50 protein-coding genes and 1 pseudogene are annotated in these 46,136 nt (G+C 60.9%); 27 read left to right on the forward strand and 24 right to left on the reverse strand.

From position 1 onward, the window contains the following. Window positions 1-335: 335 nt before the first annotated feature. Complete coding sequence (locus tag OKC40_RS14030; RefSeq protein ID WP_270795619.1) at window positions 336-2,918, reverse strand: bifunctional acetate--CoA ligase family protein/GNAT family N-acetyltransferase; 2,583 nt, start codon at window positions 2,916-2,918, stop codon at window positions 336-338. 73 nt (window positions 2,919-2,991) lie between these two features. Next, on the reverse strand, window positions 2,992-3,183 hold the full coding sequence (locus OKC40_RS14035) for a hypothetical protein (protein WP_005339486.1): 192 nt from the start codon (window positions 3,181-3,183) through the stop codon (window positions 2,992-2,994). A gap of 192 nt (window positions 3,184-3,375) precedes the next feature. On the opposite strand from OKC40_RS14035, the gene OKC40_RS14040 reads away from it, so the two are divergent. Then, entirely contained in the window at window positions 3,376-4,239 is an 864-nt protein-coding gene (locus OKC40_RS14040; protein ID WP_234602922.1) for a hypothetical protein, read from the forward strand. Here the strand turns inward: OKC40_RS14040 and ilvY are convergent. Continuing rightward, window positions 4,228-5,121 carry an HTH-type transcriptional activator IlvY gene (ilvY, locus tag OKC40_RS14045; protein ID WP_088868139.1) on the reverse strand — a complete coding sequence of 298 codons (894 nt, stop codon included), beginning with the start codon at window positions 5,119-5,121 and terminating at the stop codon, window positions 4,228-4,230. The two genes, OKC40_RS14040 and ilvY, sit on opposite strands and share 12 nt — an antisense overlap. A gap of 252 nt (window positions 5,122-5,373) precedes the next feature. Here ilvY and ilvC point away from each other — a divergent pair, with 252 nt between their 5' ends. Beyond that, the gene (ilvC, locus tag OKC40_RS14050) at window positions 5,374-6,855 is read left to right on the forward strand and encodes a ketol-acid reductoisomerase (RefSeq protein ID WP_234602920.1); all 1,482 of its coding nucleotides are present in this window, start codon (window positions 5,374-5,376) and stop codon (window positions 6,853-6,855) included. Here ilvC and OKC40_RS14055 read toward each other — a convergent pair. The 6 genes from OKC40_RS14055 to coaBC form a co-directional block, all read right to left on the reverse strand. Beyond that, the gene (locus tag OKC40_RS14055) at window positions 6,852-7,037 is read right to left on the reverse strand and encodes a hypothetical protein (protein WP_234602918.1); all 186 of its coding nucleotides are present in this window, start codon (window positions 7,035-7,037) and stop codon (window positions 6,852-6,854) included. The two genes, ilvC and OKC40_RS14055, sit on opposite strands and share 4 nt — an antisense overlap. Continuing rightward, a complete protein-coding gene (gene pgi, locus OKC40_RS14060) occupies window positions 7,025-8,674 on the reverse strand; it encodes a glucose-6-phosphate isomerase (protein WP_270693800.1) in 1,650 nt (549 codons plus the stop codon). The genes OKC40_RS14055 and pgi overlap by 13 nt, the downstream gene beginning before the upstream one ends. Window positions 8,675-9,021: 347 nt before the next feature. Beyond that, entirely contained in the window at window positions 9,022-9,858 is an 837-nt protein-coding gene (locus OKC40_RS14065; protein WP_270795622.1) for a mechanosensitive ion channel domain-containing protein, read from the reverse strand. Between the two features lie 165 nt (window positions 9,859-10,023). Then, window positions 10,024-10,620 (reverse strand): nucleoid occlusion factor SlmA, encoded by a 597-nt coding sequence (gene slmA / locus OKC40_RS14070; RefSeq protein WP_005339495.1) that lies wholly within the window; start codon window positions 10,618-10,620, stop codon window positions 10,024-10,026. A 68-nt stretch (window positions 10,621-10,688) separates the two neighbouring features. Next, window positions 10,689-11,147: a dUTP diphosphatase gene (gene dut / locus OKC40_RS14075; protein WP_270795623.1), complete on the reverse strand. Its 459-nt coding sequence runs from the start codon at window positions 11,145-11,147 to the stop codon at window positions 10,689-10,691. Window positions 11,148-11,227: 80 nt separating this feature from the next. Then, the gene (gene coaBC, locus OKC40_RS14080) at window positions 11,228-12,430 is read right to left on the reverse strand and encodes a bifunctional phosphopantothenoylcysteine decarboxylase/phosphopantothenate--cysteine ligase CoaBC (protein ID WP_270795624.1); all 1,203 of its coding nucleotides are present in this window, start codon (window positions 12,428-12,430) and stop codon (window positions 11,228-11,230) included. 147 nt (window positions 12,431-12,577) lie between these two features. On the opposite strand from coaBC, the gene radC reads away from it, so the two are divergent. The 6 genes from radC (at window position 12,578) to OKC40_RS14110 (ending at window position 16,240) form a co-directional block, all read left to right on the forward strand. Beyond that, a complete protein-coding gene (gene radC / locus OKC40_RS14085; protein ID WP_270795626.1) occupies window positions 12,578-13,252 on the forward strand; it encodes a RadC family protein in 675 nt (224 codons plus the stop codon). A 136-nt stretch (window positions 13,253-13,388) separates the two neighbouring features. Next, window positions 13,389-13,625: a 50S ribosomal protein L28 gene (rpmB, locus tag OKC40_RS14090; protein ID WP_005307492.1), complete on the forward strand. Its 237-nt coding sequence runs from the start codon at window positions 13,389-13,391 to the stop codon at window positions 13,623-13,625. Window positions 13,626-13,636: 11 nt separating this feature from the next. Next, the gene (rpmG, locus tag OKC40_RS14095; RefSeq protein ID WP_005307500.1) at window positions 13,637-13,804 is read left to right on the forward strand and encodes a 50S ribosomal protein L33; all 168 of its coding nucleotides are present in this window, start codon (window positions 13,637-13,639) and stop codon (window positions 13,802-13,804) included. A 93-nt stretch (window positions 13,805-13,897) separates the two neighbouring features. Continuing rightward, complete coding sequence (locus tag OKC40_RS14100; RefSeq protein WP_270795627.1) at window positions 13,898-14,353, forward strand: hypothetical protein; 456 nt, start codon at window positions 13,898-13,900, stop codon at window positions 14,351-14,353. A 24-nt stretch (window positions 14,354-14,377) separates the two neighbouring features. After that, complete coding sequence (mutM, locus tag OKC40_RS14105) at window positions 14,378-15,190, forward strand: bifunctional DNA-formamidopyrimidine glycosylase/DNA-(apurinic or apyrimidinic site) lyase (RefSeq protein WP_270795629.1); 813 nt, start codon at window positions 14,378-14,380, stop codon at window positions 15,188-15,190. Window positions 15,191-15,367: 177 nt separating this feature from the next. Continuing rightward, complete coding sequence (locus OKC40_RS14110) at window positions 15,368-16,240, forward strand: VirK/YbjX family protein (RefSeq protein WP_270795631.1); 873 nt, start codon at window positions 15,368-15,370, stop codon at window positions 16,238-16,240. Window positions 16,241-16,345: 105 nt separating this feature from the next. On the opposite strand, the gene coaD is transcribed toward OKC40_RS14110, so the two are convergent. Next, a complete protein-coding gene (gene coaD / locus OKC40_RS14115; RefSeq protein WP_040069411.1) occupies window positions 16,346-16,828 on the reverse strand; it encodes a pantetheine-phosphate adenylyltransferase in 483 nt (160 codons plus the stop codon). A 134-nt stretch (window positions 16,829-16,962) separates the two neighbouring features. Here coaD and OKC40_RS14120 point away from each other — a divergent pair, with 134 nt between their 5' ends. Beyond that, window positions 16,963-18,000, forward strand: a complete 1,038-nt coding sequence (locus tag OKC40_RS14120; protein ID WP_270795632.1) for a glycosyltransferase family 9 protein — start codon at window positions 16,963-16,965, stop codon at window positions 17,998-18,000. Between the two features lie 51 nt (window positions 18,001-18,051). Here OKC40_RS14120 and OKC40_RS14125 read toward each other — a convergent pair whose 3' ends face one another. Further along, window positions 18,052-18,828 carry a glycosyltransferase family 2 protein gene (locus OKC40_RS14125; RefSeq protein ID WP_103251801.1) on the reverse strand — a complete coding sequence of 259 codons (777 nt, stop codon included), beginning with the start codon at window positions 18,826-18,828 and terminating at the stop codon, window positions 18,052-18,054. 49 nt (window positions 18,829-18,877) lie between these two features. On the opposite strand from OKC40_RS14125, the gene OKC40_RS14130 reads away from it, so the two are divergent. From OKC40_RS14130 to waaA, 3 genes are read left to right on the forward strand one after another with little or no spacing between them, the layout of a single operon-like run. Beyond that, window positions 18,878-19,168, forward strand: coding sequence for a hypothetical protein (locus tag OKC40_RS14130; RefSeq protein ID WP_270795634.1), 291 nt, complete (start codon window positions 18,878-18,880; stop codon window positions 19,166-19,168). Between the two features lie 38 nt (window positions 19,169-19,206). Continuing rightward, window positions 19,207-20,241: a lipopolysaccharide heptosyltransferase II gene (gene waaF, locus OKC40_RS14135; protein ID WP_270795635.1), complete on the forward strand. Its 1,035-nt coding sequence runs from the start codon at window positions 19,207-19,209 to the stop codon at window positions 20,239-20,241. Between the two features lies 1 nt (window position 20,242). After that, the gene (waaA, locus tag OKC40_RS14140) at window positions 20,243-21,508 is read left to right on the forward strand and encodes a lipid IV(A) 3-deoxy-D-manno-octulosonic acid transferase (protein ID WP_270795636.1); all 1,266 of its coding nucleotides are present in this window, start codon (window positions 20,243-20,245) and stop codon (window positions 21,506-21,508) included. Window positions 21,509-21,606: 98 nt separating this feature from the next. Here the strand turns inward: waaA and OKC40_RS14145 are convergent, their stop codons facing one another. From OKC40_RS14145 to OKC40_RS14155, 3 genes are read right to left on the reverse strand one after another with little or no spacing between them, the layout of a single operon-like run. Beyond that, window positions 21,607-22,866, reverse strand: a complete 1,260-nt coding sequence (locus OKC40_RS14145; RefSeq protein WP_042061212.1) for a PTS ascorbate transporter subunit IIC — start codon at window positions 22,864-22,866, stop codon at window positions 21,607-21,609. Between the two features lie 51 nt (window positions 22,867-22,917). After that, window positions 22,918-23,205 carry a PTS sugar transporter subunit IIB gene (locus OKC40_RS14150; protein ID WP_058053271.1) on the reverse strand — a complete coding sequence of 96 codons (288 nt, stop codon included), beginning with the start codon at window positions 23,203-23,205 and terminating at the stop codon, window positions 22,918-22,920. Window positions 23,206-23,240: 35 nt separating this feature from the next. Then, window positions 23,241-23,684 carry a PTS sugar transporter subunit IIA gene (locus OKC40_RS14155; RefSeq protein WP_270795638.1) on the reverse strand — a complete coding sequence of 148 codons (444 nt, stop codon included), beginning with the start codon at window positions 23,682-23,684 and terminating at the stop codon, window positions 23,241-23,243. A gap of 251 nt (window positions 23,685-23,935) precedes the next feature. Between OKC40_RS14155 and OKC40_RS14160 the strand changes: the two genes are divergently transcribed. From OKC40_RS14160 to OKC40_RS14175, 4 genes are all read left to right on the forward strand, one after another. Further along, window positions 23,936-24,958 carry a LacI family DNA-binding transcriptional regulator gene (locus OKC40_RS14160; RefSeq protein WP_075114293.1) on the forward strand — a complete coding sequence of 341 codons (1,023 nt, stop codon included), beginning with the start codon at window positions 23,936-23,938 and terminating at the stop codon, window positions 24,956-24,958. A 32-nt stretch (window positions 24,959-24,990) separates the two neighbouring features. After that, entirely contained in the window at window positions 24,991-25,971 is a 981-nt protein-coding gene (gene acuI, locus OKC40_RS14165) for an acrylyl-CoA reductase (NADPH) (RefSeq protein WP_270795641.1), read from the forward strand. A 74-nt stretch (window positions 25,972-26,045) separates the two neighbouring features. Beyond that, window positions 26,046-26,171 carry a hypothetical protein gene (locus OKC40_RS14170; RefSeq protein WP_265328520.1) on the forward strand — a complete coding sequence of 42 codons (126 nt, stop codon included), beginning with the start codon at window positions 26,046-26,048 and terminating at the stop codon, window positions 26,169-26,171. Between the two features lie 136 nt (window positions 26,172-26,307). Beyond that, window positions 26,308-26,640: a DUF2799 domain-containing protein gene (locus OKC40_RS14175; RefSeq protein ID WP_042061170.1), complete on the forward strand. Its 333-nt coding sequence runs from the start codon at window positions 26,308-26,310 to the stop codon at window positions 26,638-26,640. Window positions 26,641-26,658: 18 nt separating this feature from the next. Here the strand turns inward: OKC40_RS14175 and OKC40_RS14180 are convergent, their stop codons facing one another. Further along, the gene (locus tag OKC40_RS14180) at window positions 26,659-26,823 is read right to left on the reverse strand and encodes a hypothetical protein (protein ID WP_098971330.1); all 165 of its coding nucleotides are present in this window, start codon (window positions 26,821-26,823) and stop codon (window positions 26,659-26,661) included. A 112-nt stretch (window positions 26,824-26,935) separates the two neighbouring features. Continuing rightward, window positions 26,936-27,376, reverse strand: a complete 441-nt coding sequence (locus OKC40_RS14185) for a flagellar basal body-associated FliL family protein (RefSeq protein WP_163127949.1) — start codon at window positions 27,374-27,376, stop codon at window positions 26,936-26,938. A gap of 145 nt (window positions 27,377-27,521) precedes the next feature. Between OKC40_RS14185 and OKC40_RS14190 the strand changes: the two genes are divergently transcribed. Together OKC40_RS14190 and ubiA are read left to right on the forward strand one after the other, a co-directional pair. Further along, window positions 27,522-28,058: a chorismate--pyruvate lyase family protein gene (locus tag OKC40_RS14190; RefSeq protein ID WP_182970146.1), complete on the forward strand. Its 537-nt coding sequence runs from the start codon at window positions 27,522-27,524 to the stop codon at window positions 28,056-28,058. Continuing rightward, window positions 28,055-28,924 (forward strand): 4-hydroxybenzoate octaprenyltransferase, encoded by an 870-nt coding sequence (gene ubiA / locus OKC40_RS14195; RefSeq protein ID WP_270795644.1) that lies wholly within the window; start codon window positions 28,055-28,057, stop codon window positions 28,922-28,924. Before OKC40_RS14190 ends, ubiA begins: the two co-directional genes overlap by 4 nt. Window positions 28,925-28,992: 68 nt before the next feature. Here ubiA and plsB read toward each other — a convergent pair whose 3' ends face one another. Beyond that, window positions 28,993-31,416 carry a glycerol-3-phosphate 1-O-acyltransferase PlsB gene (plsB, locus tag OKC40_RS14200; protein ID WP_270795646.1) on the reverse strand — a complete coding sequence of 808 codons (2,424 nt, stop codon included), beginning with the start codon at window positions 31,414-31,416 and terminating at the stop codon, window positions 28,993-28,995. Window positions 31,417-31,620: 204 nt separating this feature from the next. Between plsB and lexA the strand changes: the two genes are divergently transcribed. Further along, window positions 31,621-32,244: a transcriptional repressor LexA gene (lexA, locus tag OKC40_RS14205; protein WP_033136389.1), complete on the forward strand. Its 624-nt coding sequence runs from the start codon at window positions 31,621-31,623 to the stop codon at window positions 32,242-32,244. Between the two features lie 148 nt (window positions 32,245-32,392). Here lexA and OKC40_RS14210 read toward each other — a convergent pair whose 3' ends face one another. After that, window positions 32,393-32,650: a hypothetical protein gene (locus OKC40_RS14210; protein ID WP_182938633.1), complete on the reverse strand. Its 258-nt coding sequence runs from the start codon at window positions 32,648-32,650 to the stop codon at window positions 32,393-32,395. A 77-nt stretch (window positions 32,651-32,727) separates the two neighbouring features. On the opposite strand from OKC40_RS14210, the gene OKC40_RS14215 reads away from it, so the two are divergent. The 3 genes and pseudogenes from OKC40_RS14215 (at window position 32,728) to OKC40_RS14225 (ending at window position 35,146) form a co-directional block, all read left to right on the forward strand. Continuing rightward, a complete protein-coding gene (locus OKC40_RS14215) occupies window positions 32,728-32,943 on the forward strand; it encodes a hypothetical protein (RefSeq protein ID WP_019446524.1) in 216 nt (71 codons plus the stop codon). A gap of 208 nt (window positions 32,944-33,151) precedes the next feature. Then, window positions 33,152-33,778, forward strand: coding sequence for an SCO family protein (locus tag OKC40_RS14220; RefSeq protein WP_042061159.1), 627 nt, complete (start codon window positions 33,152-33,154; stop codon window positions 33,776-33,778). A gap of 74 nt (window positions 33,779-33,852) precedes the next feature. Further along, a pseudogene (locus tag OKC40_RS14225) lies at window positions 33,853-35,146 on the forward strand (MATE family efflux transporter). Window positions 35,147-35,159: 13 nt separating this feature from the next. On the opposite strand, the gene trmL reads toward OKC40_RS14225, so the two are convergent. The 3 genes from trmL to OKC40_RS14240 form a co-directional block, all read right to left on the reverse strand. Continuing rightward, on the reverse strand, window positions 35,160-35,624 hold the full coding sequence (trmL, locus tag OKC40_RS14230; protein WP_042061156.1) for a tRNA (uridine(34)/cytosine(34)/5-carboxymethylaminomethyluridine(34)-2'-O)-methyltransferase TrmL: 465 nt from the start codon (window positions 35,622-35,624) through the stop codon (window positions 35,160-35,162). A 74-nt stretch (window positions 35,625-35,698) separates the two neighbouring features. Then, window positions 35,699-37,069 carry an ATP-binding protein gene (locus OKC40_RS14235; protein ID WP_082034867.1) on the reverse strand — a complete coding sequence of 457 codons (1,371 nt, stop codon included), beginning with the start codon at window positions 37,067-37,069 and terminating at the stop codon, window positions 35,699-35,701. Further along, window positions 37,051-37,746 (reverse strand): response regulator, encoded by a 696-nt coding sequence (locus OKC40_RS14240; protein ID WP_005339549.1) that lies wholly within the window; start codon window positions 37,744-37,746, stop codon window positions 37,051-37,053. Before OKC40_RS14240 ends, OKC40_RS14235 begins: the two co-directional genes overlap by 19 nt. A gap of 85 nt (window positions 37,747-37,831) precedes the next feature. On the opposite strand from OKC40_RS14240, the gene fieF reads away from it, so the two are divergent. The 4 genes from fieF (at window position 37,832) to OKC40_RS14260 (ending at window position 41,288) form a co-directional block, all read left to right on the forward strand. After that, window positions 37,832-38,743 carry a cation efflux pump FieF gene (fieF, locus tag OKC40_RS14245; RefSeq protein WP_042061152.1) on the forward strand — a complete coding sequence of 304 codons (912 nt, stop codon included), beginning with the start codon at window positions 37,832-37,834 and terminating at the stop codon, window positions 38,741-38,743. Window positions 38,744-38,751: 8 nt separating this feature from the next. Next, on the forward strand, window positions 38,752-39,531 hold the full coding sequence (cysE, locus tag OKC40_RS14250; protein ID WP_058053260.1) for a serine O-acetyltransferase: 780 nt from the start codon (window positions 38,752-38,754) through the stop codon (window positions 39,529-39,531). 20 nt (window positions 39,532-39,551) lie between these two features. Continuing rightward, window positions 39,552-40,832, forward strand: a complete 1,281-nt coding sequence (locus OKC40_RS14255) for a hypothetical protein (protein ID WP_270795650.1) — start codon at window positions 39,552-39,554, stop codon at window positions 40,830-40,832. Window positions 40,833-41,078: 246 nt separating this feature from the next. Continuing rightward, a complete protein-coding gene (locus OKC40_RS14260; RefSeq protein WP_005339554.1) occupies window positions 41,079-41,288 on the forward strand; it encodes a cell division protein ZapB in 210 nt (69 codons plus the stop codon). Window positions 41,289-41,360: 72 nt separating this feature from the next. Here the strand turns inward: OKC40_RS14260 and elbB are convergent, their stop codons facing one another. Then, complete coding sequence (gene elbB, locus OKC40_RS14265) at window positions 41,361-42,011, reverse strand: isoprenoid biosynthesis glyoxalase ElbB (protein ID WP_064341410.1); 651 nt, start codon at window positions 42,009-42,011, stop codon at window positions 41,361-41,363. Window positions 42,012-42,411: 400 nt separating this feature from the next. On the opposite strand from elbB, the gene polA reads away from it, so the two are divergent. Then, a complete protein-coding gene (polA, locus tag OKC40_RS14270; RefSeq protein WP_270795652.1) occupies window positions 42,412-45,168 on the forward strand; it encodes a DNA polymerase I in 2,757 nt (918 codons plus the stop codon). Window positions 45,169-45,256: 88 nt separating this feature from the next. On the opposite strand, the gene OKC40_RS14275 is transcribed toward polA, so the two are convergent. Together OKC40_RS14275 and OKC40_RS14280 are read right to left on the reverse strand one after the other, a co-directional pair. Next, a complete protein-coding gene (locus OKC40_RS14275; protein ID WP_270795654.1) occupies window positions 45,257-45,796 on the reverse strand; it encodes a gamma carbonic anhydrase family protein in 540 nt (179 codons plus the stop codon). Window positions 45,797-45,885: 89 nt separating this feature from the next. Beyond that, window positions 45,886-46,136: hypothetical protein (locus OKC40_RS14280; RefSeq protein WP_270795656.1), on the reverse strand; the 251-nt coding region annotated here is incomplete at its 5' end.

The following is a 46,136-nucleotide window of genomic DNA, read 5'->3' on the forward strand; positions in this document are numbered from 1 at the left end:
GTAGTTCAGTCGGTTAGAATACCGGCCTGTCACGCCGGGGGTCGCGGGTTCGAGTCCCGTCCGCTCCGCCACTAATTGAAAGGCCTTCCCAGATGGGAAGGCCTTTTTGCTATGGGCGATTTTTGACCGGTGACCACAGATTTGCACACCAGAGCCAACACAAAGCCCGCTCTCACGACCGGGCTTTGGTGTTTTTAGCGTATTAAACAGCCAATACCTGACTTGTATCCGCTGGAAGAGTGCCTGATTACCTGCTATTTTCACCATTTTCTAGCTATATCAGAGCCTTGTCGGCTTCATTCGCGGCTATTTTGACGAGTATACAGGCGGCCAAATCAGGCTTCCGCCGCCTGCTGGCTACAGGGCAGTTCCATATTGACTACCCCCTCTTCCATTTGCACGTCGATCTTGAAACCGAGCCGTTTGGCGAGGTTGACCATGCCGCGATTGCTGGGCATGGTCATGCCGGATAGTTGGCCAATCCCCTGTTCTTTGGCGTAACGGATGATCTTCTCCATCATCAATTTGCCGAGCCCCACCCCTTTCAAGTCCGATCGCACCAGAATGGCAAACTCGGCATCGCTCAGATCCGGGGTCGAGATCGCGCGTACCACGCCGAGGATCTGATCCTGCAGCTCGCCATCTTGCCCCACCGCTACGAAGGCCATCTCCCGGTCGTAATCGATCTGGGTCATGCGAGCCAACTCTTCATGACCCAATTCACCCACATCGGCAAAGAAGCGTTTGTACCTGTCTTCATCGGAGACTTGCAGTACGAACTGTTTATGAGCCGGTTCATCTTCCGGCCGGATCGGGCGCAGCAGGATATGGCGCTGATCTTTAAGCCAGGCGCCCTCCTCCAGTTCGGTAGGATAGGGGCGGATCGCCAGTCGATTGCTGGTCTGGATGGTGGGGTCAGCCAGCGTGAGGCTGGCATCCAGCACCACCATCTCGGCGCCGCACGCTTGTAGCGGGTGCAGATCCAGCTCCTGAATTTCCGGAAAGGCGAGCAGCAGCTCGGAGAGTTGGCAGAGCACCAGACCGAGAGCATCGATATCCAGTCGCTCCGGCGTGGCCTGTTCGCGGATCTTGCGGCTCTTGAGCGCACCGATGATCTGGTAACGAGCCAGCGCCTGATTGAGCGGTGGCAAGGCTGCTACCATCTCCTGCGGTTCGGCGCCCGACTCGCCCAGCAGGATGACGGGGCCAAAGATGGCGTCTTGCTGGATACGGACTCGCAGCTCCAGGCCGCCGCTGCGGCGAGCCATCCGCTGCACCAGCAAGCCTTCGATGCGGGCGCCCGGATCGTGTTGTCTGACCCGATCCAGAATGGCATCCGCAGCTTGCGCTACCTCGGCCGAGGTGCGCAGGTTGAGTACCACGCCGTGCACGGCAGACTTGTGGAGGATATCTGGCGAGCGCAGCTTCACTGCCACCGGATAGCCGATCTGCTCGGCGGTCAGGGTCGCCTCGATGGCGTCGGTGACGATCCAGGTTGGCAGGGTCGAGAGGCCGGCAGCCTGCAAAATTGGATGCACCAGATGGGTATCCAGCCTCAGTTGTTTGCGCTCCTGCGCCTGACGGATCAGCTGCTGGCACATCTCGACATTGAGCTGGTTGCCGTGCAGTGACGCCGGGGTCTCCATCAACTGCTTCTGGTTGCGGCGGTATTCCACCATGTGCATGAAGGCGGCCATGGCGCTTTCCGGCGTGCGGTAGGTTGGGAACCCCGCCTCGGTAAAGAGTTTGCGCCCTTCCTGCGCCGAGTATTCGCCCGCCCAGTTGGTGAGGATATTGAAACGGCGCGCTCTGGGATGCTGTTTCAGATGGGCGATAAGATGGCTGGCCAGCGGTGCGCTCGGTGCCGTGAGCGAGGGAGCGTGGATGATCAGGATGGCGTCGATACCATCTTCCTGCAACACGCTGTCCAGCGCTTCCTGATAGGTGGTAATGGTGGCATCGCTGCCAATGTCGAGCGGCGGGCGAGCCAGTTTGCCGCCGCGCTCCAGCAACACATCCACCGCCATATTGGCTAGCCCGCGGCCGTTGGAGATGATGGCGAGCCGCTCCCCCTTGAGGGTCATGGAGTGGCTGAGGGTTTCGACCGCGGCAAACAGCTCGTGGGTATCTCGTACCCGCAACATACCGGCGCGGCGGATGGCGGCATCATAGACATTGTCGAGGCCGTGGACCGGATCGTGGCGCCCGCTTTTCAGCACCAGGATCGGCTTGTTGCGCGAGGCTGCCCGCGCCGCCGAGAGAAAGTGGCGGGCGTCGTGCAGCTTGTCCATGTAGATCAAGATGGCGCGGGTGACGCTGTCGCGGGAGAGTTGATCCAGCAGCTGGCCGAAGTCGATGTCGCAGTGATCGCCAAGGGAGATGAAGGCGGAGAACCCCAGTTCATGCTGCTTGGCCCAATCCAGAATGGTGGTGCTGACGGCGGCGGATTGCGACAGAAAGGCGACCTGCCCCGGCTTTGCGGCAATCGGTGAAAAGCTGGCATTGATCCCCTGGCCGGGCAGCAGCATTCCCATGCTGTTGGGGCCGAGCAGTCGAATGCCATATTGTTGGCAGACCCGTTTCAGCTCCAGCCGCTCCTCGGTGGAAAAGTCGGCGGCCAGTATGATGGCCGCACCCGTACCCTTTTGGCCGAGCGCCTCCAGCAATGGCAAGACCCGCTCCCGCCGAGTGCAGATGATGGCGAGATCCGGAGTCAGCGGCAGGCTGGCAATATCGGGATAGGCCAGCACGCCGGCGATGGACTTGTTGCACGGGGTGACGGGGAGGATGGGCCCTTTGAACTGGCCCGCCAGCAGGTGGCGTACGATCACATGACCCGCCTTGAGCGGGTCGGTCGAGGCGCCGATCACGGCGATTGAGTGGGGTTTGAACAGCCGATCCAGACCGCTTGCTTTCATGGGCACTCCCGACAAAAGGGGGAAGATACCAGTCTAATACGCCTTTGCTGCGGGTTCTGTGACCGGATCCTGATCACCGTTTGTTCAGGGCATTGGCACGCAGATAAAAGCGCAGTTCGCCTTGCACCCGGCGAATGGCGCCCAGGTGGCGTTCCTGCAGATAGATATCCTGCTCCCGGTCCAGTGCCGTGCTGGGCACGCCCATGCTCTGCAGATACTCGTCAAACAGGGTTGAACCCTTGATCTCTACCAGATGCTGTTTCATGGCTCTCCTCCCTGCGCCTTGGCGTTTGTTGATGAGCGCCCAGTCTGCGATGACCTGCCAAGTTTGCCTATTGTCACTTTTGACACGAGATTTGACTCGAGAGCGCTCACACATCTTTCAGAGAGGGCACGGTGGAGGCGCTGGCTGGCGTTATAGTATGGCGAGGAGCTCGAGGCACGGATGGTGCAAGGGATGATCAGAGTCTGGTGGTGGTGGTGCATGGCACTGTGGACGGTTGGCGTATCGGCAACCGAGCAGCCTATCCGCGCCTGGAATCTGCTGCTGGATCACCCGAACCCCGCCGTCGTCCAGTTGCTGCGGCTCTCCCTCGATCTGACTGTGCCCGAATATGGCCCCTACCAGCTGGTATCCAGCCCGCAGATGGAGCAGGGGCGGGCGGTGAAAGAGCTGCGCAGCGGCGAGCTGGTTCAGGTCGGCGTCTTTGCCCCGGATGGCGAGCGAGAGCGGGAGTTGCTTGCAATCCACATTCCGCTGGCCAAGGGGCTGCTCGGCTGGCGGGTGTGCCTCATTCGGCAGGGGGATGAGGGGCGATTTGCCGCGATCGGGTCGTTGGCAGACTGGCATCGCGCCGGGCTCTCCATCGGTCAGCACAGATCCTGGCCCGATACCCGGCTGCTCAAGGCCAACGGCCTCAAGGTGACGGTGGGCAACCTCTACGAAGCGCTCTTCAACATGTTGCGCAAGAAGCGCTTTGACTGCTTCCTGCGCTCGGTCATCGAGATCGAGGATGAACTCAGGCAGCATCCGGATCTCGCCATCGAGCCCCGTCTGGTGTTTCGCTATCCGCTGGCGCTGCTCTTTTTCGTCTCGCCCAACTATCCGGAGCTGGCGCAGCGCATCGAGCTTGGCTTGCAGCGGGCGCGGAAAACAGGGGATTTTGACCGGATCTTCGAGGAGGGATTTGGCAGCACCATTCGGCGGTTGAAACTGGATGTGCGGGTGCGCCTCGAGCTGCACAACCCCGACTTGCCGCTGCCCAGCCGCATCATGATGGCCGATCCGGCCCTTATCTATAATCCGGTGTCAGCGCAATGAGCCCTGATTCTGTGCGGTATCCCAGAAGGCGCGGATCAGCGGCTCTTCCAGCCGCTTCTTGAGCACCCCGATCCCCACATCAAATGGTTTGAAGGCGGGTTTGAGGTCGATGATCCGCACCTTGTCGCCGAGCGGGCTGTGGTCGATCACCGCCGCCGGCACCAGCCCCACGCCACAACCGAGCGCCACCATGGCGACGATTCCCTCGTTACCCGCAACTTCGGCGTAGATGTTGGGGGCTATCCCCTTGTTGCGAAACCACTGATCGCTGCGTTTGCGGGCCAGCCCCTGCTCGGAGAGGATGACCGGCAGCTGCTCCCAGTCCGGCTCCCCCTGGCGGAACCACAGGTTCAGTTGGGGGGCATTGCGCGGCGCGATAAAGACCAGCGGCACCAGTTGCAGGCTGGCGAACTCCAGCTTGGCGGGCAGCGCATCGGGGCGAGCGGCGATGGCGAGATCGGCTTCATCGGCCAGGATCTTGTCCACCGCCAGCGCCGGGTCGCCGGTCTCCAGCTTGATCTCCAGCTGGGGGTAGCGGCGGCGAAAACGCTCCAGCACCTCGGGCAGCAGGAAGTAGCTGGCAGTGACCGAGCAGAACACTCGCAGCCGCCCCTGCAGCGGTTCGTCGCTGCGTTTGAGCTCCTGCTTGAGCTGACGCCACTCCTGCAACAGGCCGCCGCCAAACTCCCGCAGTTTCTCGCCAGCGGGGGTGAGCCGTACCGAACGGTTGTCCCGCTCGAACAGGATGCAGCCGGTCTCCTGCTCCAGTCGCTGGATGGCGCGGCTCAGGGTGGATGGGCTGACAGCCATGGCATCGGCGCTCTTGCCGAAATGAAGGGAGTCGGCGAGGTGGAGAAACAGCTCGAGATTGCGAAGGTCCATTGATCACTTCCTGCGGTATTCAGGGCATTGCGTCATGCCGAACACTCCTGTTCAGGCAACTGCACCCCAGATAATTCATCTGCGATATTGCTAAAACGGGAGCGCCCATGGGGTGAAATTGCCGAGAATCATCTTTCAATTATTGCAACGTACTGTTTCGAATATATCAGTTCAGGCAATAAGTGTCCCGCGCTATAGTGGTTCAGACAACGCCGCTATCCGGCATGGAATCAATCGAACGGAGCAATCACCATGGCTAACTATTTCAACACCTTGAACCTGCGTCAGCAGTTGGCCCAGCTGGGCAAGTGTCGTTTCATGCAGCGCGAAGAGTTCGCGGACGGCTGCAACGTGCTGAAGGGCAAGAAGGTGGTGATTGTGGGCTGTGGTGCCCAGGGTCTGAACCAGGGTCTGAACATGCGCGACTCCGGGCTGGATATCTCCTACGCCCTGCGCAAGGCCGCCATCACCGAGAAGCGCGTCTCCTGGCAGAAAGCCACCGACAACGGCTTCGCGGTCGGCACCTATGAAGAGCTGATCCCGAGCGCCGATCTGGTGCTGAACCTGACTCCGGACAAACAGCACTCCGACGTGGTGAAAACCGTGATGCCGCTGATGAAGCAGGGCGCCGCATTGGGCTACTCCCACGGTTTCAACGTGGTGGAAGAGGGTCAGCAGATCCGTTCCGACATCACCGTCGTGATGGTTGCGCCGAAGTGCCCGGGTACCGAAGTGCGTGAAGAGTACAAACGTGGTTTCGGCGTACCGACCCTGATCGCCGTTCACCCGGAGAATGATCCCAAGGGTGAAGGCATGGCCATCGCCAAGGCGTGGGCCTCTGCCACCGGCGGCGACCGTGCCGGGGTGCTGGAATCCTCCTTTGTGGCGGAAGTGAAATCTGACCTGATGGGCGAGCAGACCATCCTCTGCGGCATGCTGCAGGCCGGTTCCCTGCTCTGCTACGACAAGCTGGTTGCCGAAGGGACCGACAAGGCCTATGCCGGCAAGCTGATCCAGTTCGGCTGGGAGACCATCACCGAAGCCCTGAAACAGGGTGGCATCAGCCTGATGATGGACCGCCTCTCCAACCCTGCCAAGCTGCGCGCCTTCGAGCTCTCCGAGCAGCTCAAGACCCTGATGCGCCCGCTGTTTGAGAAGCATATGGACGACATCATCGCCGGTGAGTTCTCCCGCGGCATGATGGCCGACTGGGCCGAAGACGATGCCAAGCTGTTCGGCTGGCGCGAAGAGACCGGCAAATCTGCCTTCGAAAACGCCCCGGCGTTCGCTGGCAAGATTGCCGAGCAGGAGTACTTCGACAATGGCGTGGTGATGGTGGCCATGGTCAAGGCGGGTGTCGAGCTGGCGTTCGAAACCATGGTGGCCTCCGGCATCTACGAGGAGTCTGCCTACTACGAATCCCTGCATGAGTTGCCGCTGATCGCCAACACCGTTGCCCGCAAGCGTCTGTACGAGATGAACGTGGTTATTTCCGACACCGCCGAGTACGGCAACTACCTGTTCGCCAACGCCGCCGTGCCCTTGCTGCGTGAGAACTTCATGCCGACTCTGAAAGCGGGTGATCTGGGTGCCAGCAAGGCGGAAGGGCAGAGCGTCGATAACCTGGCGCTGCTGGTGGCCAACGAGGCGACCCGCAACCATCCGATCGAGAAGATCGGTCAGGTACTGCGTGGCTACATGAAGGACATGAAACGCATCGCCGTTGGCGGTTAAGCCTGCATCGGGCTGGATGATGAAAGGGCGGGGATGACGATCTCCGTCGCCGGTCGGACTGGAAACCCGACCGGCCAGCCAGAAAAACCAGCCTGACAGTCATAAAAGATGGTCATAAAAAAGCCCCGCTCATCGAGCGGGGCTTTTGCATTCAGAAAGGCCGGATAAATCAGGCTTTCCAAGCTTTCCAGGTGTTGATCAGACCGTTGGTGGAGCAGTCGTGGCTGGTGACAGCCTCGGCGGTGTTGAGCTCCGGCAGGATCTTGTTGGCCAGCTGTTTACCCAGCTCCACGCCCCACTGGTCGAAGGAGAAGATGTTCCAGATTGCGCCCTGTACGAAGATCTTGTGCTCGTACATGGCGATCAGGGCGCCCAGGGTTTTCGGGGTCAGGCTCTTGAACAGGATGGAGTTGGTCGGGCGGTTGCCTTCGAACACCTTGAACGGTACCAGATCCTTGACCTGCTCCAGAGTTTTGCCAGCAGCCAGGAACTCGGCTTCGACCTGTTCCTTGCTCTTGCCGAAGGCCAGTGCCTCGGTCTGGGCGAAGAAGTTGGCCAGCAGTTTCGGGTGGTGGTCACCGATCGGGTTGTGGCTGATGGCTGGCGCCAGGAAGTCACAGGGGATCAGCTTGGTGCCCTGGTGGATCAGCTGGTAGAAGGCGTGCTGGCCGTTGGTGCCCGGCTCACCCCAGATGATGGGGCCAGTCTGGTAGTCAACCGGCTTGCCGTTGCGATCCACGTATTTGCCGTTGGACTCCATGTTGCCCTGCTGGAAGTAGGCAGGGAAGCGATGCATGTACTGGTCGTACGGCAGAATGGCTTCGGACTCGGCACCGTAGAAGTTGTTGTACCACAGGCCAATCAGCGCCAGCAGCACCGGCACGTTCTGCTCATAGGAGGCAGTGGCGAAGTGCATGTCCATCTCGAAGGCGCCTTGCAGCAGGGCTTCGAAGTTTTCGAAACCGACGGACAGGGCGATGGGCATGCCGATGGCAGACCAGGAGGAGTAGCGGCCGCCAACCCAGTCCCAGAACTCGAACATGTTGTTGGTGTCGATACCGAACTCGGCCACGGCCTTGCCGTTGGTAGAGAGCGCGGCGAAGTGCTTGGCAACGTGGGCCTTGTCACCGGCGATGTTGATGAACCAGTCGCGGGCGGTCAGGGCGTTGGTCATGGTCTCCTGAGTGGTGAAGGTCTTGGAGGCCACCAGGAACAGGGTAGTTTCCGGATCGATCTTCTTCAGAGTCTCGGCGATGTGGGTGCCATCGACGTTGGAGACGAAGTGCATCTGCAGGTGGTTTTTGTAGGGACGCAGTGCCTCGGTGATCATCACCGGGCCCAGATCGGAGCCACCGATACCGATGTTGACCACGTGCTGGATCGCCTTGCCGGTGTAGCCTTTCCACTCGCCGGAGATGATCTTCTCGCAGAAGCCCTTCATCTTGGCCAGTACGGCGTTCACTTCCGGCATCACATCCTTGCCGTCGCATTCGATGGGGCGGTCGGAGCGGTTGCGCAGGGCCACGTGCAGTACCGAGCGACCTTCGGTCATGTTGATCTTGTCGCCATTGAACATGGCGTCGATCGCGCTGCGAAGATCAGTCTCTTTGGCCAGATCAACCAGCAACTTGAGGGTTTCTTCAGTGATCAGATTCTTCGAGTAATCAACCAGGATGTCGCCGCCGAAGGTGAGGGAAAACTTGTCAAAGCGCTTCGGGTCTTGCGCGAACAGATCCTTGAGTCGGGTCTCTTTGTTTGCTGCAAAGTGGGCTTCCAGTGCCTGCCAGGCCTGGGTTTGGGTTGGATTGATATTTTTCATAGGATTCCTGAAATGCCAAGTTGTGTTTGAACCTTGCAGGCAAGGTCCCGCCAAACCTTATTATCCGAGCATTATAGCGAGCCGATCGGGCGGCCCGTGTAACAGATTTTTACCGATTGTCTTTTACCGCAATGGGTCACTGTCGGGAGCATACAACCAGAACATTGGGATTATGTGTCACGAAAGCAAGGCGGATCTTGCGCTTGCTCATGATTGGGGCCACCCCGATGGCCTGAAATTGTTTTCATCCGGTTGGCTTGGTTATGCATCGAAACGGCCATGGGCTGGGGCCAGAAACGACAATGCCAGCCCGAAGGCTGGCATTGTGGGTTGCTGCAGAACCGCGATCACGCCTGCGGTTTTTGCATATGCATCACCATCTGCGGGAAGGGGATCTCGACGCCTTCGGCATCAAAGGTCAGTTTTACCTTCTCGTGGAAGTCGAACCAGACACCCCAGTAATCGGCGGTTTTCACCCAGGGGCGCACCACGATATTGACCGAGGAGTCGGCCAGCGCGGCGACGGCGATGGTGACGGTCGGCTCTTTGAGGATGCGCGGCTCTTCGTTCACCAGACGATCGAGGATCTGCTTGGCCTTGCGCAGGTCAGAGCCGTAGCCGATGCCAAAGGTCATATCGACGCGGCGGGTATCCATGCGCGAGTAGTTGACGATGGTGCCGTTGAGGATGGCGGAGTTCGGGACTACCACCATCTTGTTGTCACCGGAGGTGAGGGTAGTGGTAAAGAGCTGAACGGACTGCACCACACCCGCAGTGCCTGCCACTTCGATAAACTCGCCCGCCTTGATGGGGCGGAAGATGATCAGCAGGAAGCCGGCAGCGAAGTTGGAGAGCGAGCCTTGCAGCGCCAGACCGATGGCCAGACCGGCGGCACCGATAATGGCGACGAAGGAGGCGGTCTGCACGCCGACACGGCCCAGCGCGGCGATCACCACGAACACCAGAATGGCGTATTTGAGGATGCTGCCGACGAAGTGGGTGACGGTGGTGTCCAGCTTGCGGGCCTGCATCACCTTGACCACGCCACCGCTGATGAGGTTGGCAGCGATATAGCCGACCAGCAGGGTCAGCAGGGCGGCGGCGATATTGACGCCGTATTCGATCAGCAGTCCCTGATTATTGACCAGCCAGGTCTGCGCTTCGGTAATGATTTCGGGTTCCATAGGGTGTCCTGTCAGGTTCTAAAAGGTTTATGGTGGATAAATCTAACACCGCAGCGCGACAGTACGGGTCGCATCTGGTACTTCTTTTCTGCCATAAAAACCTGACACAAAAAAGAAGGGAGGCCAAAGCCTCCCTTCTTTTTGCTGAATGACGCGAAAAAACCATCAGCTCTGCAGCAGCTGGCTGCGGATAAATTGCCACTGATCTTCGAAACCGGCGGTCGGCTTGAGCTTGAACTCGGAGCGCACGAACTGGCTGATGCGGCCTTCGGTGTAGGCCAGCAGCAGATTGGCCAGCATGGTCTCGTCGAGCTGGAAGCCCTGGCCCTCGCGTAGCCGCTTTTCGCGCAGCACCTGCTTGATCTGGGTCTCCAGCTTGTCGAACAGGATGCTGATGCGATCCCGCAGCCGATCGTGCTCACCCAGCAGGGCGTCGCCGTTGAGGATACGGGTGATGCCGGGATTGCGCTCGGCAAACACCAGCAGCAGCTGAAGGATGTGGTGGCAGCGCGCCATGGTGTCCTTCTCTTCCGCCATGATCAGATTGACCCGTGACAGCAGGGAATCCTCGATAAAGTCGATCAGCCCCTCGAACATCCGCGCCTTGCTGGGAAAATGTCGATAGAGGGCTGCTTCAGAGACGCCGACCTCGGCCGCCAGACGGGCCGTGGTGATGCGCTGACCCGGACTGGTTTCCAGCATATGGGCGAGCGCCTGCAGGATCTGATCGCGCCGACTCTGTTTCTGATTACTGCTTGCCATGGATTCCCCTAAAAAAACAATGGCTTGATTCTATTATTAGGCACCGCCCATCAGGCTGGTGTGGTCTGTTATTGGCGACCAGAAGAACCAAAACCGCCTTCACCCCGTTCGCTCTGGTTGAACTCATCGACCAGTTGGAAGCTGGCCTGAACTACCGGCATGAGCACCAGCTGGGCGATGCGCTCGCCGGGTTGTATGGTGAACTCATCCTTGCCGCGGTTCCAGACCGAGACCATCAGCTGACCCTGATAGTCGGAATCGATGAGACCGACTAGGTTGCCCAGCACGATGCCGTGCTTATGGCCGAGGCCGGAGCGGGGCAGGATGGTGGCACACAGACCCGGATCCTGGATGTGGATGGCCAGACCGGTCGGCACCAGGGTGGTATCACCCGGGGCCAGAGTCAGCGGCGCATCCAGCAGTGCGCGCAGATCCATGCCGGCAGAGCCCGGTGTGGCGTAGGCGGGCAGCGGGTACTCGGTACCGATACGGGCATCCAGAATCTTCAGTTCAATTTGTGTAGTCATGAATCGCTTTTTCAGTTGGATCTTGTATTGGCGCCCCTCTTGGCAGGCGGGGTGCCGTGAGTCTTGTTCTTTCGGGACGCTCAGAGCCGGTAGTGGCGCGCAATCAGGGCGATCAGGTGACGGGCCAGCGTCAGCTTGTCGGCCAGCGGCAGCGGGGCTTGGCCCCCTTGCCAGAACACGGTCAGGGCGTTGTCATCGGCGTTGAAGCCTTGCCCCTCGCGGGACACATCGTTGGCGGCGATCATGTCCAGCCGCTTACGCTGCAACTTGTCGAGGGCGTATTGTTCCACATCCACGGTTTCGGCGGCAAATCCGACGGTGAAGGGTTTGTCTGAAAGGGCACCGACGGCCGCGATGATGTCGGGGTTTTTCACCAGCTTCACCACCATCTGGTCGTTGTCGCCGGTCTTCTTGATCTTCTGGCTGGCGACCTGTTCGGGGCGGTAGTCGGCTACTGCCGCGCAGCCGATGAAGAGGTCGCACTCGCCCACCCGGCTCATCACCGCCTGATGCATCTGCTCCGCGCTCTCCACATCGATGCGGGTGACGCCAGCTGGTGTAGCCAGCGTTACCGGGCCGCTCACCAGCGTCACTTCGGCGCCCGCTTCACGGGCAGCGCGAGCGATGGCGTAACCCATCTTGCCGGAGCTGTGGTTGCTGATGTAGCGCACCGGATCCAGCGCCTCGCGGGTTGGACCGGCGGTGAGCAGCAGTTTGACGCCTGCCAGCAAGGGCTCGGCGGCCAGCTGCTGGCAGCAGCGATCCACCAGTTCGAGGGGGTCCAGCATCCGCCCCGGGCCCACATCGCCACAGGCCTGGCTGCCGGCATCCGGCCCCCACAGCAGAATGCCGCGGCTGGCCAGGGTCTTGAGGTTGGCCTGGGTGGCGGCGTTGAGATACATCTGCTGATTCATTGCTGGTGCCAGCGCGATGGGCGCCGGAGTGGCCAGACAGAGGGTGGTCAGCAGTTCGTCGGCCATGCCGGCCGCCATACGGGCCATCAGGTTGGCGCTGGCGGGGGCGATCAATACCAGATCGGCCCACTTGGCCAGCTCGATATGGCCCATGCCCGCTTCGGCAGAGGGATCCAGCAGGCTGTAGGCCACCGGATGACCGGAGACCGCCTGCAGGGTCAGCGGGGTGATGAACTCCTTGGCGGAGCGGGTCATTACCACCCGCACTTCGGCGCCCTGATCTTTCAGGCGGCGTACCAGCTCGGCACTCTTGTAGGCGGCGATCCCGCCACTGACACCCAACAGGATGCGTTTATCGGCCAATCTCATCTGCTGTTTCTCTATCCGGCTCATTCTGACTGGTCGGCTAAGATACCACAGGCAATGGATGACGACAGGGGTTGGCATCAAGGGGTGTGGTCGGGCGCGCGCAATTTTTTGCTATGTTTTTTCTCAACAGGGATGAGGGAGAGACAAATGAGCATCAAAGAGTGGCCGGAAGATGAACGCCCCAGAGAGAAGTTGCTGCGTCAGGGGCCCGCGGCGCTCTCCGATGCCGAACTGCTCGCCATCTTTCTGCGAACCGGCGTCAATGGCCTGAGTGCAGTGGATCTTTCACGTAATCTATTGAATCAATTCGGCTCTTTACGCAGTTTGCTGGGGGCGGGTCAACGGGCATTCTGCGAGGCGCACGGCCTTGGCCCAGCCAAATATGCCCAGTTGCAGGCGGTGCTGGAGATGGCCAGACGCCATCTGGCCGAGCAGCTGCAACGGGGTGATGCGCTCACCTCGCCCCAGCTGACCCGCGACTATCTGCAGGCCCAGCTGCGGGATCGGCCGCGCGAGGTGTTTGCCCTGCTGTTGCTCGACAATCAGCACAGAGTCATTCAATTTGTTGAGCTTTTTTTCGGCACAATCGATTCGGCGAGCGTCTGGCCAAGAGAAATCGTGCAGATCGCGCTCAAACATAATGCAGCCGCGGTGATTCTGGCGCATAATCACCCGTCCGGCGTCGCCGAGCCCAGTAGGGCCGACCGCCAGATCACGGATCGGATCACGGCCGCTTTGGCCCTGATCGATATCAGAGTGCTGGATCACTTGGTGATCGGTGACGGCATCACGGTTTCTTTTGCCGAGCGCGGTTGGTTATGACTGTGCTCTGGCACCGTATTAGTTGATCTTTGATCACGGATGCTGTATAAAATGCCGCCTTCTGTTTGCCCCGCAATCGAAGGCCAGCGGGGCAGATATTTGCTCGAGCAATGAAGTAAGATTTGGAGAGACTGACATGTCTAGAGTATGCCAAGTAACCGGCAAGCGCCCGGCAGTTGGTAACAACCGTTCGCACGCCAACAACGCCACCAAGCGTCGTTTCCTGCCGAACCTGCACACTCACCGTTTCTGGGTTGAGAGTGAAAAACGCTTCGTAAGCCTGCGCGTATCCGCAAAAGGCATGCGTATCATCGACAAGCGTGGCGTTGAAGTGGTTCTGGCTGAACTGCGCGCCAGCGGTGTTAAGGTATAAGGAATTAGATCATGGCTAAAGGTATTCGCGAGAAAATTCGCCTGAACTCCAGCGCCGGTACTGGTCACTTCTATACCACTACCAAAAACAAGCGCACCATGCCCGAAAAAATGGAGATCAAAAAGTTTGATCCCGTTGTTCGTCAGCATGTGATCTACAAGGAAGGCAAAATCAAGTAATTACTTGATGCTGCATTCCCAAAAACCCGGCTTCGTGCCGGGTTTTTTTATACGCCGAATTCAGTACACTGCCGGTTCAAAGGGAGGCTTGCCATGTTCAAATTGAGCCGCAAAGGCTGGAATAACGTGATCATCGTAGCGGTGCTGATCGTGATCACCCTGTTGCATCGTATGGAGACTGCCCAGCAGGAGAACAGCGCCAAGCGGGCTCGCCCCTTGCTGCCGGATGCAGCTGTGGTGCTCACCTGGCAGGGGCCGAGCTGGCAGATTGAGCGGATCGGTCAGGGCTGGCGCAGCGTGCCGGATCTGGGGCTCGACACGGCGCAGCTGGATGCCCGTCTGGCGCGCTGGCAGGGCTGGTTGCTGCCTCCCGGCGAGGCGGTGCGCGGCACTCCGGTGGCTATCAAGGTGTGGATTGCCGGCCAGAACGATCCGGTCGAGATCGGCCTCTATCAGAACAGCGGCCAATATGGCGCCCAGCTGCCGTCCGGTCTCTGGCTCGCCCTCACTGCCGAGCAGTATCGCGAGCTGCTGCGTCCTGCCCCCTGAGTTCCTTTTCCTTGCGAGGTGCCCATGCCTGAATTGCCAGAAGTTGAAGTCAGCCGTCAGGGGATCTCCCCCTGGCTCACCGGCATCAAGGTGACGCGCGTGGTGGTGCGGGATGGCCGCCTGCGCTGGCCGATCCCCGGTGAAATTCAGGAGCTGGTGGACCTCACCATCCATCGGGTGCGTCGCCGTGCCAAATACCTGCTGCTGGAGACCGATTTCGGCACCGCCATCCTCCATCTGGGGATGTCCGGCAGCCTGCGGGTGCTGGATATCGGCACCCCGGCCGAGAAGCACGACCACGTGGATATCGAGCTGGAGAATGGCAAGCTGCTGCGGCTCAACGATCCGCGCCGCTTCGGCGCCCTGCTCTGGACTCGGGAACCGGCCGAAGCCCATGCGCTGCTCGCCAAGCTGGGGCCCGAGCCGCTCACCGATGCCTTCAGTGCTGATTACCTGCGTGAGCGCGCCAAGGGACGCAGCACCGCCATCAAACAGTTCCTGATGGACAATCAGGTGGTGGTCGGGGTGGGCAACATCTACGCCAACGAGGCGCTCTATGCTGCCGGCATTCACCCCAAACTGGCGGCGGGCAATATCAGTGCCGAGCGGCTGGGAACCCTGGTGGCCGAGATCAAGCGAGTTCTGGCCGAAGCCATCAGACAGGGCGGCACCACCCTCAAGGATTTCACCAGTGCCGACGGCAAGCCGGGCTATTTCGTGCAGCAGTTGCAGGTCTACGGCCGTGGCGGTCAGCCCTGTTTCCACTGTCACACCCTGCTGACCGAGACAAGAATGGGCCAGCGCACCACGGTTTTTTGCAGTCATTGCCAGCGCTGAGCGCACTTTTTGCCCCGATCCGGGGGAAGTTGTAACAGCGTATTTCCACTCTGTTGAAGATTTGCACAGCTGTCACTAGTATCCCGACCGTTCAGGCGGTTTGAGAATATAAAAATGACAGTTAAATCAATAGACTGGGAATATTTATCCCGGCAGGAGCGCTATTGCGCAAAATCCATGGCCCGCTTCCTCTACCCCGAGGGATGTGACCGAAAAACCTTCAATCGCGGCAAGTTTGTGCTGCGCAGCCTGCTCTATCGCAAGTCGCTGAGCCGGGTCTTCAGCCTGTTTCAGTGCGACTCGCTCAAGGCGCTGCCGGCGGTCTATCCCGAGCTGCTCGACAAGCCGATGCGACCCTATCGCTTCGCCTGTGCCAGCGCCCGTGAGCGGGCCGAGATGCTGGAAAATCACTACCGTTTGCTGCTGGAGTGCTACCCGCAGCTGATCGACCCCCTCTATCTGGGCGAGGGGATCGTGCTGGGGCACTATCCACAGAGCGGCTGCCGCATTCTGTTGCGTCACGATGGCACCTTCCGCCGCGAGGCCGAGCTGGCGCTCTCTCTCGTCAACGGCGAGGGGCAGCGCCTCTACAGCTGCGCCTTTTCGCTGGCGGGCAGTGCGGATCGTTTGATTCTGATGATCGGCTCCATGCAGGGGCCGGAGCCTGCGGTCGACAATGCCCAGGATCGGGTGCGCGAGCTGACCAAAGAGGGACACGGCCTGCGGCCCAAATCCCTGTTGGTGCAACTGGTGCTGCAACTGGCGCAGGCCATGGGGGCGGCAGAGGTGCTGGCGGTGCGCAAGCGGGCCCACGTGTTTCAGGCCAAGCGCTACAGCAGCAAGCAGAAAGCCAACCTGCAGGCCGATTACGACGAGCTGTGGCAGGAGTTCGACGCCCGGGATGTGGATGCCAACTTCGTCGCCCTGCAAGCCCAGCCGCGCAAGCCGCTGGAGGAGATCGCCTCCAAGAAGCGGGCCATGTATCGGCGCCGCTACGAGTGGCTCGATCTGCTGGTGCAGGAGATGAATGAGCGGTTTGCCCGTCAGTAACCGGCAAGCAGGCTGACCTCTCCATAGCAAGAGAGATACAACAAGGGCTACCCGCGGGTAGCCCTTGTTCGTAGTTGCCGTTGGGAATGGCGAGTGTGGAAGGGATCACCCTTTCTGTTTGGCGGCGATGGCTTGGGCCACCACGGGGTCGACAAACTGACGAATGTCGCCACCGTGCAGCGCCACCTCTTTCACCAGAGTGGAGGAGATAAAGGAGTTCTCCTCTGCCGGGGTGAGGAAGACGCTTTCCAGCTCCGGCATCAGGCGGCGGTTCATATTGGCCAGCTGGAACTCGTACTCGAAGTCGGAGACGGCGCGCAGGCCGCGGATCAGCACGTTGGCCTGATGCTCTTTGGCAAAATCGACCAGCAGGCCGGAGAAGCCCACCACCTTGACGTTGGGAAGCGTGCTGGTCACTTGCTGGACAAGCTGGACACGTTCTGCCAGATCGAACAGCGGGCGCTTGCTCGGGCTGTTGGCGACCCCGACCACCACCTCGTCAAACAGCTTGGCGGCCCGGCCGATGAGATCGGCGTGGCCATTGGTAACGGGATCAAAAGTCCCGGGATAAATTACCCTGGTAGTCATCTTTGCGGTCCTGCAACCTGGAAATTTGGTCGCATTATAAGGTCGTCGCTTGAGAATAGCAGTGCATCAGGCAAGAATACGCCATCGCGCATCAAGCCTCCTTGCATTGGTGACAGGGAGCAAAGGGATTTTTTATGAAACGTATTCTGGTCGTTCGCAATGACAAGATTGGTGACTTCATGCTGGCGTGGCCTAGCTTCGCCATGCTCAAAGGCTCCATGGAGTGTCATGTGACTGCCCTGGTTCCGGCCTACACGGCGCCGCTGGCCCGGCTCTGCCCCTGGATTGACGAGGTGATCATCGATCCGGGCGTGCGGGCCGACAAGGAGCAACAGCGAGCGCTGCTGGCGCGGATCAAGGCGGCGGCGTTCGACGCGTCCATCTGCCTCTTCTCCAACTCCCGCAACGCCATGCTGGTGTGGAAGGCGCACATCCCTTACCGGCTGGCCCCGGCGACCAAGCTGGCGCAGGTGCTCTACAACCAGCGACTGGTGCAGCGTCGCTCCCGCTCCCAGAAACCGGAGTCCGAGTACAACCTGGAGCTGATCCGCCGCTTCCTGGCCGATCAGCAGGTGGCCGTGGTGGAGCCCAAGACCCCCTTCCTGCAGTTCGATGACGAGACCCTGCTACAGGTGCGCGAGCAGTTGGCACTCAAGCTCAAGCTCGATGCCAGCCGCCCCTGGCTGATGGTGCATGCCGGTAGCGGCGGTTCGGCCAACAATCTCTCCATCGAGCAGTATGCCCGCATCATCATCAAGCTCAATCAGGCCTGCCCCGAGCTGCAGTGCGTGCTGACCGCAGGCCCGGGCGAGGAGAAGATGGCCGAACAGCTGGCGGCCGAGTTGCTGGCCCACGGTGGCAACGGCTGGATCTACCGCTCCAGCGATGGTCTGCCGATGTTCTGTCAGGTGCTGGCCAACGCAGCCCTGTTTATCGCTGGCAGTACCGGCCCGCTCCATATCGCCGGTGCGCTCGATGTGCCGACCATCGGTTTCTTCCCGATGCGCCGCTCCGCTACTCCGCTGCGCTGGAAGCCCCTCAACAGCGAAGGGCGTCACCTCGCCTTCAGCCCGCCGGAGGACAGCGACCACCCGGAGGACATGAGCCAGCTCGATCCCAAGGCCATGGTGCCGGTGATGGCCCGCTGGGCGGCGCCTTTCTGGCGCAAATAACGTATGCAGCAATGCAAACAGGGCCCCGCGGGGCCCTGTTTCGTATGACGGTTATTCCGGCTGCTGCGGTTGCTGGCGCACCCAGAGGTCGGCGTATTTAACGAAGGTAGAGTGGGCGGAGAGGATCGCCAGCAGCAGCCCCTGCTTGCCATCGAGGAAGCCCGCTTTGAGCAGGTACATCTTGAGGAAGCAGCCAACAGCATGGATCAGCCCCTGACTGAGGGAGCCCTTCTTGCCGCGGGCGGTGCGCTGATCGGCCCAGGCACGGGCATAACCGGCGGATTTGACCAGATAGTGCTCCAGATCCCGATAGGTGAAGTGGAGCAGGTCACCATGAATATTGACGATCTTCATGTTGGCCCGCACTTCCACCTTCTCGTGCACCAGCGCCTCGTTGTAGCTGGTGAGTGCCTTGGGATAGAGGCGCAGCACCCGATCCGGATACCAGCCGCTGTGGCGGATAAAGCGGCCAAACACCCAGGAGAGGCGCGGGATCGAGTAGATGGTATCGCTGGCCGGATTGGCCATCACCTCGGTGATGGCGGTTTTCAGCTCGGGGGTGAGCCGCTCGTCGGCATCCAGCCACAGCACCCAGTCGGATTGCACGTGGGACTGGGCCAGCCGGCGCTGTTTGCCAAAGCCGGGCCACTTGGCGTTGACGAAGAAGCGGGCGCCAAACTCGGCGGCAATGGCCGGGGTTTCGTCCTGACTGCCTGAGTCCAGAATGACGATCTCGTCCACCAGTCCGTCGAGGGAGGCGAGGCACTTGCGCAGGTTGTCGGCTTCATTCTTGACGATCAGAACGGCAGCCAGAGTCGGTTTTTTCACGAAATGGGGCTCACGGTTATTGCCCGGCTGGCGGGTCGAATGCGTATTGATGGGCCATTCTAACGGAAAAACGGGTCAAAGAGAGAGCCGCCATTGCCCGTTTCTGCCAGCTGTTTGCCTGCCTTGTCTCGTCCGGTTGGAAGAGGGACACCGCTGGAAAAATGAGGCTGCTCGGGCGATTGGCAGGGATCTGCTGTTATTTATCCGACCGTTGCTTGTGGCGCGTAATCTCGCCCAGTTGGAAGAAGAGCGTCACTGGGAAAATGAGACGGCAGAGGCGATTGCCAAGGATCTTCTGTTATTTATCCAGTCATTCTTGGGGCATAATCTCGCCCAGTGATGATTAACAGCCGGGCCAGTCCCGAGAGAAGACGCGTGATGAAAATATTGGTGATCGGCCCCTCCTGGGTCGGCGATATGGTGATGTCCCAGAGCCTCTACAAGGCGATCAAGGCCAACCATCCGGAGTGCGAACTGCACGTGATGGCTCCCGCCTGGTGTTGCGCCCTGCTGGAGCGGATGCCGGAGGTGGACAAGGCGATCACCATGCCCCTTGGCCACGGTGACTTCAAGCTGGTGGCCCGCCGCCGCCTCGGCAAGCAGCTGGCGGCCGAGCAGTACGATCAGGCCATCGTCCAGCCCAACTCCATGAAGTCGGCGCTGATCCCCTGGTTTGCCCGCATTCCGGTGCGTACCGGCTGGAAGGGCGAGAGCCGCTACGGCCTGCTCAACGACCTGCGCAGCAACAAGTCCGCCTTCCCGCTGATGGTGGAGGGCTATCTGGCGCTCGCCTATCCCAAGGCGCAGATGAAGAGTCGGGCCGATATTCCGACCATTCCGCATCCGGCGCTCCATGTCGATCTGATCAACCAGAGCAAGGCGCTGGAGCGGCTGGGGCTGGATCGCGCCCGTCCGGTGCTGGTGCTCTGCCCCGGTGCCGAGTTCGGCCCGGCCAAGCGCTGGCCGGAAGGGCACTACGCCGTGGTGGCCCAGCAGCATCTGGACGAGGGGTGGCAGGTGTGGATCTTCGGCTCCAGCAAAGATGTGCCGGTCGGCAACACCATCCGGGATCGGGTCAATCTGCTGACCCGCCCCAACTGCCATGTGCTGGCGGGCAAGACCAGCTTGCACGAGGCGATCGACCTGATGGCGCTGGCCAGCCGGGTCATCTCCAACGACTCCGGCCTGATGCACATCGCCGCCGCCCTCAATCGGCCGCTGGTCGGCGTCTATGGCTCCACCTCGCCGCTCTACACCCCGCCGCTGGCGGATCGGGTCGAGATCGTTCACACCGACATCGAGTGCCGCCCCTGCTTCAAGCGCACCTGCAAGTTCGGCCATCTCAAGTGCCTGATCGACTTGCCGCCGGAGCAGGTGGTCGATGCCTGCAAGAAGCTGGAGCAGAGCCAGTAAGATGCCCTACCGTCTGCTCTACAACCTGCTGATCCATCTGGGATTGCCGCTGGCACTGCTGGCCCTCTACAAGCCGAAGAAGGGCAAGCCCGGCTTTGGCGAGCGCTGGGCCGAGCATCTCGGGCGACTGCCTGCCACTGGCCAGGATGCACCGCTGTGGATCCATGCGGTGAGCGTGGGGGAGACGCTGGCCATCACGCCGCTCATTCGCGCCCTCAAGGCGGAGCGGCCCGATCTGCCGATCCTGCTCACCACCACCACCCGTACCGGCGCCGAGCAGGCCGCCAAGCTGGGTGATCTGGTGGTGCATCGCTACGCGCCGCTCGACTATCCCTGGGCTGTCGCGGCCTTTCTCGACACCTTCAAGCCGCGCGCGCTCTGGGTGATGGAGACCGAGCTGTGGCCGAACTGGCTGGCTGCCTGCGAGGCACGCCACCTGCCGGTGACCATTATCAACGCTCGCCTCTCCGAGCGATCCTGCCAGCGTTATGCCCGTTTCCACGGCGCTTTCGACACTCTGAGCCGACCGCTGACCCATCTGCTCTGCCAGCATCAGGATGATGCCGACCGTTTCGCCCGTCTCGGCATCGATCGTTCGCGGCTGGCGGTGACCGGCTCCATCAAGTTTGATATCCAGTTTGGTGACGAGGTGCAGGCCAAAGGTCGCGCCCTGCGCCAGCTGCTGGGCGCCGGGCGGCCGGTCTGGATCGCCGCCAGCACCCATCAGGGTGAAGACGAGCAGGTGCTGGCTGCCTTCGATCTGCTGCTCAAACGCCATCCCGCTGCGCTGCTCATTCTGGTGCCGCGCCATCCCGAGCGGTTCGGTCGGGTGGCCGAGCTGTGCGCCCCTTATGGCTGCGTGCGGCGCACTGATGGTGCTGCGGTGAGTGCCGAGGATAAGGTCTATCTCGGCGATACCATGGGCGAGCTGCCGCTGATGCTGGCGGCGGCCGATGTGGCCTTCGTCGGTGGCAGTCTGGTGAAGATCGGTGGTCACAACCTGCTGGAACCGGCGGCGCTCGGCAAGCCCTGCCTGACCGGTCCCGCCTACTTCAACTTCAGCGACATCACCCGCCAGCTGGTGGCTCAGGGGGGCGCTGTCATCGTGGCCGATGCCGCCGAGCTGGGCGAGCGGGTGAGCCAGCTGTTTGCTGACGGGAGCGCCCGCCGCGAGATGGGCGAGCAGGCCCGCGCCGTGGTGCTGCGCAATCAGGGGGCGCTGGCCCGCACCCTATCTCACTGCCTGGCTGCGCTGGAAAACGACTGAGTTTCAGCCTTTCATACAGCCCGCCATCCATCATCGATGGCCGACCATAAAAAAACGGAGCGCGATGCGCTCCGTTTTGTTGTTGGCGATGACCGGGATTAGCGAACGATCAGCCCCAGCAGGATGCCCAGCACCCCGAAGTCGGAGTCGCTGAAGGTGGTGTTGGCAAAGCCGAGGTCGCCCAGTACCGGCAGCAGGAATACCGGCAAAATGGTGAGCAGCAGCAGGCCGTTGGCGAAGGAGCCCAGAATGGCACCACGACGGCCACCGGTGGCGTTGCCGAATACCCCGGCGGCCGCGCCGACGAAGAAGTGCGGTACCACGCCCGGGATGATGACGGTCAGCCCCATCACATAGAGCAGTGCCATCCCCACCAGACCGGCGGCAAAGCTCGACAGGAAGCCGATCAGTACGGCGTTGGGTGCGTAGGGGAAGACGATAGGGCAGTCGAGCGCCGGTTTGGCGTTCGGCACCAGCTTGTCGGAGATCCCCTTGAAGGCCGGTACGATCTCGGCGATGACCATCCGCACACCCTGCAGGATGACGTAGACGCCTGCCGCGAAGGTGATGGATTGCATCAGGGAGAACATGAACCAGTGCTTGCCCTTGGCGACGCTGGTGACAAACTCGGGGCCAGCGAAGGCGGCAGTCACCAGGAAGATGATGCCCATGGTGAAGGAGATGGCCACCGGGGTGTCGCGCAGGAACAACAGGCTCTTGGGCACCTGCACATCTTCACAGCTGTGGGCCTTGTTGCCGAACTTGGCACCGATCAGGGCAGAAAGCACGTAGGAGCAGGTGGAGAAGTGGCCCAGCGCCACGTCATCGGAACCGGTGATCTGCTTCATGAAGGGGTGAGCGATGGCCGGGAAGAAGACCATGGCGACGCCAACTACCAGACTGCCCACCGCGATCAGCGGCACGCCGCTCATGCCACCGGCAGAGAGGATTACGGCCACCATCATCGACATGAACAGGGTGTGGTGACCGGTCAGGAAGATGAACTTCCACGGGGTCAGACGGGCGATCAGGATATTCACCAGCATGGCGAAGAACATGATCATCGCCATCTCCTTGCCGAACGAGGTCTGGGCGATGGAGACGATGGCTTCGTTGTTGGGCACAACGCCCTTGATGCCGAAGGCGTGCTGGAAGATGACGGCGAAGTCACCCAGCGAGTTGATCACCAGGGTGGCACCGGCCCCCAGAATGACGAAACCCATGATAGTTTTGACCGTGCCCTTGATGCACTCGGTCACCGGTTTCTTCTGGGCAATCAGGCCGATAAGCGCGATCAGGCCGACCAGCACGGCGGGCTCGGACAGCACGTCAAACATCAGAAAATTGAAAAATTCCATGGTCAGCTCCTGGCAATGGAAGATGCGGCCCGCAGGCCGCATGGAGGATTCTTAGAGGGCACCCAGTTCGCGCAGGGCGGTGGAGAGCTGCTCTTTCATCGCGACCTTGTCGACCATGTTGGCGAGGCTCACCAGTCGACCATTGACGCCCATGGATTGCAGCTGCTCGGCGATGTCGCGGGTGGCGATAAAGATCTCGGCGGTTTCGCTACCGGCGGAGGCCAGATCGCGGTGATCCACGTCGGCGGTGACCGCCAGCTCTTTCAGGATGCTCTTGATGCTCATTTCCATCATCAGGCTGGTGCCCAGACCGTGACCGCATACAACCAGAATTTTCATTGTCTCTTCCTCTGTCAGGTGCGCCGTGGCGCAGATCAGTAGCGCGCCAGAATGCGCAGGATGTCGTCTTTGGTGTCGGCCGCGATGATGGCCGCCACGCCCTCTTCATTCATAAACAGCTCTGCCAGCTGGGCGATGGTCTCCACGTGGGAGTTGCTGTCGCTGGCAGCCAGGGTGATCAGCAGCTGGATCGGGTCGTTGCCTTCGGAGTCGAAGTTGACCCCCTGCTTGATGACGGTCAGCCCCAGACCCAGCCGGTTGACCCCATCCTCGGGACGAGCGTGGGGCATCGCCAGACCGGGGCCCAGCACGTAGTAGGGGCCGAGCTCTTCATGAGAGCGAAACAGCGCCGCCACGTAGGAGGGCTCGATGGTGCCATTGGCCAGCAGGGGCGCCGTGGCCAGTTCGATGGCGTGGCGCCAGTCGCGGGCGGCAGGTTCGATGCGGATGACATCCTCGGTCAGCAGTTGAGTCAGCATGGTGGTGATCCGGCTAGTTAAGATGGCGCCAATCTATCGATCTTGCGGTGGTGAAACTGTGAGGCTGATCGCGAAAGTTAGCGCTATCAGATAGCGCTAACATGAAACTGTGATAGCGCTATCACTTCATCCATTAACGGGAGTCATCTTGCCCCCGTGATCCGGGAAAGAGGGTAGAATCGGCCCTGAGCAAATAGTCAGTGCCGCACTTTTGCCTTAAAGTGGGCTGCCGCAAGCCGAGGATGGGATGGATGTCAGAAGCAAAGAAGCGCCGTAGCACGGGTCGGGTGACCCTCAACGATGTGGCCCAGTTGGCCGGCGTGGGGGCCATGACGGTCTCCCGTGCCCTGCGCACGCCGGAGATGGTCTCCGACAAGATGCGCGAGCGCATCGACGCCGCGGTGGAAGAGCTCGGCTACATCCCCAACCGGGCCGCCGGGGCGCTGGCCTCTGCCACCTCCCAGACCATAGTGGTGATCGTCCCCAGTCTGGCGGAAGCGGGCTGTGGCGAGATGATCGCTGGCCTGCAACAGACCCTGCAGGGCGAGGGTTACCAGATCATGCTGGGGGATGCCCAGCATCTGAAGCAGCAGGAAGAGCGCCTGCTGACCAGCTTTCTGCAGCACAATCCGGCGGCGGTGGTGCTGTTTGGTGGCGATCCCGGCGAGACGATCCGTACCCGCCTGAAAGCCTCCCGCCTGCCGGTGGTGGAAGTCGGCGCCATGGCGCGCAGCCCCATCGACATGAATGTGGGGGTCTCCAATTTCGATGCCGGTTATCAGCTGACCCGCCACCTCATCGAACGGGGCTACCGCAACATCGGTTTTCTCTGTGCCCGTCAGGAGCAGTGGATGCTGCAACAGCGGATGCAGGGCTGGCAGAAGGCACTGCTCGACAACTACCTCTCCCCCGATGCCATCATCAACACCTCGGAGCGGCCCAGCTTCAGCACCGGTGCCACCATGCTGGGAGAATTTCTGCTGCGCTGGCCCGAGCTGGACGCGCTGATCTGCGTCAACGACGAACTGGCGGCTGGCGTGCTGTTCGAGTGCCAGCGTCGCCATTTGAATGTGCCGGGCAAACTCGCCATCGCCGGATTTGACGATCTGGATGTGGCGCGCGCCTGTTATCCGACCCTTACCTCGGTCAGGATCCCCTATCGAAAAATGGGGCAGGAGGCCGCCGAGCTGATCCTGCGCCAACTGGCCGGGGAGCCCGTGATGGGCACCGCGCTGGCCCTCGATTTTCAACTGCAAAAGCGCCAAAGCAGCTGATCCCCGTTTCACACGTCATCAAAGAGGCAACCATGTTCAAGGCTCTGTTACTGGAAAACCAAGACGGCAAGACTGTTCCAACCCTGACCCGACTGACCGAGAGCCAGTTGCCGGAAGGTGAAGTGCGGGTGGCGGTCGCCTACAGCTCGATCAACTACAAGGATGGGCTGGCCATCACCGGCAAGGGCAAGATAGTGCGTCAGTGGCCGCTGGTGCCCGGCATCGACTTCGCCGGTACCGTGCTCGAATCTGCCGACAGCCGCTATCAGCCCGGTGACAAGGTGGTGCTGACCGGTTGGGGCGTGGGCGAAGGTCACTGGGGCGGCATGGCCGAACAGGCGCGGGTCAAGGGGGACTGGCTGGTACCGCTGCCCGCCGGGCTGGATGAGCGCAAGGCCATGTGCATCGGTACCGCCGGTCTCACCGCCATGCTCTGCGTACTGGCACTGGAAGAGGCGGGCATTACCTCGGCAAGCGGCGAGGTGCTGGTCACCGGCGCGGCAGGCGGTGTGGGCTCAACCTCGGTTGCCCTGCTGGCGGCCCTAGGCTATCAGGTGGCGGCGCTGACCGGTCGTCCCGAAGAGCAGGGCGCCATGCTGACCGCACTGGGTGCCAGCCGCATCGTGCCACGCAGCGAGCTACTGGTGCCAGCCAAACCGCTGGAGAAGCAGCTGTGGGCCGGTGCCATCGACACCGTTGGCAGTCAGGTGTTGGCCAAGTTGCTGGCCCAGATGAACTATGGCGGCGCCGTGGCAGCCTGCGGGCTGGCAGGCGGTTTCGATCTGCCGACCAGCGTGATGCCCTTTATCCTGCGCAATGTGCGACTGCAGGGTGTCGATTCGGTGATGTGCCCATTTGAACGTCGCCAACTGGCGTGGCAGCGACTGGCGCGGGATCTGCCCGCCAGCTTCTTCACACAGGCAGTCACCGAGATCGGGCTGGAGCAGGTAGTGGCGGCCGCCGAGGCCATCACGCTGGGCCAGATCGCCGGTCGCACTATGGTTAAACTTTGAACGCCCCCTGACTGGCGAGCCTGACAATTCCGGATAAAATTGGAGTGCGGGTGAACTATCCAAGGAGAGTGAAGATGGGTGGACACAAGCCGGATTACGACTCATCTGATGACGAGTGGGATCCGGAATCCTGGGAAGAAGAGCTGGATCAATGGGAAGATGAAAGCTGGCAGGATGATGACCCTTTCGATGACCAGTGAACCACAGCATGAATGAACAGGCGGGCTTTGAGCCCGCCTGATTTTTTTGCCGCGCTCACACGGCTGAGTGTTGGCCCTTGGTCAGGGGCGGGCCGCTGGGTAGAATGAACTGCCCAAATGACACTCAAGGATGATTATGCGACTCACCATCATATTGTTGGCTGCCCTGCTGGGTGGCTGTGTCTCCAACGATGATCCCTGCGAGAAGGTGTGGAGCGAGGTCGGAGAGGCGGATGGCAAGCTGGGCTTCACCGCCGAGCGGGTCGAGTTCCATCAGGGCCAGTGCGGCAAAAAGGTGGATACCGAACTGTGGGAGCAGGGGCGCCAGAAGGGGTTGGCATGGTATTGCCGTCCCGAGCATCTCTATCTGGCTGGCCGTTCCGGCGAGGAGTATCGCGGTGTTTGCCCGAATGATATCCAGGCGCGCAGGCTGTTCGAGCAGGGGCGTCAGGGTTGGACCGATCAATAACGCCCTGACAGGGAGGGGCTACTCCTCTTTCAAGCGCAGTGGCTGGCAGAGGTAACCCTTGTCATTGGCGCTGCGGGCGCACTTGCCGCAGACAAACTTGGGTTTGCGGACTATCTTGCGCAACGCCTTGAGATCGGTGGGGATCTCGTGACGGCGCCATTCACACAGGGTTTTGCTGCCCATAACGACTACCTCTACAACTCGACGGCTGTATTGTAATCGATTTTCATTTCGAATAAACCGGCGAAGCTCGCTTATTGGCCGATATGCCAATAAGCGATTGTTTCGGGAGGGATTACTGGTAGAGGAACTTGGTGAAGATGAGCTCGCGCACCGCTTTCTTGCCGGTCTCTTTCACCAGCAGTTCGTTGACCTTGGTCTCGCACTCCTTGCGCAACTCTTCGCGGCTGACCAGGGATTTAATCTGCTCGGCGCTCTTGCTGCCCATCAGGCGGATGATGGTATCGCGGATCAGCGGGTCATGCTGCTCCAGCAGCTTAAGATCGGCCTCGTTCTCCGCCATCAGCTCCACCGTGACCCGGATATAGCCGAGGGTTTTGCCATCGCTCAGATAGTTGGTGATGATGTCGGGATCGAGCGCGTGGTAGGAGAAGCCCGGCTTGGCGGCCGCGGCCGCTTCTTCTCCCTCTGCGGGCGGCTCTTCTTCGGATGAGGCCTGTACATGCAGCACACTACAGCTCAGTAACAACACCAGCAGAATTTTGAATATCTTCATATAGATGGCTCATCAGCAAGAGATAACCCATTTTTGATGTTGCCATCGGGGCCGTCAAGCACGGATGTTCTTACATTTCGCTATTGATTTACGGATAATAAACCGGATTTTAACCTGAACACGGAAATCTCTGGATGGTGAAGCTGTGAAGTCCGAGTTGACTGTTCCCCTCACGCCGTTAAGCGGGTGGCTGGCCCCCGAATGTTGCGAGTTGCCCGCCAGCTTGCGCCCCTGGCTGCTGGAGCCCGGTTCCATGACCAGACGCTTGCGCCAGCACAATCGCCACTTTTCGGTGGAGTGGCTGGGCAATCACCCAGTCGCCCTCACTGCCGATGAGCAGTGGCTGGTGGATTCGGCCTCGCCGGCCGGCACCTGCCGCGAGGTGATCCTGCATGGGGATCAGGGGCCCGCCGTGCTGGGCTGGACCCTGTTTGCCGATGGCGCGCTGCAAGGGAGCGGCATCGCCGAGCTGGGCGAGCAGCCGCTGGGTGAGCGGGTATTTGGCCATGAGCCTGCCCGTCGCGATCACCTGCAGCTGGCCCGTTTCGATATCGCCGCCAATCCCCGTTGCCCGGCCGCCACTGTCTGGGGGCGTCGTTCCCGTCTGTTTCTGGGGCAGTGGCCACTGCTGGTGCACGAGCTGTTTCTGCCCTCTCTCGTCTGTGACAAGGAGCTGGAGTGAATCTGTTAACCAAGGAGCGGGGACTGGCCTACATGCAGTTGGCCCGCGTCGATAAACCCATAGGCACTCTGCTGCTGCTATGGCCGACGCTCTGGGCGCTCTGGCTGGCCGCCGGTGGCCTGCCCAATCTCTGGGTGCTGACCGTGTTTGTGGTCGGGGTCTTTCTGATGCGCTCGGCCGGGTGCGTGATCAACGACTATGCGGATCGCAACTTCGATGGCCACGTCAAACGCACCGCTGACCGGCCCTTGCCCACGGGCAGAGTCAAACCGTGGGAGGTGCTGGCGCTCTTCTTCGTGTTGGCGCTTATCTCGTTTGGTCTGGTGCTGACCATGAATCCGCTCACCATCGGCCTGTCGTTTGTCGGCCTGCTGCTGGCGGTGAGTTACCCCTTCATGAAGCGCTTTATCTCCAACCCCCAGCTGGTGCTCGGGATGGCCTTCTCCTGGTCGATCCCGATGGCCTATGCGGCGCAGGCGGATGCCCTGCCGCTGGTGGCCTGGCTGCTCTTCTTCGCCAACCTGCTCTGGACGGTGGCTTACGATACCCAGTACGCCATGGTGGATCGGGATGACGACCTCAAGCTCGGCCTCAAATCCAGCGCCATCCTGTTTGGCCGCTACGACAAGCGGATCATCGGCGCGCTGCAACTCTCGGCACTGCTGCTGTTGCTGGCGGTGGGCCATCTGATGGCGCTGGGGGGCTGGTATTACTGGGGATTGCTGGGGGCGGCGGTGCTGTTTGTCTATCAGCAGCGGCTCATTCGCGAGCGGCAACGGGAAGCCTGCTTCCAGGCGTTTCTCAACAACAACTATGTGGGGGCGCTGGTGTTTGCCGGTCTGGTGCTCGACTACCTGCTGGCGTGACTTATCCCGCACAAATCCTGATAAAAAAGAAGGCCGCATGATGCGGCCTTCTTTGTTTGCGTTGCAGATTAGAGCTGGTTGCCCGCCTGAATGGTACGGCGGATCTTGTTGCTCAACAGCGGCACTATGTTGTCGGCCAGCGCCTGGAAGCGGCCGAGATCCGGTTTGCACTCGGGGGAGAGGTAACCCTCCTTGCGCAAGGTGTGGATCAGGGTGCTGAACAGCTTCTGGTCGAAGAACTCGGGGGCGTTGATGCCGTGCAGGGTGCCGAGGCGCTCTGCCATCATCAGACCGTCCGCTTCCAGCTGCTCCGCCTCGATATGAGGCTGGGCCAGCACCCGGGTCAGCACGATGGCGTAGCGTTGCAGGGTCTCCTGAATGCTCTCCGCCAGCAGCAGCAGTCGCATCTGGTTGGCCGGATTGACCCAGTAGCCGCCATCACGGGTCTCGATCAGCTGCTGGGTCTGCAGGGCATCGAGCAGGCTGTCGACCAGCGCCGGCAACTCGTCCTCTTCATAACGCAGGAACAGCTCGGTTTTGAGCAGCGGATAGATGTCGATGCAGCGGGCCATGATCTCGCTGCGGGAGATCCCCTCGCACCGTTCGATTAAGGCCGCCACCAGAGAGGGGATGGCGAACAGGTGGAGGATGTTGTTGCGGTAGTAGGTCAGCAGGATCGCCTGATAGCGGTCCAGACTGATGATCTGCCCCAGCTTGTCCTCGCTCACCTCGAACTTGTTGAGCTCCATCGCCTGATCCAGCAGGGTCCTAGCATCCTCATCCGGAATGGTGCTCTGCGGGCTGTAAGGCACCGCCTTGAGCAGATCCAGATAGGTGTTGAGCTGGGCCTGCAACTCGTCACGGGTCAGGGCGTGGCGCTCGGCGGCCAGCAGCGCCAGCGCGCTCAGGGTCAGGCCGTTGACGGCGGCCGCATCGTTGATGCGAGTCATCAGCAGTTCGGCCAGATCGTTGACGGTGCCCGCCATCCACTCCGGACGCTCCTCTTCCCCGATGTGTTTCTTCCAGTCGGGGATATGTTCGCTCAGGTAGCTGTTGAGGGTCAGCGGCTCGCCGAAGTTGACGAAACCACGGCCGTAGTTGCGCAGCTTGCGCAGGATGCCAAGCACCTGCAGGAAGCTCTCCTTCTCCTTGCGGCTGCCCTTGAGCTCGTTGTGGTAGGTGTTCACCTCCATCACGTGCTCGTAGCCCAGATAGACCGGCACCAGAGTGACCGGACGATCCAGTCCGCGCATCATCGCCTGCAGAGTCATCGCCAGCATGCCGGTCTTGGGTGGCAGCAGACGGCCGGTACGGGAGCGACCGCCTTCGGTGAAGAACTCCACCGAGTAACCCTTGGAAAACAGCAGGTTGAGGTATTCACGAAATACCGTGCTGTAGAGCGGGTTGCCCTTGAAGGTGCGGCGAATGAAGAAGGCGCCACCGTGGCGGAAGATCGGGCCCGCCGGCCAGAAGTTGAGATTGATGCCTGCCGCGATATGGGGCGGCACCATCCCCTGGTGGTAGATGACGTAGGAGAGCAGCAGGTAGTCCATGTGGCTGCGATGGCAGGGGACGTAGACGATCTCGTGCCCCTCCTGCGCCAGCTGGCGTACCTTCTCGGCGCCATTGACCGACAAACCGCGGTAGAGCTTGTTCCACAGCCAGCCGAGGAAGCTCTCGCCGAGGCGGATCAGCCGGTAGGAGAAGTTGGAGGCGATCTCGTCCATGTAGCCATGGGCGCGTTTTTGCGCCTTCTCGAGGCTGATGCCCTCGCGCTGGGCCTCCTCTTCAATCGCCTGCTGGATCACCGCGGAGTCGAGCAGTTGTTTGAACAGCAGGTTGCGGTTCGGCAGTTTCGGGCCGGTGGCGGCCAGCTGCTGACGGCTGAAGTGGGTACGGGCCACTCGCGCCAGCTTGTGGGCGATGGCCTCGTCGGTGCCGTGCTTGTCGGCCATATGGCGCAGGGAGAGCGGCGGCGAGAAGCGCACCAGATTCTCGCGACCCTTGAGGATCACGATCAGCGCCTTCTTCAGCCGGTTTGGCGCCAGACTGCTGATGATGTTAAGGCCGGAGGCTTCTTCCCCTTCCCGGCCCGGCGCGCGGCCCCAGAACAGGGTGACGGGCACCACCTGGATATCCAGCTCGGAATCCTGCTTGTGCAGATCCAGCAGCTGGTGGAACTCCTGCAGGAAGGGCAGCGGCTTGCTGCGTTTGCCAAACAGGGGAGGCGGACGATCCAGACAGACATAGCGCGGCAGCAGCTGGCCGTTAAGTTCCAGCGGCGTGAAGGGGCCGGGCAGACCGAGATCCTCGCAGCACTGCTGCAGGGTCATCAGGTCGGTGATCGAACTGGTTTTCAGGGCATAGACGATGGGTCTGGCCGGATCCAGATTGAGTTCTGTAATGGGATTTTCCGGCAGGCTCTTGTGATTGACCAAGCCGCTGACCGGCCATTGCAAGATGGCTCTGGAAATCTTCTGTCCTAGGGACATGTGCGTCTGCTCTCCAAAAAAATGCGGCGTGAGCATAGCAAATCGGCAGCCCCTTGTCGCCGAGAGGTACGATGAGTCGGCTGCGCAGGATCAAAACAGCAGTAAATGAGGGGTTGGTTGCGACAAATGTCAGCTGCGCCTTGCCTTGGCCACTGCACTGTATATACTGCCAGTGTGCTGTATAAAAAGACAGGTGCCAATGCTATGAAACCCCTTACCCCCCGCCAGGCCGAAGTGCTGGAGCTGATCAAGGTGAACATGAGCGAGACCGGCATGCCGCCGACTCGTGCCGAGATTGCCCAGAAGCTTGGTTTCAAGTCGGCCAATGCGGCCGAAGAACATCTGAAGGCCCTGGCCAAAAAAGGGGTCATCGAGATCATGCCGGGCACGTCCCGCGGCATTCGCCTGTTGCTCGAAGAGGAAGAGGTGCTGGAAGAGAGTGGCCTGCCGCTCATCGGCAAGGTGGCCGCCGGTGAACCCATCCTGGCGCAGGAGCATATCGAGAGCCACTATCAGGTGGATCCCGCCCTGTTCCATCCGCGCGCTGATTTTCTGCTGCGGGTGCAGGGGATGAGCATGAAGAACATCGGCATTCTGGATGGCGATCTGCTGGCGGTGCACAAGACCCAGGAGGTGCGCAACGGTCAGGTGGTGGTCGCCCGTCTCGATGAGGATGTCACCGTCAAGCGCTTCCAGCGCAAGGGCAGTCAGGTATGGCTGCTGCCGGAAAATGAAGAGCTCGCCCCCATCGAGGTGGATCTCTCCTGCCAGCAGCTCACCATCGAAGGGCTGGCCGTCGGGGTGATCCGCAACGCCGACTGGATGTAATTATCCCCGCCAACTGCGTTTGCCACATGGCCTCCTTCGGGAGGCCGTGCTGTTTCTGGCGCACTTTCCCTGTCATATCAAACAGATCATCGGCGGCAGCATTTTGTCCCGTGCAATCGGTTACCAATCATCCATTTCAGATATATGCTCAGATCAGTGCCCTGTCGCCGAGATGGGGCTTGGCGCCTCCCTCTGGCAACCGCAATGCGCCGTGACGGGAGGGGCGGCAATAACGAGAATCGGGCAGTACACCTTCACGGGATATGAAGGGGGAGTGGGGAGATCCCGAGCCTGGTCGGGCAGAGGGGACCACTCGTAGTGGTTGCAGAGAGTCGTGACGGGCCTGACGCCAGTTCAGGCCGACGAAGCAACATGACCTGTCGGTCAAGGAGGACTGGTATGGCATCAAGATCGCCATGGGATTCAGAGGCTGCGTCTGCGCCAGCGGAATCGTCTATTACCCGTTTTGTCAAAGGGAGCCGGATGACCTGGTTCTACGGTCTCTGGTTGCACCATCGTGGGTCGCACTGGACGCTCTGGCTGGGATGCCCGAAAGAGAAGGTGGTGCGTCTGGTGCTGCTGTTCAAGCGAGGTCACGGCGATCGCCAGGGGGAAGAGGGCTGGCTGGCCCCCGTCATTCCCATCGGCGTGCGGGCCATCGGCAAGATGTTGCAGCAGGGGCGCAACGCTCGCCCCTGAGCAGAAGATACAAACAAATGCACCCATAACCGGCACCCGAAGTGCCGGTTTTTTTATGGCCGCAACTGGCGATCAATTGTGCCAAATGGTCGACTCCTGACAGGGTGTTGCACAAGGTTGACCCCCCTTGGTGACTCGCTGGGGTACAATGCCCCCTCTTGTCCGGTCACTGCTGGCTATCTGCCTCGAACTGAAAGGGTCTCTTGTTATGATGAAGCTCCGCTATCCCCTGCTCTTTCTGCTGCTGACAGCCTGTCTGATCCTTGCGTTCTGCGCCACGCAGCCAGAGCAGCCACAGCAGGCCGACTACTATCCAGCGGGGCGGGATATCAACGATTTCGCCTTTACCGATGCGGACAACAAGCCGTTCACCCCTGCCAACCTGAAGGGGCATTGGACCTTCCTGTTCGTCGGTTACACCTTCTGCCCCGATATCTGCCCCACCACCCTGGCAGATATGCGATCCGTTTATGATCAGCTGAAGAAGATGGCGCCCGACAGTCAGGTGGTGTTTATCTCGGCAGATCCCCAGCGTGACGACATTCCACGCCTAAAAACCTATACCGCCTTCTTCAATCCCGAGTTCAAGGCGGCCACCGCCCCCCACGACAAGCTGTTCCCGTTCGTGCGCAATCTGGGGCTGATCTACTCCATCGCCAATCAGGGGGAGAAGGATTACCTGATCGATCACTCCGCCTCCATCGTGCTCATCAATCCCACGGGCAAGCTGCAGGCGGTATTCCGCCCACAAGTGGCGCCGGGTCAGGTGCCACGGGTGCAGATGGCCACCATGCTCTCTGACTTCTCCCGCATTCTGAAGCTGACAGGCCACTGAGCGTGACCCCAGCTGTTGCCCCCTGGTGGCGAGATCCCTCTCGCCACCGCGCAGTGTTTGCGCTCGCCCTGCCCATGGTTTTTTCCAATATCACCACCCCCTTGCTGGGGCTGGTGGACACCTGGGTGATCGGTCATCTTGGTCAGGCCTGGTTTCTGGGGGGCGTTTCGGTCGGTGCGACCCTGATCAACCTTATCTTCTGGCTGCTCGGTTTCTTGCGGATGTCGACCACCGGGCTGACGGCGCAGGCGCGCGCACGGCGCCGCCGACGGTCGTGCCCAGCTCGATACCCTGCTGCGGGCGCTGGGGCTGGCCATTGCCCTCGGTCTGGCGTTGCTGTTGTTGCTCTTCCCCCTGCTGCCAAGGCTAATCGCCCTGAGTGGCGGTTCGCCCGAGGTGCAGCTCTATGCTGGTCAATACGTAGCGGTGCGGATCTGGAGTGCCCCGGCGGCGCTCTGCAATCTGGTGATCATGGGCTGGCTGTTGGGGATGCAGGATGCCCGCAGTCCCATGGTGATGCTGATTCTTACCAATCTGGTCAATATGGCGCTCGATGCCCTGTTTGTGCTGGGGCTTGGCTGGCAGGTGCGGGGTGTGGCAGCGGCGTCGGTCATGGCGGACTACTGCGCGCTGGCGGCCGGGATCTGGCTGGTACGCCGTCAGCTGCGGCAACTGGCGCCGACGGTGTGGCACAATGGCTGGCAGCGTTGGCGGCAACTTGCCCCTATGGTGCGACTGCTAGGCCTCAACCGCGATATCTTCCTGCGCTCCCTCTGTTTACAGCTCTGTTTTGCCTTTATGACTCTGCAAGGGGCACGGCTGGGGGATGTGGCGGTGGCTGCCAATGCGGTGCTGCTCAACTTCCTGATGCTCATCTCTTACGGGCTCGATGGTTTTGCCTATGCGGTGGAGGCCATGGTGGGGCGGGCCATCGGTCAGCGGGATCGGCAGAAACTGCGGGAGGCCATCGTGCTCAATCTGGGCTGGGCCGCCCTGATTGCGACCGCATTTACCTTTGGGTTTGCCCTGCTGGGCAGCTGGCTGGTGGGGCAGATCACCGACATTCCGGCGGTGGTGGCGGAGGCAAATCGTCAGCTTCCCTGGCTGATCGCCATGCCGTTGCTGGCGGTCTGGTGTTTCCTGCTGGACGGGGTCTTTATCGGGGCGACCCGGGCGCGGGAGATGCGCAACAGCATGTTGCTGGCCGCGTTTGGCGGCTTCTTCCCGATCTGGTGGCTCTGTCAGTCGTGGGGCGTGGCCGCGTTATGGGCGGCGATGGCGGCGCTGATGGTGGGGCGCGGTCTGTCGCTGGGGGTTACTTGCTGGCGGCTGGAGCGCAGCGGGCATCTGCTCGACGCCCGCCACTGAGCCGCGATGACGCTTACATGGCGCCGTCGTAGCCGAGCTGGCGCCAGCTCTCGTAGACGAACACCGATACCGCGTTGGAGAGGTTCATGCTGCGGCTCTGGGGCACCATAGGGATGCGCAGCCGCTGCTCGAACGGCAGGCTCTCGATGATCTCGCTGGGCAGGCCACGACTCTCCGGGCCAAACAGCAGGGCGTCGCCAAGGGCATACTGGGCTGTCGAGTGCGCGGTGCGCCCCTTGGTGGTGCAGGCGAACACCCGCTTGGGTGCCACGGCGGTCAGAAACGCCTCATAGCTCGGCCAGCGCTTTACCTCGGCAAACTCGTGATAGTCGAGTCCCGCCCGCTTTACCCGCTTGTCATCCCACTCAAATCCCAGCGGCTCGATCAGATGGAGCCGGTAACCGGTATTGGCGCAGAGCCGGATGATATTGCCGGTGTTGGGCGGAATTTCCGGCTGGTAGAGGACGATATCGAGCATGACGAGTTCCTGCAAAGAGATGTAAAGCCAAGAAGGGGCGCCAGCATACCCAGCGCCCGTCCGGATGAAAAGGATCAGGCGATGGGCAAGCGGATGGTGATGGTCAGCCCGGTGGGGTGATTGTTGCTGGCCGCAATGGTGCCGCCGTGGCGCTGGATCGCCTCCGAGGCGATGGCCAGCCCCAGCCCGGTGCCGCCGGTTTTGGCGTTGCGGGCGTCATCGACCCGGAAGAAGGGCTGGAACAGCAGCGCCTGCTGCTCGTCAGGCACCCCGGGGCCGTCATCCCGAATGGTCATCACCCACTCCTGCCCCTCCCGATACCAGTCCACCTTGATGAACTCGCGGGCATATTTGAGGGCGTTGCGCAGGGGGTTCTCCACCGCCCGTGCCAGCAGCTCGGGCCACATCTGGATCGACTCGGCGGGCAGCGGCGGCAGTCTGAGCTGCTTGCCGCTCTGGTTCGCTTCGAACATCGCATCTTCGAGGATGGGTTCCAGCAGGTCGGCCAGCGGGTGCATCACCGGCGCCTCCACATGCTGTTGTACCCGCGACAGATCCAGCAGATCACCGATCAGCTTGTCCAGCCGCCCGATCTCCGATTCGATCCGCGCCAGCTCGGCGCTGTCACCCTGCTTGCGGCGGATCAGCGCCTGCGCCAACTGCATCCGGGTGAGGGGACTGCGCAGCTCGTGGGAGATATCGGAGAGCAGCTGTTTCTGCTTCTGGATCATGCTCTTGAGCGTCTCCACCATGCGGCTGACGTTATCCGCCAGCTGGCCGATCTCGTCGCCCCGTCCCAGATTGGGGATCTGCACCTCCAGATTGCCGGCCGCCAGTTGGGAGACCGACTTTTGCAGTTGTAGGATGGGGCGGGTCAGCCGCCAGGCGAGCAGCAGGCAGAGCGGGGTACTGACCAGCATCGAGATGCCCAGAATGCGGATCGGGTGATCCAGCACCTGAATGAACAGGAACAGATAGGGGTTCTCGGCATTGAGGCCGAAATAGACGTGGTAGCGATGGCCGTGGTGCTCCATCAGGAAGGGGCCGGCGATCGCCTTGCGATCCTCGTTGCCCAGCATGGGGTTGGCCGGGTCGTCGGCATCCACCATGAAGCGCACCACGAACTTGCGCGGATGGGTGGTGGACTGGATCTGTCCCCGCTCATCGCGCAGATAGACGTTATCCACCGGCAGCATGGCGATATTGTCCATCGCCTTGGCCAGATCGAAATCCTGATCCGGATCGGCGGCGTTGAGCAGGGCCTGAACATTATTCTGCATTCGCGCCACCTCGTGGGTCGGCAGCGGGATCTGGTTGCGGGGGTCCAGGGTCGGCAGGCTGATCACGGCGGCGAGGATCACCAGCAGCATGAGCCAGAACCAGAGGAAGATGTGGGTCGAGATCCCGTTGAGGGAGCTGATGCGCTCTATTCTTGCTCTAGCCACAGGTAACCGCGCCCCCGTACGGTTTTGAAGCGGGGCTGGCCATCGGTGCGGTCCGGCAGCTTCTTGCGCAGGTTGCTCAGGTGCATGTCGATGGCCCGATCGAAGGGTTCCAGCTTCTTGCCCAGCACCTGCTCGGAGAGGTGACTCTTGCTGACAATCTGGCCGGGATTGCGCAGCAGGCACTCCAGCAGGCCGAACTCGGTGGCGGTCAGCTCCAGCAGCTGTTCGCCGCAGCGGGCCTGCTGCAGACCAGGTTGCAATACGATATCCATGAAGTGCACTTCGTCGGAGGAGTTGCCGCGCTGGGGCGGGGCGCTCTGGGTGCGGCGCAGGATGGCGCGCACGCGGGCGAGCAGCTCCCGATCATCGAACGGCTTGGCCAGATAGTCGTCGGCGCCCGCCTCCAGACCGTTGACCCGATCCTGGCTGTCACCGCGGGCGGTCAGCATCAGCACCGGGGTGTCGTGGGTCTTGCGCAGCTTGGTCAGCATGGCAAAGCCGTTGAGCTTGGGCATCATCACATCCAGCAGCACCAGATCGAAGCTCTGCTCCGCCAATCGTTGCAGCCCCTCTTCACCATCCTCGGCGACCGTGACCTGAAATCCCTCCAGGGTCAGAATTTCGGTGAGCAGTTGGGTCAATTCAAGATCGTCGTCGACCAGGAGTATTCTGTTCATCTGGTGTTATTCCGCAGATTTTCGCGCCAAACTGACGCCGGGGTCAGGGTATAATAAGTTTTTCATCGCCAGAGGAAAGCCGGTTTTGAGCCATCAACAATATTCCCGTTGGGTCACCTTTGCCAGCATGGCGGCGGTCACCACCGCCACCCTGCTGATCATCGGCAAACTGATCGCCTGGCTGATGACCGACTCGTCGACCCTGCTGGCATCGCTCACCGACTCCTTCATGGATGTGAGTGCCTCCATCATCAACCTGCTGGCCATTCGCTATGCGCTGGCCCCCGCCGATGACGAACACCGTTTCGGTCACGGCAAGGCGGAGTCGCTGGCGGGGCTCATTCAGTCGGCCTTCATCTCGGGCTCCGCGCTGTTGCTGGTGATGCACGGTATCTCCTCCCTGCTCAAGCAGGCGCCCATCGAGCGGCTGGAGGCAGGTCTCTGGGTCAGTGGCGGCTCCATCGTGCTGACCCTGTTGCTGGTCAGCTTCCAGAGCCTTGTCATTCGCAAGACCAACAGCGTCGCCATCAAGGCCGACATGCTGCACTACCGTTCCGATCTGCTGCTCAATGCCGGTGTCTTGCTGGCGCTGGTGCTGGCGGGGCAGGGGTGGTACTGGGCCGATGGCCTGTTTGCCATCCTGATCGGGCTGTTCCTGTTGTGGGGGGCGGGACACATCGGCTACGAGTCGGTGCAGGCGCTGCTCGATCGTCAGTTGCCAGCTGAAGAACAAGCGAGAATAATGGCGCTCTGCTGTGCCGTAGAAGGTGTACACGGCGTACATGACCTGCGCACCCGTCAATCCGGGCCGACCCGATTCGTACAGTTGCATCTGGAACTGGATGATCAGATCCCCCTGGTCAAGGCCCATCAGATCGCCGATGAAGCCGAACTGGCGGTACGCCAGGCATTCGAGCGGATGGATGTCATCATCCACATGGACCCCATCTCGGTGCTGACAAAAGAACAACAGAGCCCTCACCCAGAACAACAGTAGGCTGCAACATGGATGAACTGGTTGCCAAAACCTGGCACAAAATTCAGCAAGAAGCGGAGTGCATGGCGGCCCAGGAGCCGATGCTGGCCAGCTTCTTCCACTCCACCATTCTCAATCACAAGAATCTGCGATCGGCCCTCAGCTTCCAGCTGGCCAACAAGCTCGACAGCGCCACCATGCCCGCCATCGCCCTGCGCGAAGTGATCGAGCTGGCGCTGCGTAGCGAGCCCGAGCTGCTGGCAGTGGTGGCGGCCGACATCTGCGCCGTGCAGGAGCGCGATCCGGCGGTCGATCTCTTCTCTACCCCGTTGCTCTACCTCAAGGGGTTCCATGCCCTGCAGGGTTATCGGGTTGCCAACTGGCTGTGGCGTCAGGGGCGCCGCTCGCTGGCGCTCTATCTGCAAAACCAGATCTCGGTGGTGTTCGGGGTGGATGTGCACCCGGCCGCCCGCATCGGCAAGGGGATCATGTTTGACCACGCCACCGGCATCGTGGTGGGCGAGACGGCGGTGATTGAAGATGATGTCTCCATCCTGCAGAGCGTGACCCTCGGCGGTACCGGCAAGGAGAGCGGCGATCGCCATCCCAAGATCCGCGAAGGGGTGATGATAGGGGCGGGCGCCAAGGTGCTCGGCAATATCGAAGTGGGCATGGGCGCCAAAATTGGCGCAGGCAGCGTGGTGATCAACCCGGTGCCACCTCATACCACGGTCGCTGGCGTACCTGCCAAGATCGTCGGCCGTCCGGAGTGCGACAAGCCTTCACTGGATATGGATCAGTGTCTCTGATCTCCTGACCGGAGGCGTCGATGGCCAAACGCTGGTCGGGTTATCTGATTTTGGGGATGTGGCTGCTCAACCTGCTGCATCTCTATCTGGGACTCTCCCCCTGGCCCGCGGCCATTGCGGCCTGGGGGGCGTCACTGCTCACCTGGCCCTGGCTGGTGGGGGCCGCCAAGCGGCAGGCGCTGGCTCTTTATGGTGCCGCCCTGTTGCTGCTGATCTTCTCCTGGTGGCGGGGGGCGACCCTCAGCGCCGGTGACTGGCTGCTGCCCAACATCAATATGCTCACCATGTTTGCCGCGGTGAGCACCCTCAACCTCGCGACCTCGGGTCTCTTGACCGGCACCACCTCCTGGACCGGGCGTAAAGGGCTGTGGAGCACCATGGCCAGCCTCAATCTGCTGGGGGCGGTCATTAACCTCTCGGTGCTGTTCATCATTGGCGATCGGCTGGAGCGGGGCGGCACCCTGGAGCGGCGTCAGGTGATGGTGCTGAGCCGGATCTTCTGTGCCGCCGCCTTCTGGTCACCCTTCTTTGTCGCCATGGCGGTGGCGCTCACCTATGCGCCGGGCCTGCAGCTCTCCCATATTCTGCCGTTCGGGATCCTCGCCGCCTTGCTGGCGATGGGGCTGACCGCCTGGCAGGTGGAGCGGATCGGAGTGGCCGATTTTGCCGGTTATCCGCTGCGGCTGCAGACCCTGGGTTTGCCGGTCACGCTGGCGCTGCTGGTACTGCTCATCAAGCAGATCTGGCCCCAGCTCGGCATTCTGGCGGTGATCGCGCTGGTGGCCCCGCTGCTGGCGCTGCTCTTTATGCCGAGGGTCGGGCGCAAGGCGGCCCTCAAGCGGCAGGTGGTGGAGCGCTTTCCCGCCATCGGCGGTCAGCTGGTGCTGTTTCTGGGGGCCGGTTTGCTGGCAGCAGGCATCAACAGTGCGTTGTCGGTCATCGATCTCGGCTCCGGTCACGGTCTGCCGCTGTTCAACCACTTTGGCTGGCTTGAGGCATCCCTCACTCTGCTGCTGATCCTGCTGGTGGCCATCGTCGGGGTACATCCGCTCATCAGTATCTCCGGGCTGGCGCCGCTGCTCTGGCCGCTGGCGCCGGATCCCAGCCTGCTCGGCATGTGTTTCCTGCTGGGATGGGGGCTTGCTACCGGCACCAGTCCGCTCTCCGGATCCAATCTGGCGCTGGCCTCCCGCTACAACCTCAGTGCCGGGCTGATCCTGCGCTGGAACCTGCTCTACGGCCTGCTGATGTATGTCGTCGCCTGTCTGTTGCTGGGGGCTTATATCGCCTTGCATGGATAACGGCGGCGCCGTCAGGAGGGGGCAAATGATGCGCGGGCGGCGGGGTCTTTTACGCACGGTTCAGTGTGTTGTCGCGGCTCTGGCGCAGGATGCGAGAAAAATAGACGCATATTTAGACAATACATCTATGGAAGGCGCATTTTACAGCGCACTGGCTTGTTTGTGCCGATGCGCTCGGGGTATGCTGGCTTCACGCGCTTGAATCGCCCTCTGTGGGGCATCGCAATTGAACAAACAGGTATGCATATGTCACTAGAAGTCCTTGAGCAACTCGAATCCAAAGTACAATCCGCTGTCGACAACATCTCCCTGCTGAAGATGGAGCTGGACGAGCTGAAAGAGCAGAACAGCAAGCTGCAAGACGAGAACCATCAGCTGCGCAACGAGCACACTGCATGGCAGGAGCGTCTTCGTGCCCTGCTGGGTAAAATGGATCAGATGGGCGAAACCATCTAATTCATCGCCTTCAGGCAGAATTGATAACGGGCCGCTCCATGAGCGGCCCGTCTGTTTCTGGCGGTCAGGGAATTACAGCGCCAGCAGCTGTTTGACCGTCTTCTCGATGCCGTCTGCCGCTTCCACTATGTTGCTGGCCAGCATATAGGCGGGGGTGGAGATCACCTTGCGCTCCTGATCCACCACAAACTCGTTGACCGGGCAGTTGAGATGGCTGCCCCCCATCGCCTCGATGGCGTTGGCGGTACCCTCGTCATGGCCGATGGTCGCCAGCGTCCCGGCGCCATAGATCAGCGGGATCATGACGGGTGCGATGCAGATATAGGCGGCCGGTTTGTTGGCTTTGGCAAAGCTCTGGCACGCTTTCAGCACATCTGGCTGGATCTGGCACTCGGCCCCCTTGATGGCGAAGTCGCACAGGTTCTTGGCCGCGCCAAAGCCGCCGGGCACCAGCAGCGCATCGTAATCGGTCGCGTCCAGCTCGGCCACATCCTTGATCTGGCCACGGCAGATACGGGCCGCTTCGACCAGCACGTTGCGGCTCTCTCCCTCGCTCACTTCACCGGTCAGGTGGTTGATCACATGGAGCTGCGCCACGTTCGGGGCGAAGCACTGGACGGCGACTCCCTGGCGGGCCAGCGCCAGCAGGCTGATGACGGCTTCGTGGATTTCAGCTCCGTCAAAGACACCGCAGCCACTCAAAATCACGGCCACTTTTTTCATGGCAAACTCCTCGTTGTTGAAAATGTGAGCCAAGATGGATTGTTGTACTTTTGTATGGTTATCGCTCGCCATCCGCTGGTCAAGTCATCTTGCTGTGCTAGGATTGTTTCGTTTTGGATCCTGCCGTACCTACTTCCTTAAATCTTTTTCCACATTGATCGAGATCATCCTAACTGTCTTGCGATCGGTTTTTGCGATCTCAATATATTGTTTTTAATGGATTTTTATATTTTTATACACAGCTTTATCACTGTGCGCTCTGATGCGCCCCATTTTTGAACACAGAGTTATCCACAGCTTGAGTCCCTTCATCAGGCGCTTTGTGCTGTTGCTGCGCCCCTTGGTGTGAGGGGGGCCCTGTGGCATCCTAGCGGCTGTTTATCTCTGGCAGGACGATTTCATGGCCCCTAGCAATCCCCTTATTCTGGTCGACGGCTCCTCTTATCTTTACCGCGCCTTCTTCGCCTCCCAGCAGGCCGATCTGCGCACATCGACCGGTTTGCCGAGCGGCGCCGTCCGTGTCATGGCCAACATGATGCGCAGTCTGCGCAAGCAATATCCTGACTGTCATGTGGCCGTGGTGTTTGATGCCAAGGGCAAGACCTTCCGCGACGACATCTATCCCGAGTACAAGGCGACCCGTGCCAGCATGCCGGACGATCTGCGCAGCCAGGTTGCCCCTATCCATCAGATGATCAAGGCGATGGGCTTCCCCTTCCTGATGGTGGAAGGGGTCGAGGCCGACGATGTGATCGGCACGCTCGCCCGCCAGGCGACCGAGAAACAGTTGCCGGTACTGATCAGTACCGGTGACAAGGACATGGCACAGCTGGTCTCCGACCATGTCACCCTGATCGACACCATGAAAGATGTGAAGACCGATCGGGAAGGGGTGATCGAGAAGTTCGGCGTGCCACCCGAGCTCATCATCGACTATCTGGCCCTGATGGGTGACAAGGTCGACAACATTCCCGGCATGACCGGTGTCGGCGAGAAGACCGCACTGGCCCTGCTGCAGGGGATCGGCAGCATCGACGAGATTGCTGCCAACCTCGACAAGGTGGCCGCGCTCGGCTTTCGTGGCTCCAAGGCGTTCGCCGACAAGTTCCGCGAGCAGGAGGAGCAGGTTCGTCTCTCCTATCGACTGGCGACCATCAAGACCGATGTCGAGCTGGAACAGAGTCTGGAGCAACTGCAGCTCAAGCCGGTCGACAAGGAGTCCCTGCTGGCCGTCTATCGCGAATACGAGCTGCGCAACCTGATCAAGGAGCTGGAGTCCGGTGGTGAAGAGGGTGCCGGGCAGGAAGAGGCTGCTGATGGCGCTGCTGCTCCCGCTGCCACCATCGAAACCGACTACCGCTGCATTCTGGACGAAGCCGAGTTTGACGGCTGGCTGGAACAGCTGAAAGCGGCACCGCTGTTTGCCTTCGATACCGAAACCACCAGTCTCGACTATATGGAGGCGCGGATCGTCGGCGTCTCCTTCGCCGTCGAACCGGGCAAGGCCGCCTATGTGCCGTTTGGCCATGACTATCTCGGGGCGCCGGTGCAGCTGACTGAAGCCGTGGTGCTGGGCAAGCTCAAGCCGTTGCTGGAAGATCCGACCCGTCTCAAGGTGGGGCAGAACCTCAAGTACGATCGCAACGTGCTGCTCAACCACGACATCGACCTGCAAGGTATCGCCTACGACACCATGCTCGAATCCTACGTGCTCAACTCCACTGCCAGTCGTCACGATATGGATTCGCTGGCCAAGCGTTACCTCGGGGTCGAGACCACCTCCTTTGAAGATATCGCGGGCAAAGGGGTGAAACAGCTCACCTTCAACCAGATCGAGCTGGAGCAGGCCGCTCCCTATGCGGCAGAAGATGCCGATATCACCCTGCGTCTGCACCAGACCCTGTGGGGTCAGCTGGAAGCCGTGCCGGGTCTCGCCAAGGTATTCAGTGAGATCGAGCTGCCGCTGTTGCCGGTATTGGCGCGGATGGAGTTGCTCGGCACCACCATCGAACCCAAGCTGCTGCACCAGCAGAGTCAGGAGATCGAAGTGCGGTTGGCGGAGCTGGAGAAGCAGGCCCACGAGCTGGCCGGGCAGGAATTCAACCTCTCCTCGCCCAAGCAGCTGGGGGAGATCCTCTTCACCAAACTGGGCCTGCCGATCATCAAAAAGACTCCCAAGGGAGCGCCGTCCACCGCAGAAGAGGTGCTGGCCGAGCTGGCGGAGACCTACGAGCTGCCGCGCCTGTTGATGGAGCATCGTGGGCTGGCCAAGCTCAAGTCCACCTACACCGACAAGCTGCCGCTGATGATCAAGCCCCGGACCGGGCGGGTACACACCTCCTATCATCAGGCGGTGGCGGCCACGGGCCGTTTGTCATCCTCTGATCCCAACCTGCAGAATATCCCGGTACGCAACGAGCAGGGGCGCCGGATCCGGCAGGCCTTTATTCCTAGCGCCGGTTACAAGTTGGTGGCGGCGGACTACTCCCAGATCGAGCTGCGCATCATGGCGCACCTCTCCGGTGACAAGGGGTTGCTGACCGCCTTTGCCGAGGGCAAGGACATCCACAAGGCGACCGCCGCCGAGGTATTCGGCGTGGCGCTCGATGCGGTCACTACCGACATGCGCCGCAGCGCCAAGGCGATCAACTTCGGCCTTATCTACGGCATGAGTGCCTTTGGTCTGGCCAAGCAGCTGGGGATCGGTCGTGCCGAAGCGCAGAAATACATGGACCTCTACTTCGAACGTTACCCGGGCGTGCTGGAATATATGGAGCGCACCCGCCAGCAAGCGGAAGCCCAGGGCTATGTCGAGACCCTGTTCGGCCGCCGCCTCTATCTGCCGGACATCAAGTCCCGCAACGCCGGTCTGCGCAAGGCTGCCGAGCGGGCCGCCATCAACGCCCCGATGCAGGGCACTGCTGCCGATATCATCAAGCGCGCCATGATCAACGTGGACAGCTGGATCCGCGGTATCGAAGATGAGTCGATCCGTATGCTGATGCAGGTACACGATGAACTGGTGTTCGAGATCCGCGAAGAGAAGCTGGAGGAGTACACCGCCATCATCAAGGAGAAGATGTCGGCCGCGGCTGAATTGAATGTGCCACTGGTGGTTGAAGCGGGCACCGGCGACAACTGGGATCAGGCCCACTGATTTTCGGTCAGCCGTTCTGCACGGCTATATAGCTATATAAGAAGCGAAGCCCGGCATCATGCCGGGCTTCCTGTTTCTGCCTGCCCTATCAGGTCTCTTGCAGATACTCATCCTTGAGCAGGACATAGTTGTCGGCCGAGGTCTTGAGAAACGCGATCTCGGCGGGTTTGAGCGGGCGAGCCTGTTTGACGGGATTACCTATATATAGAAAGCCCGATTCGAGTCGCTTGCCTGGTGGCACCAGCGAACCTGCGCCGACCATCACGTCATCCTCGACTACTACCCCATCCAGAATGATGGCCCCCATGCCGACCAGCACCCGGTTGCCGATGGTGCAGCCGTGCAGCATCGCCTTGTGACCGACCGTGACATCTTCACCGATCAGCAGCGGATAGCCGTCAGGATTGCCAGCACTCTTGCGAGTCAGGTGCAGCACTGTGCCATCCTGAATATTGCTGCGGGCGCCGATGCGGATATGGTTCACATCCCCCCGTGCTGCCACCATGGGCCAGATGCTGGCATCGTCGGCCAGCGCGATATCGCCCACCAGTGTCGCGCAGGGATCTACATACACCCGTTTGCCCAATTGCGGGCGTTTTCCCTTGTAGGGTCTCAGTCGCAAGTCCATCTTGGCCTCCTTGTTTTCGGCCATTCTAGCAATCCGGAACCGGTTTCTGTGGATAAGTTTGTATAAAAGCTGTGGTTGGATATGAATAACTAAAAAAGTGCCCTTTTTTGCAATTTTATTGCCGATGAGGGGTTGCCAGAAAGAATCTGTTCCCTATAATGCGCCTCCATCGACAGGGCAAGTGGCAACGCAAAGCCTGAGTCGATAACCTCGAAAAGCCTTTGAAAATAAGGCTTGACTCGAGAAGGCGGTTGAGTAGAATGCCACTCCCGCAGCAACGAACTGTTGCGTCGCTCTTTAACAATTTGAATCAAGCAATCTGTGTGGGCACTCACAGCAT

The organism is Aeromonas sp. QDB11, from assembly GCF_027705265.1.
Lineage (GTDB): Bacteria > Pseudomonadota > Gammaproteobacteria > Enterobacterales > Aeromonadaceae > Aeromonas > Aeromonas allosaccharophila.

Coding starts and splice junctions, on each gene's coding strand:
- OKC40_RS14040 (WP_234602922.1), top strand. CDS start 3,376: ATGATCAGAGTCTGGTGGTGGTGGTGCATGGCACTGTGGACGGTTGGC.
- OKC40_RS14215 (WP_019446524.1), top strand. CDS start 32,728: ATGACCTGGTTCTACGGTCTCTGGTTGCACCATCGTGGGTCGCACTGG.
- plsB (WP_270795646.1), bottom strand. CDS start 31,416: ATGTCCCTAGGACAGAAGATTTCCAGAGCCATCTTGCAATGGCCGGTC.
- cysE (WP_058053260.1), top strand. CDS start 38,752: ATGGATGAACTGGTTGCCAAAACCTGGCACAAAATTCAGCAAGAAGCG.
- elbB (WP_064341410.1), bottom strand. CDS start 42,011: ATGAAAAAAGTGGCCGTGATTTTGAGTGGCTGCGGTGTCTTTGACGGA.
- waaA (WP_270795636.1), top strand. CDS start 20,243: ATGCCCTACCGTCTGCTCTACAACCTGCTGATCCATCTGGGATTGCCG.
- radC (WP_270795626.1), top strand. CDS start 12,578: ATGAGCATCAAAGAGTGGCCGGAAGATGAACGCCCCAGAGAGAAGTTG.
- ilvC (WP_234602920.1), top strand. CDS start 5,374: ATGGCTAACTATTTCAACACCTTGAACCTGCGTCAGCAGTTGGCCCAG.
- coaD (WP_040069411.1), bottom strand. CDS start 16,828: ATGACTACCAGGGTAATTTATCCCGGGACTTTTGATCCCGTTACCAAT.
- OKC40_RS14210 (WP_182938633.1), bottom strand. CDS start 32,650: ATGCCATACCAGTCCTCCTTGACCGACAGGTCATGTTGCTTCGTCGGC.
- OKC40_RS14170 (WP_265328520.1), top strand. CDS start 26,046: ATGGGTGGACACAAGCCGGATTACGACTCATCTGATGACGAGTGGGAT.
- acuI (WP_270795641.1), top strand. CDS start 24,991: ATGTTCAAGGCTCTGTTACTGGAAAACCAAGACGGCAAGACTGTTCCA.
- OKC40_RS14065 (WP_270795622.1), bottom strand. CDS start 9,858: ATGGAACCCGAAATCATTACCGAAGCGCAGACCTGGCTGGTCAATAAT.
- mutM (WP_270795629.1), top strand. CDS start 14,378: ATGCCTGAATTGCCAGAAGTTGAAGTCAGCCGTCAGGGGATCTCCCCC.
- rpmB (WP_005307492.1), top strand. CDS start 13,389: ATGTCTAGAGTATGCCAAGTAACCGGCAAGCGCCCGGCAGTTGGTAAC.
- OKC40_RS14110 (WP_270795631.1), top strand. CDS start 15,368: ATGGCCCGCTTCCTCTACCCCGAGGGATGTGACCGAAAAACCTTCAAT.
- OKC40_RS14185 (WP_163127949.1), bottom strand. CDS start 27,376: ATGAAGATATTCAAAATTCTGCTGGTGTTGTTACTGAGCTGTAGTGTG.
- rpmG (WP_005307500.1), top strand. CDS start 13,637: ATGGCTAAAGGTATTCGCGAGAAAATTCGCCTGAACTCCAGCGCCGGT.
- pgi (WP_270693800.1), bottom strand. CDS start 8,674: ATGAAAAATATCAATCCAACCCAAACCCAGGCCTGGCAGGCACTGGAA.
- OKC40_RS14150 (WP_058053271.1), bottom strand. CDS start 23,205: ATGAAAATTCTGGTTGTATGCGGTCACGGTCTGGGCACCAGCCTGATG.
- OKC40_RS14030 (WP_270795619.1), bottom strand. CDS start 2,918: ATGAAAGCAAGCGGTCTGGATCGGCTGTTCAAACCCCACTCAATCGCC.
- waaF (WP_270795635.1), top strand. CDS start 19,207: ATGAAAATATTGGTGATCGGCCCCTCCTGGGTCGGCGATATGGTGATG.
- OKC40_RS14145 (WP_042061212.1), bottom strand. CDS start 22,866: ATGGAATTTTTCAATTTTCTGATGTTTGACGTGCTGTCCGAGCCCGCC.
- dut (WP_270795623.1), bottom strand. CDS start 11,147: ATGACTACACAAATTGAACTGAAGATTCTGGATGCCCGTATCGGTACC.
- OKC40_RS14220 (WP_042061159.1), top strand. CDS start 33,152: ATGATGAAGCTCCGCTATCCCCTGCTCTTTCTGCTGCTGACAGCCTGT.
- OKC40_RS14155 (WP_270795638.1), bottom strand. CDS start 23,684: ATGCTGACTCAACTGCTGACCGAGGATGTCATCCGCATCGAACCTGCC.
- polA (WP_270795652.1), top strand. CDS start 42,412: ATGGCCCCTAGCAATCCCCTTATTCTGGTCGACGGCTCCTCTTATCTT.
- OKC40_RS14175 (WP_042061170.1), top strand. CDS start 26,308: ATGCGACTCACCATCATATTGTTGGCTGCCCTGCTGGGTGGCTGTGTC.
- OKC40_RS14120 (WP_270795632.1), top strand. CDS start 16,963: ATGAAACGTATTCTGGTCGTTCGCAATGACAAGATTGGTGACTTCATG.
- lexA (WP_033136389.1), top strand. CDS start 31,621: ATGAAACCCCTTACCCCCCGCCAGGCCGAAGTGCTGGAGCTGATCAAG.
- OKC40_RS14260 (WP_005339554.1), top strand. CDS start 41,079: ATGTCACTAGAAGTCCTTGAGCAACTCGAATCCAAAGTACAATCCGCT.
- coaBC (WP_270795624.1), bottom strand. CDS start 12,430: ATGAGATTGGCCGATAAACGCATCCTGTTGGGTGTCAGTGGCGGGATC.
- OKC40_RS14255 (WP_270795650.1), top strand. CDS start 39,552: ATGGCCAAACGCTGGTCGGGTTATCTGATTTTGGGGATGTGGCTGCTC.
- OKC40_RS14035 (WP_005339486.1), bottom strand. CDS start 3,183: ATGAAACAGCATCTGGTAGAGATCAAGGGTTCAACCCTGTTTGACGAG.
- slmA (WP_005339495.1), bottom strand. CDS start 10,620: ATGGCAAGCAGTAATCAGAAACAGAGTCGGCGCGATCAGATCCTGCAG.
- OKC40_RS14180 (WP_098971330.1), bottom strand. CDS start 26,823: ATGGGCAGCAAAACCCTGTGTGAATGGCGCCGTCACGAGATCCCCACC.
- OKC40_RS14275 (WP_270795654.1), bottom strand. CDS start 45,796: ATGGACTTGCGACTGAGACCCTACAAGGGAAAACGCCCGCAATTGGGC.
- OKC40_RS14130 (WP_270795634.1), top strand. CDS start 18,878: ATGGGCCATTCTAACGGAAAAACGGGTCAAAGAGAGAGCCGCCATTGC.
- ilvY (WP_088868139.1), bottom strand. CDS start 5,121: ATGGACCTTCGCAATCTCGAGCTGTTTCTCCACCTCGCCGACTCCCTT.
- OKC40_RS14160 (WP_075114293.1), top strand. CDS start 23,936: ATGTCAGAAGCAAAGAAGCGCCGTAGCACGGGTCGGGTGACCCTCAAC.
- OKC40_RS14100 (WP_270795627.1), top strand. CDS start 13,898: ATGTTCAAATTGAGCCGCAAAGGCTGGAATAACGTGATCATCGTAGCG.
- trmL (WP_042061156.1), bottom strand. CDS start 35,624: ATGCTCGATATCGTCCTCTACCAGCCGGAAATTCCGCCCAACACCGGC.
- OKC40_RS14240 (WP_005339549.1), bottom strand. CDS start 37,746: ATGAACAGAATACTCCTGGTCGACGACGATCTTGAATTGACCCAACTG.